This is a genomic window from Pseudomonas hydrolytica (genome assembly GCF_021495345.1).
GTDB classification, from domain to species: Bacteria; Pseudomonadota; Gammaproteobacteria; order Pseudomonadales; family Pseudomonadaceae; genus Aquipseudomonas; species Aquipseudomonas hydrolytica.
The window spans coordinates 5099939-5155841 of sequence record NZ_CP099397.1 but is presented as its reverse complement, the minus strand read 5'-3'; the positions used below and the strand labels follow the sequence as shown (position 1 = coordinate 5155841).

Below are 55903 nucleotides of genomic sequence, written 5' to 3'. Positions count from 1 at the left end.
ATCTGGTCTTCATGACCTTCCTGGAAAATGTTGCCGACCGAGTCCTCGGTGAAGGTGCCAGCGGTGATCAGACCTTGTTTGGTGCCTTCGAGGGACAGATACGCGGGTGTTGGCATGAGTGCTCTCCTTGCCTGGGTCATGGATCGTGATCGATCCGGGAGCCAGACCTATAGCGAGCGGCGTGCCAGGTATTTAAATTTCAATAAAATCAGTAACTTGTCGTGACCAGGCAAGCATGCAGGGTCATATTGAGCGGCGTCGCACAGATTGTTGCGCAACAAGTTGCGCACTGCTGTGCAGCTTTTTGCGCAGCATCCCGAAGGCCCCGTGGCTGCTGGATTCGGCGCGCTTGAGCAGGCATTTATCCACAGTCCGCTGCGCAAGAAGCTGCCAGAGCGCTCACTCGGCCCAGTGCCGGCCGTGGCGTTCCAGCAAGTGCTGCAGCTGCTCCGGGCCATCGCTGCCGGCCGGGTAGGGGCGCGGGCTCTGGTAGTGCTGGTGCCAGCCCTGCAGGATGGGATCGACCCACTGCCAGGCGGCCTCCACCTCGTCGCGGCGCATGAACAGCGTCGAGTCGCCTTCGATCACGTCCAGCAGCAGGCGCTCGTAGGCCTCCCAGCGGCGCTGCTTGTGGAAGGCGGCGGCGAGGTTGAGGTCCAGCTCGACGGGTTTGAGGTGCATGCCCTTGCCGGGGTTCTTGGCCATCAGTTGCAGGCTGATGCGCTCTTCCGGTTGCAGGCGGATCAGCAGTTGATTCGCCTCGCCGTCGTTGAACAGGCGGTGCGGCACCGGCTTGAACTGGATGAGGATTTCCGAGGTTTTCTTCGCCAGGCGCTTGCCGGTGCGCAGATAGAACGGCACGCCGGCCCAGCGCCAGTTGTCGATCTCCACCTGCACGGCGACAAAGGTTTCGGTGTCGCTGTCGTTGTCGACGTTCTTCTCGAAGTAGTAGGCGGGTACGTCGTGGCCACCGATCTGGCCGGCGGTGTACTGGCCGCGCACGGTCTTGTCCTGCACGTCGAGGCCGCTGATGGGCTTGAGCGCCTCAAGGATCTTCACCTTCTCGTTGCGCACCGCTTCGGCGTCGAAGCGCACAGGCGCTTCCATGGCCACCAGGCAGAGCAACTGCAGCAGGTGGTTCTGGATCATGTCGCGCATGGCGCCTGCCTTGTCGTAGTAGGCGCCGCGGTTTTCCACGCCGAGGGTTTCGCACACGCTGATCTGTACGTGGTCGATATGCCCGGCGCGCCATACCGGCTCGAACAGGGCGTTGGCGAAGCGCAGCGCCATCAGGTTCTGCACGGTCTCCTTGCCCAGATAGTGATCGATGCGAAACACCCGCGCCTCGTCGAACACGGCGCCGATGGCGGCGTTGATCGCCCGCGCCGACTCCAGCGAGTGGCCGATGGGCTTTTCCAGCACGATGCGTGCGGCCGGGCCGGCCAGGCCGGCGTTGGCCAGGTGCGCGGCGATGTCTTCGAACAGGTTCGGCGCGGTCGCCAGGTAGTAGACCCGCACGCGCTGGTCGTCGCGCCCCAGGCGTTTGGCCAGGCGGCCGAAGTCGGCGCTCTGTGCGGCATCCATGGCGAAGTAGTCGAGGCGTGCGGCGAAGCTGGCCCAGGTGTCGGTGGAGAAATCGGCGCGTGCCACCTGGGCGCGGCAGTGGCGCTCGGCCAGGGTCTGGTACGCCTCGCGGCTGTGGTTGCTGCGGGCCAGGGCGAGGATGCGCATGTCGGCGTGCAGGCGTCCTTCGCGATGCAGGTGATAGAGCGCAGGCAGCAGCTTGTGCAGGGCCAGGTCGCCGGTGCCACCGAAAACCAGCATGTCGCAGGGGATGCTCAAGGGAAGACTCCGACTGGGTTGTAACAGATCGTTGAAACTACCTGTTGAAAGGGGCACCGTCAAAATCGGGCTCTGGAGCCGTATCAGCCGCAGCGGTTCGCGCTTTTTCGGAGCCACTTGTCTGCAGCGCCGCGTTATTCGGCGGACTGTGGGCGGTGCGCGCGGGCGAGCCATGTAGTATAACTACAAGGTCACTACAACCGCCGGGCGCTGCGCAACCCAGCCATGACCAGCCCGCTGCCCGCGGTAGATCCTTTTCTGCATAGAGCCTAGCCCCGTGAATCTGTTGCAACATATCGCCCAGTCGCGCCATCTGCTGCGCAAGTCCGAGCTCAAGGTGGCCGACCACGTGCTGCTCGATCCCGCATCGGTGATGCACAGCTCCATGGCCGAGCTGGCGCACAGCGTCGGCATCAGCGAGCCGACCATCGTGCGCTTCTGTCGCGCCATCGGTTGCAGCGGCTTTCAGGACCTCAAGCTGAAATTGGCGCAGAGCCTGGCCGCGGGTGCCAGCTTCGGCCAGTTCGCCATTCACGAGGACGACTCGGTCGCCGACTTCAGTCTGAAGATCTTCGACACCACGCTGCACACCCTGATGGAGGTGCGCGAGAAGCTCGACCCCGAGGCGCTGCAACGGGCGATCGCCGCCTGCTCGCAGGCGCAGCGTGTGGAGTTCTACGGTTTCGGCGCCTCCGGCGCGGTAGCGGCCGATGCCCAGCACAAGTTCTTCCGCCTGTTGCTCAATGCCGCGGCCTATTCCGACCCGCACATGCAGGCGATGAGTGCGGTGACCCTCAAGCCGAGCGACGTGGCCATCTGCATCTCGCAGTCGGGGCGCTCCAAGGATCTGCTGATCACCGCCAACCTGGTGCGCGAGTCCGGCGCCAGCCTGATCACCCTGTGCCCGAGCCAGACGCCCCTGGCCGAGCTGGCCACGGTCAACCTGGCCATCGACGTGCAGGAAGACACCGAGATCTACACTCCGCTGACTTCGCGCATCGCCCACCTGGTGGTGATCGACGTGCTGGCCATGGGCGTGGCCATGGCGCGCGGGCCGAGCCTGGTCAACCACCTCAAGAGCGTCAAGCGCAGCCTGCGCAGCCTGCGCCTGTCGCCCAAGTCGCTGCGCAATAGCGAGGATTGAGTGCAGGCGGTTTCACCGCCTGTTCATCTTCTCGCCCTCAAAGCGTCATCTGCCCGGACCATGCTGAGGCCTCCAGTCCTCGTTCCGGGAGAACCGAGATGCCTCGTATCTTCGATGACGCGCAACTGCACACCCCCACCGACGCCAAGACCCGGCGCAAACTGCAGGACCAGCGGCGCATGGCCTATCGCCGGGCCATCGAGAATTACGCCGAACAGTGCCAGCTGCAGCGCGAACTGGCCGATTACCCCGAGCTGATTCCCGCCGGCTACCTGCTGGCGGCCGGCCGCGACGAGCGCACGGCGGCCTGACCTGCGGCGACGTCTCGCCATGGGCTGGGCGGCGCGCTTGCCCGATTCTGCGAACTTATTGCCCGGTTCTGCCGATCTGCAGGGCGGCCGGCGACAGCGCCTTTTCCGCCCACTAGAGTGACGGTCCGGCCCTTGCGCCCGGAACCACTCAGACACCATCAGAACAAGGTGGGCAGACCATGATTACCCTGAATCTCAACGGCCAGGACCATGAACTGGACGTGGCGGGCGATATGCCGCTGCTCTGGGCCCTGCGTGACGTGGCCAACCTCACCGGCACCAAGTACGGCTGTGGCATGGCGCTGTGCGGCGCCTGCACGGTGAACGTCGACGGCCAGCCGACCCGCTCCTGCGTGACCCCGGTATCGGCGCTGGTGGGCAAGCGCATCACCACCATCGAGGCGGTCGGCGAAGACGCCGTGGGCAAGGTGGTCCAGGAGGCCTGGCGCCAGCTCGACGTGGTGCAATGCGGCTACTGCCAGTCCGGGCAGATCATGGCCGCCACGGCGCTGCTCAGCGGCAACAAGGCACCGAGCGACGCCGATATCGACGCGGCCATGAGCGGCAACATCTGCCGCTGCGCCACCTATGTGCGGATTCGCGCCGCCATTCACGACGCTGCCGGCAAGCTGGCCTGAGGAGGCGCATGAACATGGGCAAGATCGAAACCCCCGATGGTGCCACTCGCGGCATCCTCAACGTCAGCCGTCGCAGCCTGCTCAAGGGCGCCGGCGGCCTGGCCCTGGGCATCTTTTTCGCGCCGCTGCTGCGCGGCATGGATGCACTGGCGGCAGGTGGCCCGCTGGAGCCGAACGCCTTCGTGCGCATCGACCTCGATGGCACGGTGACCGTGCTGGCCAAACACCTGGAGATGGGCCAGGGCAGCTACACCGGCCTGGCCACGCTACTGGCCGAGGAGCTGGATGCCGACTGGAACCAGGTGCGCGTCGAAGGCGCGCCGGCCGATGCCAAGCGCTACAACAACCTCGCCTTCGGGCCGATGCAGGGCACCGGCGGCAGCACCGCCATGGCCAACTCCTGGGAGCAGATGCGTAACGCCGGCGCCACCGCCAAGGCCATGCTGGTGGCGGCGGCTGCGCAGCGCTGGGGTGTGCCGGCCAGCGAGATCAGCGTCAGTCAGGGCGTGGTCAGCCACGCCGGTTCAGGTCGCAGTGCCGGTTTCGGTGAGCTGGTCGAGGCAGCTGCGCAACTGCCGGTACCGGAGCAGGTGCAGCTCAAGGATCCCAGGGACTTCAAGCTGATCGGCAAGCGCGATCTGCGGCGCAAGGACAGCCTGGACAAGACCGACGGCAGCGCCGTGTTCACCCAGGACTTCAAGCTGCCGGGCATGCTGGTGGCCATGGTCGCCTACCCGCCGCGTTTTGGCGGCGTGCCGCGCAAGGTGGACAGCAGCAAGGCCAAGGCGGTGCGCGACGTGGTCGAGGTGGTGGAGTTTCGCGACCTGCCCCACGGCCGCTCGGGCGTCGCCGTGCTGGCGAACAACACCTGGGCGGCGCGCCAGGGCCGTGACGCGCTGGTGATCGAGTGGGACGAGACCCAGGCCTTCACCCTCGGCAGCGAGGAGATTTTCGCCCAGTACCGCGAGAGCGCAGGTCAGCCGGGTCTTCCCGCCGCGAGCAAGGGCGATGCCGATGCGGCGTTGGCGCAGGCGGCGAAAACCGTCGAGGCCGAGTACGAATTCCCCTACCTGGCCCATGCGGCGATGGAGCCGATGAACTGCCTGGTGAAGCTGTCCGACGAGCGCTGCGAGATCTGGAACGGCGAGCAGTTCCAGACCGTCGACCAGGCCATCATCAGCGGCTACCTGGGCCTGGCGCCGGAGCAGGTGTCGCTGACCCAGCTGTATGCCGGCGGCAGCTTTGGTCGCCGCGCCGGTTCGGTGTCGGACTACCTGCTGGAGGCGGTGGCCATCGCCAAGGCCGCGCGTGACAAGGGCGTCGATGCGCCGGTGAAGATGGTCTGGACGCGCGAGGACGATACCCGTGGCGGTTACTTCCGGCCGCTGTATCTGCACCGCGTACGTATCGGCCTGGACCAGGGCGGCAAGCTGCAGGCCTGGCACAACCGCATCGTCGGGCAGTCGATCATGGCCGGTACTTCGATGGAGCCCTTCATGATCAAGGACGGCATCGACCATACCTCGGTCGAGGGCCTGTCCAACCTGGCCTATACGGTGCCCAACCTGCAGGTGGAGCTGAGCACGCCGACCAATATCAAGGTGCCGGTGCTGTGGTGGCGCTCGGTGGGCCATACCCACACCGGTTACGTCGCCGAGACCATGATCGACGAGGCGGCCGTGGCCGCGGGCCAGGATCCTTACGCTTTCCGTCATGCGCTGCTGGACAGCCAGCCGCGTCACCGTGGCGTGCTGGAGCTGGCCGCCAAGCAGGCCGGCTGGGACAAGCCACTGGCCGCCGGCGCCGAGGGTGAGAAGCGCGGGCGCGGTATCGCCGTGCACGAATCCTTCGGCTCCTTCGTGGCGCAGGTCGCCGAGGTGACGGTCAAGGCCGATGGCAGCTACCGGCTGGATCGCGTGGTGTGCGCGGTGGACTGCGGCATCGCCATCAACCCGGATGTGATCCGCGCGCAGATGGAAGGCGGAATCGGCTTCGCTCTGGCGGCCGCTCGGCACAGTGCGATCACCCTGAAGGAAGGACGGATCGAGCAATCGAACTTCCATGACTTCCAGGTGCTGCGCATGAACGAGATGCCCAAGGTGGAGGTGCATATCGTGCCGTCCGCGGAGAACCCGACCGGTGTCGGTGAGCCGGGCGTGCCGCCGCTGGCACCGGCGCTGGCCAATGCGCTGTTCGCCGCCACCGGCGTACGTCTGCGCAAGTTGCCGTTCCCGGCGCAGATCAAGGCCTGACGTCCGATACTGGAAGCACGAACGCCCGGGGTAATCCCGGGCGTTCTCGTTTATGGGGGCTGGTTTTCCCGGATGGCATCCGGGCTACGGTGTGTTGTGGCAGGTAAGAGCATGTAGGGTGGGCTTTAGCCCACCAGCCGTGGTGGGCTGAAGCGGATCGCCGCCCGGCGCACCCTACGAGTCTGTGGCCTCGATGGGGCTCAGGACGCGTTCAGTCTGGTCGCTGTTTCGATCTCGCTGGCGTCTTGCGGGGTGGGTGCATGGATCGCCGCCTGGCGATGCTTGAGCATGCCCCCGTCGCGCTGGTTCAGCGCTGCGGTCATTTCGGCGAGGATCGCCGTGGCCACGCTTTCCGGCGTGTCGCCGCCGATATCCAGGCCGATGGGGTAGTGCAGGCGCTGCAGCGCCGTCAGCTCGCCGCCCTGCGCGCGAATCTCGCCGAGCAGGCGTTCGGTGCGCTCGCGGGGCCCCAGCTGACCTATATACACCGGCGTGCCCTGCAGCACAGCGCCCAGCCAGTGACGGTCCTGGCTGTAGCTGTGGCTCATCACCGCCACCAGCGCGCCGTCGGTAAGGGCTTGCAGGGCGTAGGGCGAGCCGGTGTCGACCTGCAGCACCGCGTCGGCCTCGGGGAAGCGCTCGGCGCGGGCGAAATGGGCGCGGCCGTCCACGACGGTGACATGCCAGTCCAGCAGCTTGGCCATATGCACCAGTGGCTGGGCGTCATGCCCGGCGCCGAAGATCACCAGGCGCCGCTGCGGCGCCAGGTATTCGCAGAACACTTCCACGTCGCCACGGGCGTCGCGGTAGCTGCGCAGCGTCGAGCGTTCCCGGGCCAGGGTTTCGGCCATGGCCGCGCGCACCTGGGCATCCAGCGCCGGATCGAGCAGGCGCGCGCGCTCGCTGCCATCCGGGTACAGCAGCAGATGGTCACCAACCCGGACGCGGGCGTTGCGATAGCTGGAGATCACCGTGGCCTGCACGCCGGCCCGGCCACTCTCGCGCACCTGGCGCAGCAGCTCGAGCACCGCCAGCGGTTTTTCCGCGCTGTGGCGTTGCAGCAGCACGTGCACGGTGCCGTTGCAGCCGAGGCCAAAGGTCAGAGCGGCGTCCTGGTCGTCATCGTCGTCCTGGGTGGCCGTGCTGTAGCGGCGAATCACCGGCTCGCCGCTGTCGGTCAGCCACCAGGCCTTCTTCGCCACCTCGGATTCCAGGCAGCCGCCACTGATGGTGCCCACGGTGCCGCCGTACAGCGGAATCAGCATCCGTGCACCGGGGCGACGGTAGGCCGAGCCCTCCACCTTGACCACCGTGGCGAGCACGGCCTGGCCCTGTTCGCGTTCGACGGCGGCGATGGCGCCCAGCAGGGCGCTGGTTCCCGACAGCATGAGGGTCTCCCGGCAAGTTCGTGGGGCGAGCGGAAAAAGGCTATGCAGATCGCCAATGTCCCCTATGCCAGTAAAGGAGGGTTAGGCCGATCCTGCGAGATTCTTGCCCGATCCTGCGAAACGCTCGGCCAGGCGGACGATGGTCGGGCGCTCGCTGCGGATGAAATCGACGAAGGCCTGCGCCACTGGCGACAGGCGCCGTCCGCGGATATTTACCACGCACCAGCTGCGCTGCAGTGGCAGCTCCGCCACCGGCAGCTCGCGCAGCAGGCCGTGCTCCAGCTCCAGGCGTACCGCATGGCGCGGCAGCAGGGCCAGGCCGAGCCCGGCGATCGCTGCCTCGCGCTGGGCATCCAGCGAGCCGATCTCCAGCGTCTGGGCAAAGTGGGCGCGCTTCTGGTTGCAGTACTCCTCGCAGGCGCGGCGGGTGCCCGAGCCGCTCTCGCGGATCAGCAGCGCATGGGCGGTCAGATCCTGCAGCTGCAGCGTCTGCTGCGAACACAGCGGATGATCCGGCGCCGCCACGGCCACGATGGGGTTGTTGAGAAAGGGCATGAAGTCCAGCGCCATGTCCTGTGGCACCTGGCTCATGATCATCAGGTCGTCGCGGCTCAGGGTCAGGCGGCGCACCACCAGGGCGTGATTGACCACAGTGAGGTTCAGGCTGACTTCGGGGTAATGGCGGCGAAATTCGGCGAACAGGTGAGGTACGAAGTACTTCGCGCTGGATTCCACGCACAGGTTGAGCTGCCCCTGCAGCGAGCCCTGCAGGTCCGACAGCTGCATGTCCAGGCTCTCCAGGCGGCCGAAGATATCGCTGCTGGCGCGCCTGAGCGCTTCGGCCGCCTCGGTCAGGTAGAGCTTCTTGCCGACGTATTCGAACAGCGGCTGGCCGACCAGCTCCTCCAGCTGGCGGATCTGCAGGCTGACCGCCGGCTGGGTCAGCGCCATTTCGTCTGCGGCGCGGCTGTAGGAGCCGTGTTCGCACACGGCGCGGAATACCTGAAGCTGGCGCAGGGTCATGCGCAGCAGGGTTTTACGCATGCGTGAGGTCCTCGTTTGATCAATACATAAGTAATTACTTATGCATGATCTAATAATTATTGATTTTGGTTAATTCGTATACCCGGCTAGCTTAATCGGGCGTTCGCCTTACTGGCCGCAGCCCCTGACAGCCCTGTGCTGAGGATTGAACCGTGATCAAGAAGATCCTGATCGCCAACCGTGGTGAAATTGCCGTCCGTATCGTGCGGGCCTGTGCCGAAATGGGCATTCGCTCGGTGGCCATCTATTCCGAGGCGGACCGCCACGCCCTGCACGTCAAGCGCGCCGACGAGGCGCACAGCATCGGCGACGACCCCCTGGCCGGCTACCTGAACCCGCGTAAGCTGGTCAATCTGGCCGTGGAAACCGGCTGCGACGCCCTCCATCCCGGCTACGGTTTTCTCTCCGAGAACGCCGAACTGGCGGAGATCTGCGCCGAACGTGGGGTCAAGTTTATCGGGCCGTCGGCCGAGGTGATTCGCCGCATGGGCGACAAGACCGAGGCGCGGCGCAGCATGATCAAGGCCGGCGTGCCGGTCACCCCGGGTACCGAAGGCAACGTCGCCGATCTCGACGAGGCGCTGCGCGAAGCCGACCGCATCGGCTACCCGGTGATGCTCAAGGCCACCTCCGGCGGCGGCGGCCGCGGCATTCGCCGCTGCAACAGCCGCGAGGACCTGGAGCAGGCCTATCCGCGGGTGATCTCCGAGGCGACCAAGGCCTTCGGCAGCGCGGAAGTCTTCCTGGAGAAGTGCATCGTCAATCCCAAGCACATCGAGGCGCAGGTGCTGGCCGACAGCTTCGGCAACACCGTGCACCTGTACGAGCGCGACTGCTCGATCCAGCGCCGCAACCAGAAGCTGATCGAGATCGCCCCCAGCCCGCAGCTGACCCCTGAGCAGCGCGCCTATATCGGCGACCTGGCGGTGCGCGCCGCGCAGGCGGTGGGCTACGAGAACGCCGGCACCGTGGAGTTCCTGCTCGCCGAGGGCGAGGTGTACTTCATGGAGATGAACACCCGGGTGCAGGTGGAGCACACCATCACCGAGGAAATCACCGGCATCGACATCGTCCGCGAGCAGATTCGCATCGCCAGCGGTCAGCCGCTGTCGATCAAGCAGGAAGACATCATCCACCGTGGTTATGCCCTGCAGTTCCGCATCAACGCCGAGGACCCGAAGAACAACTTTCTGCCGTCCTTCGGCAAAATCACCCGCTACTACGCCCCCGGCGGCCCCGGCGTGCGGACCGACACGGCGATCTACACCGGCTACACCATTCCGCCCTACTACGATTCGATGTGCCTGAAGCTGATCGTCTGGGCACTGACCTGGGAAGAGGCGATGGACCGCGGCCTGCGCGCGCTGGACGACATGCGCGTGCAGGGCGTGCGCACCACCGCGCCCTATTACCAGGAAATCCTGCGCAACCCGGAGTTTCGCAGCGGCCAGTTCAACACCAGCTTCGTCGAGAGCCATCCGGAGCTGACCCAGTACTCGATCAAGCGCAACCCGTCGCACCTGGCCATCGCCATCGCCACCGCCATCGCGGCCCACGCCGGCCTGTAGGGGAAGGACTCAGAACATGAGCAAGAAAGTTACCGTCACCGACACCATCCTGCGCGACGCCCATCAGTCGCTGCTGGCGACCCGCATGCGCACCGAGGACATGCTGCCGATCTGCGACAAGCTCGACCGCGTCGGCTACTGGTCGCTGGAAGTCTGGGGCGGCGCCACCTTCGACGCCTGCGTGCGCTTTCTCAAGGAAGACCCGTGGGAGCGCCTGCGCCAGCTCAAGGCGGCGCTGCCCAACACCCGCCTGCAGATGCTCCTGCGTGGGCAGAACCTGCTCGGCTACCGCCACTACAGCGATGACGTGGTGCGCGCCTTCGTGGCCAAGGCCGCGGTCAACGGCATCGACGTGTTCCGCATCTTCGATGCGATGAACGACGTGCGTAACCTGCGCGTGTCCATCGAGGCGGTGAAGGCCGCCGGCAAGCACGCCCAGGGCACCATCGCCTACACCACCAGCCCGGTGCACACCATCGACGCCTTCGTCGAGCAGGCCAAGCAGATGGCCGCCATGGGGGTGGATTCCATCGCCATCAAGGACATGGCCGGTCTGCTCACCCCCTACGCTACCGGCGATCTGGTCAGGGCGCTGAAAGACGCCCTGCCGCTGGAAGTGGTGGTGCACTCGCACGACACCGCCGGCGTGGCCAGCATGTGCCAGCTCAAGGCCGTGGAAAACGGCGCCGACCGCATCGACACCGCCATCTCCAGCATGGCCTGGGGCACCAGCCATCCGGGTACCGAATCCATGGTCGCGGCGCTGCGTGGCACGCCCTACGACACCGGCCTGGACCTGGAACTGATCCAGGAGATCGGCCTGTACTTCCATGCCGTGCGCAAGAAGTACCACCAGTTCGAGAGCGAATTCACCGGCGTCGACACACGCGTGCAGGTCAATCAGGTACCGGGCGGGATGATTTCCAACCTGGCCAACCAGTTGAAGGAGCAGGGCGCCCTCAATCGCATGGGCGAAGTGCTGGAAGAGATTCCGCGGGTGCGCGCCGACCTCGGCTACCCGCCGCTGGTGACGCCCACTTCGCAGATCGTCGGCACCCAGGCCTTCTTCAACGTGCTCGCCGGCGAGCGCTACAAGACCATCACCAACGAGGTGAAGCTGTACCTGCAAGGGCGTTACGGCAAGGCGCCGGGCAAGGTCAATGACGAGCTGCGCAAGCGCGCCATCGGTAACGAGGAAGTGATCGAAGGGCGCCCAGCCGACCTGCTCAAGCCGGAGATGGCCAAGCTGCGCGAGGAGATCGGCAGCCTGGCCAAGTCCGAAGAGGACGTGCTGACCTTCGCCATGTTCCCCGACATCGGCCGCAAGTTCCTCGAGGAGCGTGCCGCCGGCACCCTCAAGCCCGAGGCCCTGCTGCCCATGCCGCAGGTCGGCGGCGCCGCGCCGGTGGGGGGTGAAGGCGTGCCCACCGAGTTCGTGGTGGACGTGCATGGCGAGAGCTACCGCGTCGACATCACCGGTGTCGGCGTCAAGGGCGATGGCAAGCGCCACTTCTACCTCTCCATCGACGGCATGCCGGAAGAGGTGGTGTTCGAGCCGCTCAACGAGTTCGTTGCCGGCAGTGGCGGCAAGCGCAAGCAGGCCAGCGCACCGGGCGACGTGTCCACCACCATGCCGGGCAACATCGTCGATGTACTGGTCAAGGAAGGTGATGCGGTCAAGGCCGGTCAGGCCGTGCTGATCACCGAAGCGATGAAGATGGAAACCGAAGTGCAGGCGCCGATCGCCGGTACCGTCAAGGCCGTTCACGTGGCCAAGGGCGACCGCGTCAATCCGGGCGAAGTGCTGGTGGAAATCGAAGGTTAACCTCAGGAGCCCGACCTGTTGGATGGGCAAGTTTGACGGGGCATAACCCGGGCTCCTTTTTTATTCCGCGCTACGGCGCATCTTTGTCCCGGGGGCCGCAAGGCTCCCTTTTTTTGACTGGCCGCCAGTTGTGCCGGCTAAGCTTTCCGGCCATGCCCCAGTGTCTCGCCAATGGCGAGGCAAGGCAGGGTGATCAGCACCGCCCTGCTGGGGCATGGCCTTTTCCTTTGCGTGCGTGTGGTCGTCCGGGTAGGGTGCGCCATGCGCACCGAGAGGGGCGGTGAATAGAGTGACTGGTGCGCACGGCGCACCCTACGAGGTTGGGGGAGGAGCTCAAGTGGGTCTGGATCCGGTAGTGCTGTTTTTCGTCTTCGGCCTGGTCGCCGGGCTGCTCAAGAGCGAGCTGAAGCTGCCGGCGGCGCTGTACGAGACGCTGTCGATCATCCTCCTGCTGGCCATCGGTCTGCACGGCGGCGTGGAGCTGGCGCAGCAGGCCAGCCTGCAGCTGCTCGGTCAGTCGGCGCTGGTGCTGGCGCTCGGCGTGCTGCTGCCGATCCTGGCGTTCGTCCTGCTGCGCGGCCTGCGTTTCGACCGCGTCAACGCCGCGGCGGTGGCGGCGCACTACGGCTCGGTCAGCGCCGGTACCTTCGCCGTGGTGGTGGCCTACATGCTGGCCAAGGGCATCGAGTTCGAGAGCTACATGCCGCTGTTCGTCGCCATCCTGGAGATTCCGGCGATCCTGGTCGGCATCGTCCTGGCCAAGGGCATTGCACGCGACACCCACTGGGGCGAGCTGGGCCGCGAGATCTTCCTCGGCAAGAGCATCATGCTGCTGCTCGGCGGCCTGGTGATCGGCGCCATCGCCGGCAAGGAGGCGATCAAGCCGCTGGAGCCGCTGTACACCAGCATGTTCAAGCCGGTGCTGGCGTTCTTCCTGCTGGAGATGGGCCTGATCGCCTCCGGTCAGCTCGGTGCGCTGAAGCAGTTCGGCCTGCGCCTGGCCGGCTTCGCCCTGCTGATGCCGCTGCTCGGTGCGCTGATCGGCGCCCTGCTGGCGCGCTTCATGGGGCTGAGCCTGGGCGGCACGGCGATGCTCGCCACCCTGGCTGCCTCGGCCTCCTATATCGCGGTGCCGGCGGCCATGCGCCTGGCCCTGCCCGAGGCCAATCCATCGCTGTCGCTCACGGCCTCGCTGGGGATAACCTTCCCCTTCAATATTCTGATCGGCATTCCGCTGTACCTGGCGCTGGCCGAACGACTGATTGCCTGGGGGTTCTGAGATGAACGCACATAACCGCACCTTGCTCACCGTGATCTGCGAGGCGGCGCTGGAGAAGCGCCTGCTGGCCGACCTGGAAACGCTGGGCGCGCCCGGCTGGACCATTTCCGACGCCCGCGGCCGTGGCCACCGTGGCGTGCGCAGCGCCGGCTGGGACACCGAGGGCAACATCCGCCTGGAAATCATCTGCAACCGCGAGCTGGCCGAGCGCATCGCTGAGCATCTGCAGGTGCGCTACTACGACCACTTCGCCATGGTCTGCTACCTGGCCCAGGTGGAAGTGCTGCGTGGGGAGAAGTTCTGACGGGGCCCCGGTAGGGTGCGCTATGCGCACCCGGCGGCCCCTCGGTTCGGTCACCTGCCGCAGAGGGGCGAGGCGCGCGGCGCTCAGTCCTGCGGGTAGCGCGCGCGCGGGGTGGCCATCGGCACCTTGTCGCCATCGAGCGGCAGGAAGCTGCCCAGCTCGGCGTCGTAGGCCCGGATCTGACTGGTTTCGATGTCGTACACCCAGCCGTGGATGAACAGTTGGCCGCGCGCCAGCTTGGCCGCCACCGAAGGGTGGGTGCGCAGGTGGTCGAGCTGCGCCACCACGTTTTCCTCGGTCAGCACGGCGAGGGTTTCCTGGTCGTTGCCGCAACTGCAGTTCTCCGCCACCACGGTGCGCGCCACTTCGGCATGGCGCAGCCAGGCCTTGACCGTGGGCATGGTTTCCAGCGAGGCCGGATTGAGCACCGCCTTCATCGCGCCGCAGTCGGAATGGCCGCAGATGACGATGTGCTGCACGCCCAGGGCCATCACCGCGTACTCGATGGCGGTGGACACGCCACCCATCATCTGGCCGTAGGGCGGTACCACGTTGCCGACGTTGCGGTTGACGAACAGGTCGCCCGGGGAGCTCTGGGTGATCAGCTCCGGCACCACGCGCGAATCGGCGCAGGTGATGAACATGGCGCGCGGGTTCTGTGCGGTGGCGAGCTTCTTGAATAGCTCTTCCTGCTGCGGGAACACCTCGTTGCGAAAGCGCTTGAAGCCCTCGACGATGCTCTGCAGCGCCTGCTCGGCGGTTTCATTGCCCTCGTGAGCCTGAAGCGGAATGACCTGGTGTTTGTAAGGCATGCCCTGAACCTCTGTGAACCTGAAAAGACGCTGCTATGGCGACAGCGCCAGTGCCGGGCGAGTCACATGCCGAGTGTCGCCTCCGGCGGGCTGGGCGACAACCCGCAGCTGCAGCCAATTGGTCCTGGCGCAGGCATAGGCCCTTCGTCGCCCGCTGCCCGGGGCAGGGTGCGGTGGGGTCAGCGCGCGCTTTGCCGCTCCAGCTCGTGCAGGTAGGGCAGGTCGGGCCCGACCCGGGCGCAGGTCAGCGCGGCAGCCTCGATGGCCAGGTGCAACATGGCGTCGATCTGCTCCTGGCTCAGCGTCGCCAGCGCCTCGGGGCTGTCCAGCTCGTGGCGGGCCAGGTAGCTGAGCAGCGCGGCCTGGAAGGTATCGCCGGCGCCGACGGTGTCGCGGGTGGCTACGGCCATCGCCGGCGCCGACCAGTGGCCGTGGCGACTATGGACGCTGGCGCCTTTGCTGCCCTTGGTGAGGAACACCAGTTGGCAGCGCGCGTTAAGCCAGCCCACTGCGACCTGCTGCGGGTCGCGCTCGGGATAGAGCAACTGCAGGTCTTCCTCGCTGACCTTGATCAGATGGGCATAGCCGGCGAAGGTCTCGACGCGCTCGCGCCAGCGGGCGATATCCGGCGCGGGGCCGAGACGCACGTTGGGATCGAGGCTGATCAGGCGTTGCTGATGTTCGCGCTGCACCAGCGTCAGCAGCGTCTCGGCCACCGGCTCCACCACCAGCGAGAAGGAGCCGACATGCAGGCCGCGTACCCGCGTATCGAGGGTCGGCAGGTGCTCGGCGAGCAGCTGGCGGTCGGCGCAGCCTTCGCCACGGAAGCTGTAGTGCGGCGAACCGGCCGCGTCCAGGCCGACCATGGCCAGGGTGGTCGGCGCATCGCTGGCGATCAGGTAGGCGTCGCTCACGCCCTCGTCACGCAGCACCTGGCGCAGGCGCTGGCCGAGGCTGTCCGAGGAGATCCCGGTGAACAGCGCCGCATCACTGCCCAGGCGTCTCAGGCCGAGCGCCACATTGAACGGCGAGCCGCCGGCAATGGCCTTGAAGGCCAGCTCGTTGCTGCGCGCGCCGTCGTTCTGGATGAACACGTCGAACAGTGCTTCGCCACAGACCAGGTACATAGACGTCTCCTCTAGCGTCGTGGCGTTCTCACGCCGGTGTGTTTGCGGCGAGCCGGCCGACCTGCTCGCGGTAGCGTTGATAGACCGCGTCATACTGCGCCGTGCGCGCCGGGTCCGGCTGCGTCTGGGTGCTGGTATCGAGCTGTACGCAGCGCTCGCACAGTTCGGCCAGCTGCGCCTGGCGATCCGCAGCGGGCGTCAGGCACCAGGCGGCCTGGATCGCGGCGCCCAGCGCGGCGGCTTCGGTGTGTTGCGGGCAGACCAGCGGCGTGCCCATGATATCGGCGATCAGCTGGCGCCATACCGGGCTCTTCGCCGCGCCGCCGACCAGACGGATGATCTCGCTCTGCAGGCCGCTGGCACGCAGCAGGTCGAGGCCGTAGCGCAGGCCGAAGGCGGTGCCCTCGATCACCGCCCTGCACAGGTTGGCGCGGGTCAGGTTGTCGCTGTCCATGCCCAGCAGACTGGCGCGTGCGTTCGGCAGGGCCGGCACCCGTTCGCCGTTGAAAAACGGCAGCAACAGCAGGCCCTCGGCGCCGATGGGCGCCTGCGCCACCAGGGCGTCGAAGCTGTGGATATCCAGCTCCAGCAACTGCCGGATCAGCCCACTGGCATTGGTCAGATTCATGGTGCAGATCAGCGGCAGCCAGCCGCCGGATGACGAGCAGAAAGTGGCCACCTGCGCGTGCGGGCTCACCGTCGGCTGATCGCTGTAGGCGTAGAGCGTGCCGGAGGTGCCCAGACTCATGGTGATCGCGCCGTGTCGGATATTGCCGGTACCGATGGCGCCCATCATGTTGTCGCCGCCGCCGCTGGCCACCACGGCATCCGGGTTCAGGCCCAGGCGCAGGGCGATCTGCGGGCGCAGGCGGCCCACTGGCTGATCCGACTCGATCAGCTGCGGCAGTGCGTTGCAAAGGCGCCCGCTGGGGTCGATGAAGTTCAGCAGCTCGACATCCCAGCTGCGCGTGCGCACGTTGAAATAGCCGGTGCCGGAGGCATCGCCGTACTCGCTGCAGGCGCGCCCGGTGAGCCAGTGGTTGAGGTAGTCGTGCGGCAGCAGGATATGCGCGATGCGGGCGAAGACATCGGGGTGCTGCTCCCGGGTCCAGAGCAGCTTGGACACCGTATAGCCCGGCGCGATGGCCACGCCCAGGCGCTGCAGCGAACCGCTTTCGCCGCCGAGGTGGTCCAGCAGGCGCTGGTTCTCGGCGCTCGACTCGGTATCGCACCAGAGCTTGGCCGGGCGCAGCACCGCGCCCTGTTCATCGAGCAGCACCAGGCCATGCTGCTGGCCGGACACACCGATGCCGAGAATCCGCTCGCCGCTGATGCCGGCAGCCGCCAGCGCCTGGGCGGTCGCCTGCTCGAAGGCCTCCAGCCACTGCTGCGGCTGCTGTTCGCGGCGGCCGTTGGCGCCGCTCTGCAGCGTGTGGCTGGCGCTGCCGGCGCCGAGCACCTGGCCACTGCCTACGTCCAGCACCAGCGCCTTGGTGCCCTGGGTGCCGCAGTCGATACCGAGGTACATGCCTCAGTCGCCCAGTAGGGTCTGCAGGGTGCGCGTCACGCCGAGCTTGCGCAGGCTGTCGTAGCACAGCTCGAACGCCGCGACGAAGGCTGCCGACTGCGGGATCGCCGTGCCGAAGATCGCCTCGACGCCCAACAGTCGCTCGCGCACCTGATCATCGTCGGCCACCAGCGACTGACAGAACGCGGCGCGCGGATCGGCGATCCGGTAGTGCGCGCCGTTCTCGTCGACGCCCCTGAGGTACAGCGCCCAGGCCGCGACCACCAGCGCCGCGCGCTCCAGCGGCCGGCCATCCTCGATCAGGCGGTTGAGTGTGGGCACGATGAACTTGGGAAACTTCGACGAGCCATCGGAGCAGACGCGTTCCAGCTGGTCGGCGATGGCCTGGTTGGAGAAACGCTCGATCAGCGTGTTCTTGTAGGTGCTCAGGTCGATGCCGGGCACCGGCGCCAGTTGCGGGGTCACGTCCAGATCCATGAAGTCGCGCACGTAGCGGCGCAGCAGCGGGTCGTTCAGGGTCTCGTGGACGAAGCGATAACCCTTGAGAAAGCCCAGGTAGGTCAGCGCCAGGTGGCTGCCATTGAGCAGCTTGATCTTCATCTCCTCGTAGGGCGTGACATCGTCGGTGAACTGCACGCCGACCTCTTCCCAGGCCGGCCGACCGCTGACGAACTTGTCCTCGACCACCCATTGCACGAAGGGCTCGCAGACCACCGGCCAGGCATCCTCGACGCCGTGCTGCTCGGCCAGCTGCTGGCGATGGGCGGCGCTGGTCATCGGCGTGATGCGGTCGACCATGGCATTGGGAAAGCTCACGTGATGGTCGATCCAGCTGGCCAGCTCGTGGTCGGCCAGGTGGGCGAAGGCCAGCAGCGCCTTGCGCGTGACATCGCCGTTGTGCGGCAGGTTATCGCAGGACATCAGGGTGAAGGCCGGAATGCCGGCCGCACGACGTTTGGCCAGGGCGGCGCAGAGAAAGCCGAACACGCTCTGCGGCGATTCGGGGCGGCGCAGGTCGTGGGCAATGACCGGCAGCTCGGCGAGAAATTCGCCAGTGCTGTCGTCGATGCAGTAACCGCCTTCGGTGATGGTCAGCGAGACAATGCGAATCGCCGGGTCGGCCAGCTTGTCGATCAGCGCCTGCGGCGACTCCTCGGCCAGCAGCATGTCGCTGATCGCGCCGATCACCCGCACCGGCAGGTTCGCCTCGTCGCCCAGTTCGACCAGGGTGTAGAGGTAATCCTGGCTGGCCAGGGCGTCGCGCATGGCACGGTCTTCGGCGCGCAGGCCGACCCCGCAGATGGCCCAGTCGAGGGCCTCGCCCTGGTTCATCAGGGCATCGGTGTAGGCCGCCTGGTGGGCGCGGTGAAAGCCGCCGACGCCGATATGGACGATGCCCTGGCGCAACGCGTCGGGGCTGTAAGCCGGCAGCGCGACGGCGCCGCCAAGCCGGGAAAGCTGCTGGCGATTGAGTTTCATCTGGAAAATCCCGTGATGGAGCGGCGTCAGGCGGCCTGCTGCAGTGGTTTGCCGATGGCGCGGCCGTCGGCGGCGAAGAGGTGGCAGTGCGCCGTGTCGAAGTCCAGGGTCAGGGCATCGCCGTAACGCGGGGCGAAGTCGCCGCGCACGCGCACCGTGAGCATCTCGCCCGAGGCGCTGCGCACATGGCAGAAGGTGTCGCTGCCGAGGCGTTCGCTGACGTCGGCGGTGACCTGCAGGCGACCGCTGCCGGCGCTGACCACGTTGAGGTGTTCCGGCCGCAGCCCCAGGGTCACCTGGCTGTCCGGGCCAAGGTCGGTGGCGCACAGCGGCAGGGTGAGGCTGGGGCCGCAGTCGAGCCGCACCTCGCAGCTGGCGGCATCCGCCCGCGTCACGCTGCCACGCAGGAAGCCCATCTTCGGCGTGCCGAGAAAGCCGGCGACGAACAGGTTGGCCGGGTGGTGATACAGCTCCAGCGGCGAGCCGACCTGCTCGACGCGCCCGCCATTGAGCACCACCACCTTGTCGGCCAGGGTCATGGCCTCCACCTGATCGTGGGTCACGTAGATCATGGTCGCCTGCAGCTCCTTGTGCAGCCGTGCCAGTTCCAGGCGGGTCTGCACGCGCAGGGCGGCGTCGAGGTTGGACAGCGGCTCGTCGAACAGGAAGATCTTCGGGTTGCGCACGATGGCGCGGCCGATGGCCACGCGCTGGCGCTGGCCGCCGGAGAGCTGTCTGGGTTTGCGTTCGAGCAGGGCGTCGAGCTGCAGGATGCGCGCGGCGTTGGCGACCTTCTCCGCGATTTCCTGCTTGTTCACCCGGGCCAGATCGAGGGCGAAGGACAGGTTCTTGCGCACGCTCATGTGCGGGTACAGCGCGTAGGTCTGGAACACCATGGCCAGGTCGCGTTTGGCCGGCGCCATGTCGGTGATGTCCTGGCCGTCGAGTTCGATATGGCCGCTGCTGACTTCCTCGAGGCCGGCGATCAGGCGCAGCAGGGTGGATTTGCCGCAGCCGGACGGGCCGACGAAGACCACGAATTCGCGGTCGCGGATATCCAGATCGACACCCTGGATGATCGCCGTGCCATCGAAGCCTTTTCTCAGGTTGCGGATCTTCAGATCGGCCATGTGCAAGGTCTCCCGTTATTTCACCGCGCCGAAGGACAGGCCGCGGACAAGTTGTTTTTGGCTGATCCAGCCGAAGATCAGGATGGGCGCGCAGGCCAGGGTCGAGACGGCGGAGAGCTTGGCCCAGAACAGGCCCTCAGGGCTGGAGTAGGAGGCCACCAGCGCGGTCAGCGGGGCGGCGGCGGAGCTGGTCAGGTTGAGCGACCAGAACGCCTCGTTCCAGCACAGGATCAGCGACAGCAGCATGGTCGAGGCCAGGCCGCCGCGGGCGATCGGCAGCAGCACGCGGACGATCTCCTGGCCGGTGCTGGCGCCGTCCAGGCGCGCCGCTTCGAGGATTTCCGCGGGGATGTCCTTGAAGTAGGTGTACACCATCCATACCAGGATCGGCAGGTTGATCAGGGTGTAGATGATGATCAGCACCAGACGCGAGTCGAGCAGGCCGAACTGCTTGGCCAGCAGGTACACCGGCACCAGCACGCCCACCGGCGGCAGCATCTTGGTCGACAGCATCCACAGCAGCGTGCGCTTGGTGTGGCGCGTCTCGAAGAAGGCCATGGAGTAGGCGGCCGGCACGGCCAGCAGCATGCCCAGCAGGGTCGCGGAGAAGGAGATCAGCACCGAGTTCCAGGCGAAGGCGAAGTAGTCGCTGCGCTCGTTGATATGCAGGTAGTTCTCCAGCGTCGGCATGAAGATGAACTGCGGCGGCGTGGCGAAGGCGTCGATCTCGGTCTTCAGGCTGGTCAGCAGCATCCACAGGATGGGGAAGAAGATCACTGCGGCGATGGCCCAGCACAGCGAGCCGATCAGCAGGCTGTGCAGGCGCCGGGACTGTTTCAGGGTCAGCATGCTCTGCTCCTCACTGCCGCGCGGTCAGGTTCTTGCCGATCATGCGGATCAGCACGATGGCGGCGATGTTGGCGATGACCACCGCGATCAGCCCGCCGGCCGAAGCCATGCCGACGTCGAACTGCAGCAGGGCCTGGGTGTAGATCAGGTAGGCGAGGTTGGTCGACTCGTAGCCGGGGCCGCCGCTAGTGGTGGTGTAGATCTCGGCGACCACCGAGAGCAGGAAGATGGTCTCGATCATCACCACCACGGCAATCGGCCGCGCCAGGTGCGGCAGGGTCAGGTGCCAGAAGATGGCGATGGGCCCGGCGCCATCGAGGCGCGCGGCTTCCTTCTGCTCCTGATCCAGCGACTGCATGGCGGTCATGAGAATCAGAATGGCGAACGGCAGCCACTGCCAGGACACGATCAGGATGATCGAGAACAGTGGGTGGTGCGCCAGCCAGTCCACCGGCTGGGCGCCGAAGAACTGCCAGATGGCGGCGAGAATCCCCGATACCGGATGGAAGATCAGGTTCTTCCACAGCAGCGCGCTGACCGTGGGCATGATGAAGAACGGCGAGATCAGCAGCACCCGCACGATGCCGCGGCCGAAGAATTCGCTGGCCTCCAGCAGCGCCGAGATCAGCACGCCGAACACCACGCTGATCAACAGCACGCTGCCCACCAGCAGCACGGTATTGCCGGCGCCGGAGAGAAAGGCGGCGTCGGTGACGAAGTATTCGAAGTTCTCCAGACCGACGAAATCGTTCTCGCCGGGGTAGAGCAGGTTGTAGCGGATCAGCGAGAAGTAGATGGTCATGCCCAGCGGCACGATCATCCAGATCAGCAGCAGGGCCACCGAGGGGCTGACCAGAAACCAGCCCGGCGCCAGACGCCGGGGCTTGCGCGCCACCGGCGTGCCGGCCTGCGCGGCAGCAGGAGTATTGATGGCCGAAGAGTTCATCATGCCTCCGAGAACGGAATGGGGGTGGCTTCCGCTTTAGCCCGTAGGGTGGGCTTCAGCCCACCACGAACTCACGGTGAAAACCCTGGTGGGCTAAAGCCCACCCTACAGGACAGCAGTTTCCTTACTTCGGATACCCGGCACGCTTCATTTCCCGCTCGGTGCTCTGCTGCGCCGCCTGCAGCGCCTGCTGTGGTTGCATCTGCCCGGTGAGCGCGGCGGCGAACAGCTTGCCGACACTGGTGCCGATGGCCTGGAACTCGGGAATGGTCACCAGCTGGATGCCCACGTAAGGCACCGGCTTGGCGCTGGGGTCGGCCGGGTCGGCCTTCTGCAGCGAATCCAGAGTGACCTTTGCGAACGGCGCGGCCTGCATGTAGGCATCGCTGTAGGTCGAGGCGCGGGTGCCTGGCGGCACGTTGGCCACGCCATCGCGCTCGGCCACCAGTTCGGCGTAGGCCTTGGAGGTAGCCCAGGCGCTGAAGGCCTTGGCGGCGTCCTTGGACTTGGAGCTGGTGGGAATCGCCAGGGCCCAGGAGTACAGCCAGGAGGCGCCCTTGTCGGTGACCTGGGTCGGCGCGAAGGTGAAGCCGACGGCATCGGCGACCTTGCTCTGCGAGGTGTCGGTGACGAAGGAGCCGGCCACGCTGGCATCGACCCACAGCGCGCACTTGCCGCTGTTGAACAGCGCCAGGTTCTCGTTGAAACCGTTGCTGGAGGCGCCGGGCGGGCCGTATTTCTTCATGTTGTCGACGTAGAAGTTCAGCGCGTTCTGCCACTCGCTGCCGGTGAATTCCGGCTGCCACTGCTCGTCGAACCAGCGCGCGCCATGGGCATTGGCCAGGGTGGTGATCAGCGCCATGTTCTCGCCCCAGCCGGCCTTGCCGCGCAGGCACAGGCCGTACTGGCCCTTGTCCGGCTGGTGCAGCTTGGCGGCGAACTCGGCCATCTGCTCCCAGGTCGGCTGTTCGGGCATGTTCAGACTGGCCTGCTCGAACAAGTCCTTGCGGTAGTAGGTGATCGAGGCTTCGGCGTAGAACGGCAGGGCATACAGCGTGCCCTTGGCGGACAGGCCTTCGCGCACCGAGGGGAAGACGTCGTCGAGGTCGTAGTCGGCCGGCAGTTCGGTCATCGGCTCCAGCCAGCCCTTCTCGCCCCACAGCGCCGCCTCGTACATGCCGATGGTGAGCACGTCGAACTGGCCACCCTGGGTGGCGATATCGGTGGTCAGACGCTGGCGCAGCACGTTCTCCTCGAGCACCACCCACTTCAGGCGGATGTCGGGGTTCTGCTCTTCGAAGGTCTTGGCCAGCCGCTGCATGCGGATCATGTCGCTGTTGTTGACCGTGGCGATGGTCAGGGTTTCGGCGCCGTGGGCGCCCGTGGCGAGGAACAGGCAAGAGGTTGCAAGGAGTGCTTTGAAGGCGTGGTTCATGGCGTTGAACTCCTCTTCCGCGCGCTGTGGCTGCGGAAGAACGTTATTGTTTTTGTTTCGCTCGGCCCGGATTACACCCCCGCACGCCGGTGCGGACAAATGCTTGAGGGCACAAAAACCGATACTTTTTTGCACTGATGGGCCTTGGGCAATGCTTCGCTCTGCTGGTGGCGAAGTGCTCTGCAGGCGCGGCTGGAGAAGGCGTAACTGGCAGCGGAGGCGCGCGCTAGACCGTGCTAGAGGCCGCCGCCGGAGAGGCTGGTGGCCGCGCCAGCGCGCGGGCCGCGCGGCTGGCGGCAGACGAGAATGGCCGATTTAGTACAGGTTTTGCTCGGTCAGGCGCTGCACCACCAGCTTGCGATAGCGCGACGGCGTCATGCCCTTGAGCTGCTGGAAACGCCGGTTGAAGTTAGAGATGTTGCTGAAGCCGGACTCGAAGCACACTTCGGTGACCGGCTTCTCGCTTTTGCTCAGTAGTTCGCAGGACTTGCTCACCCGCAGGCGATTGACGAACTCGACGAAGCCGCGGCCGGTGGCCTGCTTGAAGAAGCGCGAGAAATAGCTGGGTGTCATCCCCAGGTGTTCGGCGACCTCCTCCTGGCACAGATCCTGGGCGTAGTGCTGGAAGATGTAGTCCACCGCGCGGTTGATCCGCTCGACGTGCTGCTCGTCGCCCAGGTCCGCGGCGGTCATGGCCGAGAGCAGCTGGTAATCCTCGCTGGCGGCCAGCAGTTCGAGCAGGATGAAGAAGTGGCCGAGGCGGGTGATGCCGCGGCTGTCGGCGATCCTGCGCAGCAGCAGAGCGGCCTCGCGGATCACCCGCGGATCGCGAAATTCGATGCCGAACTGGGCGCGCGCCAGCAGCGGCGCCAGGCTCTTGAGTTCGGCGAACACCGCCGAGCCCTGTTCCAGTACCTCGTCGGTGAAGTTGACCAGCATGTCGCGGGTTTCCACGACCTCGCCGTCCTCCACCTGGCTGATCCAGTTGTGCGGCAGGCCGGGGCCGGTGAGAAACAGGGTGTTGGGCGAGAAGTTGCCGATGTAGTCGCCGATGAACACCTTGCCCGAGCTGGCGACGATCAGGTGCAGCTCGTACTCCTTGTGGAAATGCCAGCGCACCAGCGGGCTGGGAAAACCATGCTGACGGTAGATCAGCGAATGGCCCTCATGGTCGTCCATCAGTTCGTAGGAGGGGTCTGCTGCACGGGAGATACGGGTCATGAGCGTCGCCGGTCGGTGCCTCGAGTGGCGATGTTTTAACACATCGCGCGGGCTCGCCAAGCCCGCCGCGCCCGGAGACGACGTGCGGGGGCTACAACAGGCTCAGCTGGGCGCCCGGCGGGCAGAACAACGAGCAGTCCAGGCTCAGCGGCTCGCGCTGGTCGAGCTGCAGGCGCCGGCGCGCCAGGCGAAAGCGCTGCGCCAGCAGATCGGCGAACTGGCCCTCGCCACGCATGCGGCTGCCGAAGCGGCTGTCGTAGTTCCTGCCGCCGCGGCTCTGGCGGATCAGGCTCATCACATGCTCGGCGCGCTCGGGGAAATGCGCCTGCAGCCACTCCTCGAACAGATCGGCGATCTCCAGCGGCAGGCGCAACAGCACGTAGCCCGCCGAACGCGCGCCGGCATCGCGCGCGGCTTCGAGCAGGTGTTCGAGCTCCATGTCGTTGATCATCGGGATCATCGGCGCGCACATCACGCTCACCGGCACCCCGGCTTCGTGCAGCGTGCGCATGGCGCGCAGGCGGGCGGCCGGCGCCGCGGTACGCGGCTCCATGATGCGTTTCAGCTCGTCGTCCAGGGTGGTCAGGCTGAAGGCCACGCTGACCAGGTTGTGGCTGGCCAGCTCGCTGAGCAGGTCGAGGTCGCGCAGGATCAGCGAGCTCTTGGTAATGATGTGCAGCGGGTGCCTGTAGCGCAGCAGAATCTCCAGGGCCTGGCGGGTCAGGCGCTGTTCGCGCTCGATCGGCTGATATGCATCGGTGTTGATGCCCAGGGCGATGGGCTGCGGCACGTAGCCGGGTTTCTGCAGCTGTTCCTCGAGACGGTCGGCCAGGTTGGTCTTGGCGATCAGGCGGGTCTCGAAGTCGATGCCCGGCGACAGGTCCCAGTAGGCATGGCTGGGGCGGGCGAAACAGTAGATGCAGCCATGTTCACAGCCGCGGTAGGGATTGACCGAGCGATCGAAGCCGACGTCCGGCGACTTGTTGCGGGTGATGGCCGTTTTCGCCAGCTCGCGCCGCACCTCGGTGGCCCGGCTGGGCGGGGTTTCCTCCTGATACCAGCCATCGTCCTGCGCCACCGAGCGGGTCGGTGCGTAGCGGTTGTGCGGGTTGCTGGCGGTGCCGCGGCCGCGCGGCGGAACAGGGGCTGGCATGTGTGTGATCCGAAATACTGTATGCATGAACAGTATCTGGATTGGCAGCAGGACGCCAGCCCCGCGCCTGGTTCAGTCGTCGGTTTGTGCCCGGCCGTTCGACCGGCCGGGCGCCGTCTCAAACTCGGGAAGCGGTCTGGCCGTCGACGGCTTCCTGCTCCGGGCGGCGTGCATAGCGCTGAGCCAGTACCGCACAGACCATCAGCTGGATCTGGTGGAACAGCATCAGCGGCAGGATCAGCAGGCCGATGCTGCCGCCGGCGAACAGCACCTGGGCCATGGGCACGCCGGTGGCCAGGCTCTTCTTCGAGCCGCAGAACACGATGGTGATGCGATCCTCCAGGTTGAAGCCCAGCCACTTGCCCAGCAGATGGGTGAGCAGCAGCGCCAGGGCCAGCAGCACGCAGCAGGCCAGCACCAGAGCCAGCAGGGTGACCAGTGGCACTTCCTGCCACAGGCCGCCGATCACCGCGGCGCTGAAGGCGGTGTAGACCACCAGCAGGATCGAACTCTGGTCCACGTACTTCAGCCAGCTCTTGTTCTTGTTGACCCAACCGCCGATCCAGCGCTGGGCGATCTGGCCGAGCACGAACGGCAGCAGCAGCTGCAGGCTGATCTTGCCGATGGCATCGAGGGTCGACCCGTTGGCGCCCTCGACGCCCATCAGCAGCGCCACCAGCAGTGGCGTGACGAAGATACCGAGCAGGCTGGAGGCCGCCGCGCTGCAGATCGCCGCCGGGATGTTGCCGCGCGCCAGCGAGGTGAAGGCGATGGCCGACTGCACGGTGGCCGGCAGGGCGCACAGGTAGAGCATGCCCAGATACAGCTCGGTGCCGATCAGCGGGGCCAGCAGCGGCTTGAGCAGCAGGCCGAGCACGGGGAAGAGTACGAAGGTGCAGGTGAACACCAGCAGGTGCAGGCGCCAATGCCCGGCGCCGGCCAGGATGGCCACGCGCGACAGCTTGGCGCCATGCAGGAAGAACAGCAGAGCGATGGCCAGGTTGGTGATCCACTCGAAGGCCACCGCCACCTGGCCACTGGCGGGCAACAGGGTGGCGATCAGCACCACGGCGAGCAGGGTCAGGGTGAAGGCATCGGGCAGCAGGCGGCGCAGGAACATGGCGAATCTCGGGCTTGCGATACAGGAGGGCGCCACACTATCGTCATCGAGAGCTTCCGACTAACGCCAAAGAGTCAGCTAGTGTCGCCAAACAGACATCCGGATACCGTCCATCGCAGCCTGCCCGAGCTGCCCAGCCTGCCCCGACCGCTCTACGGCCGGGTCGAGTCGCTGACCAACCGTGCGCTGACCTTTCGCCACACCCACCCTTGGGTGCAGCTCTCCTATGCCATCGCCGGGGTGCTCGAGGTGCAGACCGCCGGCGCCCGCTTCGTCGCCCCGCCGCAGCGCGCGGTGTGGGTACCGGCTGGCGTCGAGCACCGCGTGTTCAGCTCGCCGCGCACCGAGATGCGCAGCCTGTACATCGATGGCAGTGCAGTGCCCTGGGGGCCGGAGGAGTGCCGGGTGCTGGCGGTCAGCCCGCTGCTGCGCGAGCTGATTCGCCGCTTCAGCGATCTGCCGATCGAATACGACGAACAGGGTGCGCCGGGCCGGCTGGCCGCGGTGTTGCTGGATGAGCTGCAGGCCGCGCCGGCAGTGGCGCTGATGCTGCCGCTGCCGCAGGACGCGCGGCTGCGCGCGGTGTGCCAGGGCCTGGAGGATGCGCGCCTGCGCCAGCTCGGCCTGGGCGAATGGGGCGAGCGCCTGGGTGTTTCGGAAAAGACCCTGAGCCGGCTGTTCCTGCGCGAAACCGGCCTGAGTTTCCGCGCCTGGCGCCAGCGCCAGCGCCTGCTCGATGCGCTGACCCCGCTGGAGCAGGGTGAGCGCGTCACCGACGTGGCGCTGGCCTGCGGTTACGACTCGTTATCGGCCTTTATCGCCGCCTTTCGCCGCCAGTTCGGCGCAACGCCTGGGGAGTTTTTCCGCGAGTAAGGTCGAGGTGGGTGCAACTCGCCTGCATCAATCGCCACGAGTCGTAGGGTGGATTAGCCGCTTGTCGCGGGGGGGGGGGGAAAAACGCTGCGGCTGCTGCGGCGTAACCCACCATCGGCGCAACGTCCATCGCCTGGTGGGTTACGTGGGGCGGCCATCCGAGCGCGCCACCTTATATCGGCGCTTGCGAAATCGGCGTTCTGCGCCGCTAACCCACCCTACGGAACTACCGAGCGGCCGTTGTGTAGCCCGGATGCAATCCGGGGCAGCGTGCCAAGCATTCCCCTACATCGTTACTCACTGGGTTTCTTCAATTTGGGATTGGGGAAGAACTGCACCGCCTGCACATTGGGATCGGCCGCCTTGGGCTTGAGGCCGCTGACGTTAACCCGGGTCGGCAGCTCCTTGGGCACCGAATTACCGCGTGCGTCGAGGGTGTCGGCGTAGCCGCACTTGACGCATTCGCGGTGCGGCACGCCGTCGACGTTCCACATCTTGATGCTGTCGGTCTCGCTGCACGCCGGGCACACGGCGCCGGCGATGAAGCGTTTCGGGGTGCTGTTCACAGGTGCATCGCTCATGCGGCCTCCTGGCTCAGGCCGAGGTGGCGCAGCAGGGCGTCGATGCTCGGCTCGCGACCGCGGAAGTCGACGAACAACACCATGGGCTCCTGCGAGCCGCCACGGGCGAGGATCGCTTCGCGGAAGGCGCGGCCGGTATCGGCGTTGAACACGCCTTCTTCCTCGAACTTGGAGAAGGCATCGGCGCTGAGTACTTCGGCCCACTTGTAGCTGTAGTAACCGGCCGCATAGCCGCCGGCGAAGATGTGCGCAAAGCCGTTGGCGAAACGGTTGTAGGCCGGCGGGCGCAGTACCGAGACCTCATTGCGCACGCCTTCGAGCACGTCCAGCACGCTGCGGCCGTCGCCGTGGCTGGCGTGCAGCTCGAAGTCGAACAGGGAGAACTCCAGCTGACGCACCATCATCAGCCCGGACTGGAAGTTCTTCGCCGCCAGCATCTTGTCCAGCACGGCCTGCGGCAGCGCCTCGCCGGTTTCATGGTGGCCGGAGATCAGCGCCAGGCCTTCGGGCTCCCAGCACCAGTTCTCCATGAACTGACTCGGCAGCTCGACTGCATCCCAGGCCACGCCGTTGATGCCCGAGGCGCCGGCGTGCTCGACGCGGGTCAGCAGGTGATGCAGGCCATGGCCGAATTCGTGGAACAGGGTGGTGACCTCGTCGTGGGTCAGCAGCGCCGGCTTGCCGCCGACCGGCGGGGTGAAGTTGCACACCAGGTTGGCCACCGGGGCGATCAGCTTGCCCTGGGCGTCGCGGCGCTTGTCGCGGGCGCCGTCCATCCAGGCGCCGCCGCGCTTGTTGGCGCGGGCGTAGAGGTCGAAGAAGAAGCGCCCGACGTGCTGGCCGTTCTCGGTGATCTCGAACAGGCGCACGTCCGGATGCCAGGTGTCGAAGCCTTTCAGCTCGCGAATCTCGATGCCGTAGAGCTTCTGCACGATGGCGAACAGGCCGCTGAGCACCTTGTCCACCGGGAACCAGGCGCGCACCTCTTCCTGGGAGATGCTGTAGCGCTGCTGGCGCAGCTTCTCGCTGTAGTAGCCGACGTCCCAGCTTTGCAGGTCATTCAGACCCTGCTCGGCGGCGAAGGCTTTCAGTTCGGCCAGGTCCTGCTCGGCGAAGGGTTTGCTGCGCACCGCCAGGTCGCGCAGGAAGCTCAGCACCTGGTCGGTGGATTCGGCCATCTTGCTGGCCAGGCTCAGTTCGCTGTAGTTGGCGAAGCCGAGCAGGCGCGCCAGTTCCTGGCGCAGGTCGAGAATCTCGGCCATCAGCGGGCCGTTGTCGTTCAGCCCGGCGTTCGGCCCCTGGTCGGAGGCGCGGGTGCAGTAGGCGGCGTAGACCTCTTCGCGCAGGGCGCGGTCGTCGGCGTAGGTCATCACCGCGTAGTAGCTGGGGAATTCCAGGGTGATCAGCCAGCCGTCCAGGCCCTTGGCCTCGGCGGCCTGCTTCATCTGCGCCTTGGCCGAGTCGGTCAGGCCGCTCAGCACGGCTTCGTCGGTGATGTGCTTGGTCCAGGCCTGGGTGGCGTCGAGCAGCTGGTTGGAGAACTTGCTGGTCAGCTCGGACAGGCGCATCTGGATCTCGCCGTAGCGCTTCTGCTGCTCGGCTGGCAGGTCGATACCGGACAGGCGGAAATCACGCAGGGCGTGTTCGAGGATGGTCTTCTGCGCCACGTCGAAATCGGCGGCCGCCGGGCTCTGCGCCAGCGCCTCGTAGGCCTGGAACAGCGGCTTGTTCTGGCCCATTTCGGTCCAGTACTCGGACAGCTTGGGCAGGCAGGCCTCGTAGGCGGCGCGCAGCTCGGGGCTGTTGCACACCGAGTTGAGATGGCTCACCGGACTCCAGGCGCGGCCCAGGCGTGCGCCCAGTTCGTCCAGCGCCAGCACCAGACCGTCCCAGCTCGGGTTGGCCTGCTGCGCCTCGAGCAGCTTGGCGATGGCGGCGCGGCTGTCGGCCAGAATCTGGTCGACGGCGGGCTCGACGTGCTCCGGTTTGATCTGCGAGTAGGGCGGCAGGTCGAAGTCTTGCAGCAGGGGATTGTTCGCGGTCACGACGAGGCACCTGTGGCGAATGAAGATAGGATTGTGACCCCGGGGCGTTGCTGAATAATTCCCGGGGAGATGACAACCGACATGGGGCTCATCTTAATTAGAATCAAGCCTTCCCGCAGCCTTGGAGATTTCTATCGTGGCGATTCGCAGTTTCCAGCAATACACCCCGCAGCTCGGTGAACGAGTCTTTGTCGACGCCAGCGCGGTGGTGCTGGGCGACGTGGAAATCGGCGCCGACAGCTCGGTGTGGCCGATGGCGGTGGTGCGCGGGGACATGCACAGCATCCGCATCGGCGCGCGCAGCAGCGTGCAGGACGGCAGCGTGCTGCACATCACCCACGCCGGGCCGTTCAACCCGGCCGGCTATCCGTTGATCATCGGCGACGAGGTCACCATCGGCCATAACGTCACCCTGCATGGCTGCACCCTGGGCAACCGCATCCTGGTCGGCATGGGCAGCATCGTCATGGATGGCGCGGTGGTCGAGGACGAGGTGGTGATCGGCGCCGGCTCCCTGGTGCCGCCGGGCAAGCGCCTGGAAAGCGGCTACCTGTACGTCGGCAGCCCGGTGAAGCAGGCACGCGCGCTGACCGAGCAGGAGCGCAGCTACTTCGCCTACAGCGCGGCCAACTACGTGCGGCTGAAGGATCTGCACCTGGTCGAGGGGTATGACGGTTGATCGATATCCGCCCCATCACCTCCGCCGATTTCGATCAGGTCTGGACGATCATCCGTGACGTGGTGCAGGCGCAGGAAACCTACGCCTTCGACCCCGACATGGATCGCGACGCGGCCTGGAAGATCTGGGTCGAACTGCCGCGCGCCACCTTCGTTGCCGCAGAGGCTGGGCAGATTCTCGGCACCTACTACATCAAGGCCAACGCCGCCGGCCCCGGCGATCACGTCTGCAACTGCGGCTATATGACCGCCCCGGCCGCCCGTGGCCGCGGCATCGCCAGCCGGCTCTGCGCCCATTCGCTGCAGGTGGCGCGCGAGCTGGGCTTCAGCGCCATGCAGTTCAACAGCGTGGTGGCCACCAACACGGTCGCCGTGGCGCTATGGCAGAAGCACGGCTTCGAGATCGTCGGCACCCTGCCCAAGGCCTACCGCCATGCCCGCCATGGGTTGGTGGATTGTTATGTGATGTTTCGAAGCCTGGCCTGAGAATCCTCACGAGCCTGAGGATTTCTGCTCCTGGGCCATCTCACGCGGCGGCAATCCGCACGATCGTGAGGATTTTGCGCAAGCCGCCTTCTTCGGTGCGCTGGCCAACTCGCCTTCCATTTGACGGATAGCTCGGGATCGGACCGAGTCGCTTCTAACCGGCCCCTGCGATGGTTAAGCTCGCCCCTTGCGCAGGACATCGCCCACGACAAGGATTTCCCATGACCCAGCCCAACCCATTCGCCCCCGAACAACCCGCGCCTAGCGCTGCCTTGCGCCAACCGTCTGCCCTGCCTTTGCAATTGGCTGGCGTGGTTCTGGCGGCGGGCCTGATCGGTGTTCTGGTTTCGCTGATCGGCGGGTTGGTCAACGTTGGCCTGAACGACTCCGGTGCCTGGTTGCGCTATGCGGCGGTCTACTGGGTCACCCATCTGCTGATGGCCGGGCTGGGTGCCTATTGGCTGGCGCAGGCCTATCTGGAGCGTCATGGTCTGGAGGGCTATCGCCAGCCGGCTGGCTTGCTGGCCAGCTATGGCCTGACCTACCTGCTGTTGGGCTGGGCGATCGGTCATGTGTCCGGCCTCCTCTACATATGGATCTACGATCAGGTGGGTTTCTACGACAGGTACTGGCTGGTTAATCTGGGCATGTGGCTGTTCGGTTTGCTGGGCTTCTGCCTGCAGGTGTTGCTGCCGCTCTGGCTGCTTTTGCATCTGTTGCGCGACAAGGCCGAGGTGGCCGACGGCGCAATACAGGTTTCGGCGGTGAAGCTGGCCTGCTGTTTCGCCCTGGCCCTGGCGGTGGCGTACCTGCAACTGGCGGGGCTGGCCACGCGCTTGTGGAGCGGGATGGGCGCTGGCTATGCGCTGGAGGGCTGGGAAGGAGCGATCAACCTGGCGCAGGCAGTGGTCGTCGCACTGGTGGCGTTCTTCGCCGCACGCTCGGCGTTGCCGCAGCAGGTGCGCGGTTTCAGAGGCGGTCGCCTGGCGCTGGCGGTGCTGATCACGCTGGCGCTGTGGATAGCCAGTGCGCTGCTCGGCGCAATTGTCCTGGTGGCGCTGGTGCTGGTCGGCGGCGTCGGCGAGATCTTCCTGCTGCTGGCAATTGGGGCGCTGCAACTGGCGCTGCTCTGGCCGTTCAGCCGCCTCGGTTTGCGTTGGGGCTATCAGACGCAGGCCGTGCGAGGGTGAAGGATGGCGTGAAGGGGCGTATCCTTCCCCGTCGTTCCGCTGGCTAACAGGCTTTGTCATGCATCACGCGTCCATCCTCTTCGATCTCGACGGCACCCTCACCGATCCGCGCGAGGGCATCACCCGCTCGGTGCAGTACGCGCTGGCCAAGCTGGGCATCGACGAGCCGGATCTGACGGCGCTGGAACACTTCATCGGCCCGCCCCTGTTGCAGTGCTTCATGGCTACTTACGCGCTGGACGAAGCCACCGGCTGGCAGGCGGTGAACCATTACCGCGAGCGCTTCAAGGTCACCGGGTTGTACGAGAACCGCCTGTTCGATGGGGTCGATGCCCTGCTGCAGGGGTTGGTGGCGCAGGGGCGCACCCTGTACATCGCCACCAGCAAACCGACGGTGTTCGCCGAGGAAATCGCCCGGCATTTCGGTTTCGACCGCTACTTCAAGCGCATCTACGGCAGCGAGCTGGACGGCACCCGCACCAACAAGGTGGAGCTGCTGGCGCATCTGCTGGAGTGCGAGCGGCTGGCGCCGGAATCGGCATTGATGATCGGCGATCGCAAGCACGACCTGATCGGGGCTCGCCAGAACGGCTTGCAGGCGGTGGCGGTTGGCTATGGCTTCGGTAGCCGCGAGGAGCTACTCGGCGAGGCGCCGGCCTTTCATTTCGAGACGCTGGAAGAGATGCACCGGGCATTCATCCGCTAGGGGCTGTAGGAGCGAGCCGTGCTCGCGTATGTCGCCAGGCGAAAGCTTCGCGAACAGGCCCGCTCCTACAGGGAAGTGGCGTATTAGCCGTTGCGTTGGTAGATGATCTTCTTGCTGCCGCCATCGCAGCTGCCGACCACCATGCTCTGGTCCTGTACTTCGTCGTTGGGCACGATTTCCAGTGTGTAGCTGCGCACGTTGTTGGCCTGGATCTTCACTTCGATTTCATCCTTGAGCTCTTCGCAGGGTTTGGGTGCGGCCAGCGCACCGCCGGCGAGGAGCATCAGGGCCAGGGTGGGAATCAGTCGTTGCATCGCTTGTACCTCCGGTGTTGGGCGAAACCTGAATAGGTAGGACTGGCAATTGGCCAAGCAGTTCTAGTCGTTTTGCATGAGGCTGGCCAATGCGGCCCGACGATCTGCCTCCGGCAGCCGACCCAGGGCGGCGACGGCCTCGTAGAAGCGCGGCCAGTCCTGCCCGCTGCGCGCGAACAGGGTGGCGAAGGCTGGCACCCACTGGTCGTAGAGGCCGAAGGGCAGCAGTTTGGCATTGTTCAGCGGGCTTTCGATCCAGGCGTCATAGCGGCCCTGGCCGCCCCATTCGCGCTGGCGCAGGGCGCGATAATCCTGGCGCAGGCGCTCGAACTCGGCCTGCTTGGCCGCGCGCATCTCGCGCGGCGGCAGGTCGCTGGCATAGAGCCGGCTCAGGCGCTCGCGGCTGGCCAGCACCAGCTCGACGAACTGCTGGCGCTGGCGGTCATCACTGGCGGTAGCCGTTTCGCCGCGTGCGGCGTGCCACTGACGCAGCCCCTCGCGCTCGACGAAGGTGGCGAAGGATTCGTTGAAGGCGGTATCGCCCGGCAGGTAGTACTGCTGGTGCGCCAGCTCGTGGATGATCACCGCCACCAGGCGCTCGTCGCTCCAGCGCAGCATGGTGTTGAGCAGCGGGTCGTCGAACCAGCCCAGGGTGGAATAGGCCTCCACGCCGCCGATGTGGGTATCCAGCCCGCGCTGGCGCAGCAGCGCGGCGGCGCCACGGGCACGGCCCTGCTGGTAATAGCCGCGGTAGGCGACGCAGCCGGCGATGGGAAAGCAGTGCAGCTCGGGCTCGAGGGAAAACTCCGGGGTGGCGAAGACGTTCCACACCACGAACGGCCGGCCGATATCGGCGTACAGGCGATAGCTGCGGTTGTTCGGCAGATGCAGGCTGGCGCTGGCGAACTCGCGGGCCTGCCCGGCCAGGGCCAGGCGCCTGGCCAGTTGCGGATCGGTGGCGGGGTCGGCGATCAGGCGTTCGACCGGCTGCCGCGCCCTGAGCAGCTGCCACTGGCCCTGGCCGAGATGGGCATAGTAATCCAGCGTCGAGCAGCCGCTTGAGGCCAGGCCGAGCAGGACGAGCGCCAGACGGTGTAGGAGAGAGGAGGGCAGGGAGCTGAGCATGGCGCCACGCTACCTGATCGCCGCGGCTGCCTCCAGCCCCGGATAGAGGTAGTCTAGAGACTCACGTCACCGCCTGGAGATCGCCATGCGTGCCCTGCTTCTTGCCGCCTTGCTGCTGCTCGGCGCCTGCGCCTCGCCCCTGCCGCAACCCGATCCGCGGCAGGCCTGGATCGATCTGTACGCGCCGGCCGGCGAGCTGTTGATGGCCGACCGTGTGGACCGCAAGCGCTGGCCCGACGGCCGCTACTTTCAGGTTGCCCCGGGTGCCCGCGAATTGCTGGTGCGCCTGCAGTTCGAGGCCCACCGTGGCGGCGGCATGGGCATCAACAGCGAACCGCTGCAGCTGACCTGCGAGCTGCGGCTGCGTTACGACCAGTTTCAGGCCGGCCAGCGTTACCGCGTGGAGGCCCGCTCCCTGGCGATGAGCGCCCAGGGCTGGCTCTACGACGATCAGCGCAACGTGCTGGCGCGGGCCAAGGTGATGCGCTGCGGCACGGCAATCTAGGGCGCGCTCGATACGGCGTCTTAGCTGTCCAGCACCGCTTCCAGGGTGATCTTGGCGTTCAGCACCTTGGATACCGGGCAGCCGGTCTTGGCGGTTTCCACCGCCTTTTCGAAGGCGGCGCGCTCGGCGCCAGGAATCTTCGCGCGCAGCGACAGGTGCACGGCGCTGATTTCGAAACCGCCATCCACCTTGTCCAGGGTCACTTCGGCCTTGGTGTCGATGCGCTCGGCGGTCATCCCGGCATCACCCAGCTCCTTGGACAGGGCCATGGAGAAGCAGGCGGCATGGGCCGCGCCGATCAGTTCCTCGGGGTTGGTGCCGGGCTGATCGGTGAAGCGGGTGTTGAAACCGTAGGGGGTGTCGTTGAGCACGCCGCTCTGGCTGGAGATGCTGCCCTGGCCGTCCTTGATGCCGCCTTGCCAGCGGGCCGATGCTGTCTTTTTCATTTCGCTCTCCCGTTATCAACCAGGCCGCCGATCTGACGGCCCTGTGCATTGAGAGGGCGCTGGCGCGCGCAAGTTCGACCTCAGCCGCGTTGCAGCTCGGCAAGGATGTCGAAGGCGTGCAGGCGGTCGGCGAAGTCGTACATGTCGCAGGTGAAGATCAGCTCGTCCGCCTCGGTCTGCTCCAGCAGCTGTTCCAGACGCGCGCGCACGGTCTGCGGTCCGCCGATGGCGGCCAGGCCGAGAAACTCGCTGACGGCCTGGCGCTCGTGCGGCAGCCACAGACCCTCCATGCTCGCCACCGGCGCCCGTTGCACCAGGCTGTGGCCGCGCACCAGCGCGAGGATGCGCTGGAACGACGAGGTGGCAAGGTAGTGCGCCTGCTCGTCGCTGTCGGCCGCCAGCAGCGGCACGCCGAGCATCACGTAAGGCTTGTCCAGTACCGCGGAAGGCTTGAAGTGGTTGCGGTAGATGCGGATCGCCTCGTGCAGGTAGCGCGGTGCGAAGTGTGAGGCGAAGGCGTAGGGCAGCCCTTTGATCCCGGCCAGCTGAGCGCTGAACAGGCTGGAGCCGAGCAGCCAGATCGGCACGTTGCTGCCGGCACCGGGCATGGCGATCACCCGCTGGCCTTCCTGGCGCGGGCCCAAGTAGGCCTGCAGCTCCTCGACGTCATTGGGGAAATCCTCGGCGCTGCCGTCGCGGCTGCGGCGCAGGGCATGAGCGGTGTACTGGTCGGCGCCGGGCGCGCGGCCCAGGCCGAGGTCGATGCGCCCGGGGTAGAGCGTGGCCAGGGTGCCGAACTGCTCGGCGATCACCAGCGGTGCGTGGTTGGGCAGCATTACCCCGCCGGCGCCGAGGCGGATGCTCGAGGTGCCGGCGGCCAGGTAGCCGATCAGCACGGCGGTGGCCGAGCTGGCGATGCCATCCATGTTGTGGTGCTCGGCCACCCAGAAGCGTTCGAAGCCGAGGCTTTCCACATGCCGGGCCAGCGCCAGCGAATTGTGCAGGGCCTGCGCGGCGTCGCCGTCGTCGCGAATCGGCGCCAGGTCGAGGGTGGAGAGCTTGATGGAGGCCAGTCGGCTCATGGGGAGTCTCCTCGTTGCGTGGCCGGCTACTCTAACCCCTCGGGTCGAGGCTGAGCACGCGGCGCACGGGCATAGTCATAATCGATGCGGCTGATGCGCGCAGAGGCACTGTGATGGCTGTGCGCGCTGGCCTCGGTGGTACCTGCGCAAGCCTGGCGGTTGCGTTGGATGGTTCTGCTTATCGACCGCACTGGAGATCTGGATGTTCACATGTCGCTGATCCGGCCCCGCTGGGGGATGCCATGCGTTAGCGCACCGCCTGCGGCAACGCGTCCAAGCGGCACCAGAGCCCGTCGAAGCAGTCCTCGCCGCTGAACAGGCGTTGCAGATCGTCGGGCGAGCGTGGCCGACTGAACCAGTAGCCCTGGGCGTAAAGGCAGCCTTCGCGGCCGAGGAAGTCGATCTGCGCCTGCTGCTCGACGCCTTCGGCCACCACCGTCAGGCCCAGGCTGTGGCCGAGGCCGATGATCGCCCGGCTGATGGCCAGCGACTCGGCGTCCTGCGGCGTGCCGGCGATGAAGCTCTTGTCCACCTTGATAATGTGCAGCGGAAAGCGCTTGAGATAGCCGAGCGAGGAGTAGCCCGTGCCGAAGTCGTCCAGCGCCAGCTGCACGCCGAGGCTGGCCAGCTCGCGCAGGCAGGCGAGGTTCTGCGCGCTGTCCTGCATCAGCTGGCTCTCGGTGATCTCCAGCACCAGGCTGGCCGCGGGCAGGCCGGTTTCCCGCAGCACGTCGGCGACCCGTGCGGCGAAATCGCCCTGCTGCAGCTGGCGACTGGACAGATTGACCGAGCAGCGCAGCTGCGTCTGGCCGGCCAGCTGCCAGGCGCGCACCTGGGTGCAGGCCTGACGCAGCACCCAGTCACCGACGGCAAGGATTTCCCCGGATTCCTCCAGGCAGGGGATGAACTCCAGCGGCGAAATCTCGCGCCCGTCGTGTTGCCAGCGCAGCAGCGCCTCGACCCCCATCAGCACCGGCTGGCCCTGGTCAAGGCGGCAGATCGGTTGATACACCAGACGCAGTTCGCCGCAGCTGCAGGCCTGGGCCAGCGCGTTCTGCAGCTCCAGCTGGCGCTGTGCCTGTTGCTGCAGCTCGCTGCTGTAGCGGGCGAACTGCGCCTTGCCGGCGCTCTTGGCGCGATACAGCGCCAGATCGGCGGCCTGCAGCGGGTCGAGCGGATGGCCGCGCTCCTGCAGGGCGGCGATGCCGATGCTGGCGGTGACCGCGAGCGTCTGTTCCTGCAGGCGCAGGGGCGGGTGCAGGCTGTCGAGCATGCGCTGGGCCACGCGCTCGGCGTCGCCCATGCAGGCGAGGTCGTCGAGCAGGGCGACGAACTCGTCGCCGCCGAAACGGGCCAGATGGTCGCCGGGACGCAGGCAGTGGCTGAGACGTTCGGCGACCTCCACCAGCACGCTGTCACCGATCTGGTGGCCGAGGCTGTCGTTGATCAGCTTGAAACGATCGAGGTCGATGAACAGCAGCGCGGCTTCGCGGGCTCCGGGGCGCTGCTGGCGCTGCAGCGCCTGCTGCAGCAGTTCGCCCAGACGCGCGCGGTTGGCCAGCCCGGTGAGCGGATCGTGGCGGGCGGCGTGATGCAGCTGCTCCTGGGCGGCGCGGCGCTGGCTGATGTCGCTCTGCGAGCCGGCGATGCGCCGCACCCCGCCGCTGCAGGTTTCCGCCACGCCGCGCACCAGCACCCACAGGTAGCTGCCGTCGCGGCGGCGAATGCGGTACTCGTGGTGCAGGGTCGGGCTGAGGCCGCGCAGGTGGTTGTCGATGGCCTGGCGCAGGCCGGGCAGGTCGTCGCCGTGCACGCGGCTGAACCAGCTGCGGCTGGTCGGCGCCAGGCTGTCGCGGTCAAGGCCGAGCATGCTGGTCCAGCGCTCGGAGAGGTACAGCTGGTCCTGCTCCAGCTGCCATTCCCAGAGGCCGTCGTTGGCCCCGCGCATGGCTCGCGCATAGCGCGCCTCGCTGTCCTGCAGCGCTTTGCGCTGCGCCGCGCCGTAGCTGTCCAGGGCCAGGCCGATGTCGAAGAACACCTTCTTGATCAGGCTGGCAAAGCAGTCGCTCGCCGGCGATGGTTCGAGCAGGGCCTCGAGCATCCCGTCCAGGTACATGCGGTACGCGCCGAGGTACCACTTCAGGTCGACGCCGACATGCTGGTGCACCCAGCCAATGCGCAGGCGCTCGAGCACGTAGGCCTGGTCCAGCGGGCTGTGCCACAGGCGCCGGTAATAGTCGCACTGGCTGTGCTTGAGGCGTGCGGTGGTTGCCGGGTCGTCGAGGATGGCAGCCGGGGCGGGATACTGGGCGAGACGCTCGTAGAGGGCGTCGATGAACTGCCGGTTGGCGCGTTCCAGGCGCGGGGCATGGCGGGCCAGGCGTTCGTTGTCGATCTGGCTCCAGTCGAGAAAGCGCTGGCGCTGGCTCAGCTCGTGCGGGTCCGGTGCGATGTGTTGGAGCAGCTCTTGGAATTCTTCTTCGTTGCCCATGTCAGCCTCATGCTTTTCTTCGGCGCAAAAAAAAGCGCCGCGGCGCGCCATCCCGAGTGGATGGCGAGCTGCGGCGCTCTGTCTTGCAGGCCCTGTGTCCTGCCCGGCAAAGCCGGTCTCCGCGTGTGGCGGAACCTACTGCGGCTAGCTTTTACCGCAATTGTCGGGGGCGGACAACTCTTCCAGCAGCAGGCTCAGGCGCTTGCGCAGCTCGGCCAGCTGGGCGGATTTGAAGGCGTGGCGGCTGCGTTCGAGCACGTGCACGGCTTCGTCCAGGCTGGCCTGCACGTGCCCCAGGCGGTCGGCGGGCAAGGGTTGCAGCCAGTGGCACAGGGCGCGCTGGCTGCAGTCGTCCAGGGTGTCGACGATGCGGCAGCGCGGCGCCTGGAGACGCAGCAACTGAGTGACCCGTTGAGACGACTCGGGATCCGGCAGGCTGAGCAGCAGGTGGGTGCGAGGCATGAGGAACGTCACTGCGTGGCTATTGGCCATCAATGCTAGTGGGCATGCCGCGCAGGGATATTGACCGGTGTCAGTCCAGACCGTAGTCGCGTTCGACCCGCGCGATGCGCAGGCGAAACCCGCTGTACCAGCGCGCCCGGCCCAGGCGCTGGGCCTCGCGGTGCTCGGCGTTGGCCTTCCAGGCGGCGATGGCGTCCAGGTCGCGCCAGTAGGAGACCGTGATACCCAGCCCCTCGCGCGCCGATTCGGCGCCGAGAAAGCCCGGCTGCTCGGCCGCCAGTTCGACCATGCGGCTGGCCATGGCGGCGTAGCCTTCGCTGTCATCGCCGAGGGTCGAGGTGAAGATCACCGCGTAGTAGGGCGGCTCGGGTGTATCGGCGAAAGGGGTCATGGTTAGGCATCACTCGCTTGTTGGGCGCGGTACTCGCCGGGGGTCAGGCCGGTCCACTGGCGAAAGGCGCGAAAGAACACGCTGGGTTCGGAATAGCCGAGCAGCAGGGCGATCTCCGCCGCCGGCAGGCGGCCCTCGCGCAGGTAGCGTTCGGCCAGTTGGCGGCGGGTGTCGGCGAGCAGCTGCTGATAGCTGCAACCCTCCTCGGCCAGACGCCTTTGCAGGGTGCGTTCGCTCAGGTGCAGGGCACGGGCCAGCTGCGCGCGGTCCGGCTCGCCATGGGCCAGCTGTTCGCCGAGCAGGCCGATCACCCGAGCACTCAGGCTGGCGCTGGGCAGGCGGGCCAGCAGGGCTTCGGCATGCTGGCGCAGCAACTGCTGCAGGGGCGGGTTGGCCGGGATCAGCGGAGCGTCGCCAAGGGCGCGGGGCAGGGCGATGGCGTAGTCGGCCGCGGCAAAGCGTAGCGGGCAGGCGAACACGCTCCGGTACGGCGCGAGATCGCTCGGTGCGGCGTGGCGGAACTGCACGCCGAGCAGATGAAAGTCGTCTAGCAGCGGAGCCATCATCCGCACCCAGCAGGCCATCATCGCCAGCACCCGCATGCGCGTGGCCGGGTGCTGCGGGTGCAGCGGGCTGTAGAGCAGCGTCAGTCGGTCGTCCTGTTGCTCGACGCGCAGCTCGCCGCCTTCGCCGACCAGGCGCTGATAGCGCTGCGCCGCATTCAGGGCATCGCCGAGGGTGGCGCTGCTCTGCAGCAGGTAGTTGAGCACGCTGAACGGGCCCGGTGTCAGGTTGCAGCCCAGCAGCAGACCGGGCTCGGGATGCTGCAGGCGTGCGCTGAGCGCGCACCACAGCGCCTCCTGAGCGGTAAAGGGCACGCGCGCATCGGGGTCGGCCAACTGGCTTTCGCCCAGGCCGCAGGCGCTCAGCAGCGCCTGGCGTTCGAGGCCGAGGCGCCCGGCGGCATGCAGGATGGCCTGGGTCAGGCTGGCGCTGACCGAGGCCTGCGCGGTGTCATGGAGGGCGGGCATGCGCCGATTCTGCCCAATGGCACGGGCCGGCGATAGCGCTGGCTTCCACACAAGGCGTTACGACCGCTTGGTCATCAGTGCTCGCATATTCGGCGCGAGCGGTTAGACTTCCCACCCGGACGTCGCTCACAAGGCGCGCTCGCTCTAAAACAACAGAAAAAGGAGATATCCCATGAAAGGCAAATCCTTGGCATGGGTTCTGTCTGCCGCGCTCGCGGGTACTACCCTCGGTGGCATGGCACAGGCCGAAGACAAATTCGTCACCATTGGCACCGGCGGCCAGACCGGCGTCTACTACGTGGCCGGCCAGTCCATCTGCCGCTTCCTCAACCGCGGCTCGGCCGAACACGGCATCAAGTGCAACGCGCCTGCCAGCGGCGGCGGCGTGGCCAACGTCAACGGCATTCGCAGCGGTGAGTTCAACTTCGGCATCATGCAGTCGGACCACCAGTACAAGGCGCTCAACGGCGCGGCTCCGTTCGAGGCCGAAGGCGCGATGAGCGACATCCGCGCGGTGTTCTCGCTGCAGAGCGAGGTGTTCACCATCCTCGCCCGTCGTGACGCCAAGATCGCCAGCTTCGACGATCTCAAAGGCAAGCGCGTCAACGTCGGCAACCCGGGCTCGGGTCAGCGCGACACCCTGGAAGAGATCATGGCCGTCAAGGGCTGGGACCGTTCCGCCTTCGCCCTCGCCGCCGAGCTCAAGCCGGCCGAGCAGGCCAGCGCCCTGGGCGACAACAACATCGACGCCATGACCTACTTCGTCGGTCATCCCAATGGCGCGATCCAGGAAGCCACCACCACCACCGACGCCGTTCTGGTACCGGTGACCGGCGCCGAGATCGACAAGCTGCTGGCCGAGAAGAGCTACTACACCAAGGCCGACATCCCCGGTGGCCTGTACAAGGGCAACGACCAGCCGACCCCGTCGATCGGCGGCAAGGCCGTGCTCTCCACCTCGGCCAAGGCCGACCCGGAAGTGGTCTACCAGCTGGTCAAGTCGGTGTTCGACAACATCGAGCGCTTCAAGCGTCTGCACCCGGCCTTCGCCAACCTGAAGGAAGAGGAAATGATCAAGGTCGGCCTGACTGCGCCCCTGCATGAAGGCGCCGAGCGCTACTACAAGGAGCGCGGCTGGCTGTAAGCCGCAGGGCCGCGGCGCTGCCGCGGCCGCCTTGCACTACGCTTGAGTTGAGCAGCCCGCGCGCCGCAAGGCCGCGGGCTTTGCTGTTCGCTGATTTCTCCAATGCAGGTTTCAATCCATGCCTGACAAGCAACTTTCCACCGAGGAACTGATCGCCCAGGACGTTGGCGCGCGCACGCCCGTCGGCGCCATGGCCCAGGTGATCGCCGGCCTGGCCTTGCTCTGGTCGCTGTTCCAGCTGTGGATCGCCTCGCCGCTGCCCTTCGTGTTCGGCTTCGGCGTGTTCAACGACACCCAGACCCGCGCCATCCACCTGACCTTCGCCCTGCTGCTGGCCTTCCTCGCCTACCCGGCATTCAGGAAGTCGCCGCGCGATCGCGTGCCGCTGCTGGATATCGCCCTCGGCCTGATCGCCGCCGCCTGCTCGGCCTACCTGTTCGTGATGTACCAGCAACTGGCGATGCGCCCGGGCAGCCTGACCACCACCGATCTGGTCACCGCCTGCATCGGCATCCCACTGCTGCTGGAAGCCACCCGCCGCGCGCTCGGCCCGGCTCTGGCAGTGATCGCCCTGGTGTTTCTCGTCTACAGCCTGGCCGGCCCCTGGATGCCCGGCATGCTGGCGCACCGTGGGGTGAGCCTGAATGCGCTGGCCAATCACCAGTGGATCACCACCGAAGGGGTGTTCGGCATCGCCCTCGGCGTGTCCACCAGCTTCGTCTTCCTCTTCGTATTGTTTGGCGCCCTGCTCGAGCGGGCCGGCGCCGGGCACTATTTCATCCAGCTGGCCTTCAGCCTGCTCGGCCACCTGCGCGGCGGCCCGGCCAAGGCCGCCGTGGTGGCCTCGGGCATGACCGGGCTGATCTCCGGCTCGTCGATCGCCAACACCGTGACCACCGGCACCTTCACCATCCCGATGATGAAGCGCACCGGCTTCTCGTCGGAGAAGGCCGGCGCGGTGGAGGTGGCCTCCTCGGTCAACGGCCAGATCATGCCGCCGGTGATGGGCGCCGCCGCCTTCCTCATGGTCGAGTACGTCGGCATCCCCTACATCGAGGTGATCAAGCACGCCTTCCTGCCGGCGCTGATTTCCTATATCGCGCTGATCTACATCGTCCACCTGGAGTCGATGAAGCTCGGCCTCAAGCCTATTGGCGGTCATCAGCCCAAGCCCTGGCTGCGCCGCCTGACCGGCTTCGCCTTCGGCGCGGCGCTGATCAGCGGCCTGTCGCTTGGCGTCTACTACGGCCTCGGCTGGCTCAAGCCGGCCCTTGGCGACGCCGCCATGTGGGTCATCGGCGCACTGCTGGCGGCGGTGTACGTCGGCCTGCTGAAGATCGCCGCGAGCAACCCGCCGCTGCCGCCGGAAGACCCCAACGCGCCGCTGGACCAGCTGCCACAGACGCGTCCGGTGCTGCTCTCCGGCCTGCATTTCCTGCTGCCGGTAGTGGTGCTGGTCTGGTGCCTGATGGTCGAGCGTCTGTCGCCCGGGCTGTCGGCCTTCTGGGGCAGCGTGATGCTGGTGTTCATCCTGCTCACCCAGCGTCCGCTGCTGAGCTGGCTGCGCACCGACGGCAGCCATGACCACGGCAGCTTCAAGGACGGCGTGATCGATCTGCGCGAGGGCCTGATCGCCGGTGCGCGCAACATGATCGGCATCGGTATCGCCACCGCGGCGGCCGGCATCATCGTCGGCGCGGTGTCGCAGACCGGCGTCGGCCTGGTGCTGGCCGATCTGGTCGAGCTGCTGTCGATGGGCAACCTGCTGCTGATGCTGCTGCTCACCGCCTTCCTCAGCCTGATCCTCGGCATGGGCCTGCCGACCACCGCCAACTACATCGTGGTGTCCAGCCTGCTGGCACCGGTGGTGGTGGCGCTGGGTCAGCAGAACGGCCTGATCGTGCCGCTGATCGCGGTGCACCTGTTCGTCTTCTACTTCGGCATCATGGCCGACGTCACCCCGCCGGTGGGGCTGGCCTCGTTCGCCGCCGCGGCGGTGTCCAAGGGCGACCCGATCAAGACCGGGATTATGGCCTTCTACTACAGCCTGCGTACCGCCGCGCTGCCGTTCCTGTTCATCTTCAACACCGACCTGCTGCTGATCAACGTGGACTTCTGGCACGGCGTGCTGATCTTCATCGTGGCGACCATCGCCATGCTGATCTTCGCCGCGGGTACCCAGGGCTTCTTCCTGGTGCGCAGCCGCTGGTACGAGAACATCCTGCTGCTGCTGGTGGCCTTCACCCTGTTCCGTCCGGGGTTCTGGATGGACATGCTGCACGACCCCTACCAGGAAGTGCCGCCCGCGCAGCTGGCGCAGGCGCTCGGTGAGGTGAGCGAGGACAGCCAGCTGCGCCTGCGCGTGCGTGGCGAGGACGCCCTGGGCGATCCGCGCACCTTCACCCTGCTGTTGCCGATCCCCGACGGCGCCACGGGCGAGGAGCGTCTGAGCAAGCTCGGCCTGACCCTGATGGAGGAAGGCGACAAGGTGCTGGTGGACAGCGTGGCGTTCGGCAGCCCGGCCGCCGAGGCGGGTCTGGAGTTCGATCAGCAGATCCTCAGCGTCAAGGCGCCGACCGACCGCTGGGTCAAGGAACTGATGTGGATCCCCGGCTTCCTGCTGTTCGGCCTGATCGTGCTGTTGCAGCGCCGTCGGCAGAGGTCGCAGGTCGCATAAGGCCCATCGTGACCGTGAACAAGGCAGCTTCGGCTGCCTTGTTCGTTTATGGTGCAGCGCCAGGCTGTTGCCCTGCAGCCTGCTAGAATCGCCGGCCTGACCAATCGGACAACAAGGACTCCAGCCAGTCATGTCGACGCCGCGCGTGCATTACCCCTGGTACAAGAAGGAAGACACCGACGCCTTCTTCGCCCTGTTCCAGAACAACATCGCCAACTTCGTGATCATCGCCATCAGCATGCTGGGCATGGGCTTTCCCGCCGAGATCGTGTTCGGCCAGGTGCTGCCCGGTGCGGCGGTGGCGGTGATGGCCGGCAACTTCTACTACGCCTGGAGCGCCGCGCGCCTGGCCCGCCGCGAGAACCGCGCCGACGTCACCGCGCTGTCCTATGGCATCAGCACGCCGGTGATGTTCGTGTTCCTGTTCGGCGTGCTGCTGCCGGCGAAGAACCTTACCGGCGATGCCGAACTGGCGTGGAAGGTGGCCGTGGCCGCCTGCCTGATCAGCGGCGCCATCGAGGCCGCCATCAGCCTGATCGGCGGCTGGGTGCAGAAGCACCTGCCGCGCCCGGCCATGCTCGGCGCGGTAGCCGGCGTGGCGCTGACCTTCATTGCCGGCGAGATGCTGTTCAAGACCCTGGAAATCCCCATGATCGGCCTGCTGGTGCTGGCCATCACCATCGTCGGCCTGGTGGCGCGCATCAGCATGCCGTTTCGCCTGCCGGCCTCGCTGTTCGCTATCGTCGTCGGCACGGCGCTGGCCTATCTGATCGGCGCCGCCGACAGCGGCAAGTTCAGCGACGCCTTCACCCACCTGGGTTTCTATCCGCTGCTGCCCAACCTGGCCTGGTACGAAGGCCTGGGCCTGCTGTTCACCACCATGCTGGCGCTGATGACGGTGATCCTGCCGATCACCCTGTACAACGCCATCGAGACCATGAACAACGTCGAGGCCATGAGCGCCGCCGGTGACAGCTACAGCGTGCGTGAATGCCAGGCGGTGGACGGCTTCGGCACCCTGCTCGGCGCGCTGTTCGGTGGCGTGTTCCCGACCACGGTGTACATCGCCACCGTGGGCTCGAAATGGATGGGCGCCGGGCGCGGCTACAGCCTGCTCAACGGCGCGGTCTACGGCATCGCCACCATGTTCGGCCTGATCGCCTTCATCGCCGCGCTGATCCCGGTTTCGGTGGTGGCGCCGATCCTGGTATTCGTCGGCATGTCGATGATCGCCACCGCCTTCAACAGCAACCAGGCGCGCTACTACCCGGCCGTGGCACTGGCCATGCTGCCGTACTTCGCCAACTACCTGATGACCCGCTTCAATCGCGGTGCGCCGGAGGTGATGCAGGGCATCTCCACGGCCATCGGCGCCCTCGGCCAGGGCGCCATGTTCAGCGCCATCCTGCTGGGCGCCATGTGTGCGGCGGTGATCGATCGTCAGTTCCGCCAGGCCACCACCTTCGCCCTGGTGGCTGCGGCGATGGCCTTCGTCGGCCTGATGCATGCACCGAAGCTGGCCTGGTACGCGGCGCCGGACTTCGTCCACGGCTATCTGCTGATGGCGCTGTTCTTCGCCTGGTACGCCTGGCGCGGGGTGGAGCCGGCAACGCGCGGCAACGCGACCGCCGACTGAACTATTCGCCGCCGTCCAGCTGCAGGGCGCCGGTTTCCTGGCCCTCCAGCACCACGTAGGCGCTGGAGCAGAACAGCGAGTTGAGGCGCTTCATGTCGGCGATCAGTTCCAGGTGCAGCGAGCTGGTCTCGATGCTCTGCACGACTTGACGCTGCAGACGGCCGATATGCGCATGGGCCAGGCGCCGCTCCTGGGCGCGGAAGCGGCGCTTCTCGCGCAACAGCTGGCTGGCGCTGGCGTGATCGGCGCTGAGGAACACGTTCAGACCCAGGCGCAGGTTGGCCATCAGCTGTCCGTGCAGGCTGGTCAGCTCCTCCAGCCCCTTGTCGGAGAAGGCGCGGCGCTGCGCGGTCTTCTCGTTCTGGATCTTGCCGAGCATGCGTTCGATCAGCTCGCCGGCCTGCTCCAGGTTCACCGCCAGCTCGAGCACCTCGGCCCAGCGCCGGCTCTCGTGTTCGCTCATCGCCTCGCGCGGGATCTGCGCCAGGTACAGCTTGACCGCCCGGCACAGGCTGGCGACGTCGTCATTGAGCAGGCGCAGCTCCTTGCTCGCCGCCGGCTGGTTGTGCTCCAGCACCGGCAGCAGGTGGCCGAGCATGGCCTCGATGAGGTCGCCGACGCGCAGGGTTTCGCGCACCGCATTGGCCAGTGCCAGGCTTGGCGTGGCCAGCGCCGTCGGGTCGAGATGGCGCGGCCGGGCGATGCCGCCGTCCTCGGCGCGGTCCGGCATCAGCCAGTTGCAGAAGCGCGCCATCCAGCCCACTGTGGGCAGCATCAGCAGGGCGCGCAAGCCGTTGTAGAGCAGGTGGAAGAAGATCACCAGCTCGGCCGGGCGCCAGTCCAGGCCGTCCAGCCAGTTGGCCAGCGGCTGTAGCACTGGTAGCACCAGCAGCAGGCCGATCAGCTTGTAGATCAGGCTGCCCAGCGCCACGCGACGGCCGGCGGGGTTCTGCAGGCTGCTGGTGAGAAAGGCCAGCAGGCCGCTGCCGATGTTGGCGCCGATCACCAGACCGATGGCCACTGGCAGGCTGATCAGCCCGGCGCCGGCCAGGGTCGCGGTGAGCAGCACGGCGGCCAGGCTGGAGTAGGTGAGCAGGGCGAACAGCGCGCCGACCAGGGCGTCGAGCAGCAGGTCACCGGTCAGCGAGGCGAACAGCACGCGGATGCCGCGCGCCTCGGTGATCGGCGTGGCGGCGGCGACGATCAGCTCCAGCGCCAGCAGCATCAGGCCCAGGCCGATGGCCACGCGACCGAGCTGCCCGGCACGGGTCTGCCGCCGCGAGAGGAAGAAGATCACCCCGAGAAAGATCAGCAGCGGGCTGAGCCAGCTCAGGTTGAGGGTCAGCACCCGCGCCATCAGCGCGGTGCCGACATCGGCGCCGAGCATGATCGCCAGCCCTGGCGCCAGTGCCATCAGGCCCTGGGCGACGAAGGAGGTGACCAGCAGCGCGGTGGCGTTGCTGCTCTGCACCAGCGCGGTGACGCCGATGCCGGCGAGAAAGGCCAGGGGCTGGCGGCCGACGTTGTGGCTGAGGACCTTGCGCAGGTGCGAGCCGTACACCCGCAGGATGCCGGTACGCACGATATGGGTGCCCCACACCAGCAGGGCGATGGCTGACAGCAGATGGAGCAGGGTCAGCATAGGCGGCTCCCCCTTGCGAGCCCGCTGGCGATCCGTGCGGAGCGCGCGCAGCTAGCACAGCCGGCCGGCGAGAAATGTTTTATCCGACCTGTACTTAGCATCGGCCGGAAATCGGCTTTGCGCCAGTCAGCCGTCGCGCAATACCTTGAGTTCGGCGTCGTCGGCCGCGAAGCCGCGCTCGAGCTTGAACTTGAGGCTGAGGTCGGTGCGCGAGTCGGCATACTTGAGCGCCTCGGCCAGACCGATGCGGCCGGCTTCGAGCAGGGCGAACAGGTGCTGATCGAAGGTCTGCAGACCCTGCTCGGCGGCGCGCGCGGTGGCTTCGCGCAACTGCTCGAGCTCGTCGCGCTGGATCAGGTCGCGGATATAGGGCGTGCCGAGCATCAGCTCCACCGCCGCCACACGCTTCTGCGCCAGGCCCGGCACCAAGCGCTGACCGATCACCGCCAGCAGGTTGTGCGCCAGGTCGGCCAGCACCTGCTTGCGCGCCTCGTCGGGAAAGAAGCGCGCGATGCGCTCGGCCGCATGGCTGCTGCTGGTGGCATGCAGCGTGGCCAGGCACAGATGGCCGGTCTCGGCATAGTGCAGGGCGTGCTGCATGGTGGCGGCGTCGCGGATCTCGCCGAGCATGATCACGTCCGGTGCCTCGCGCAGCACGTTGCGCAGGGCGTCGGCGAAGCTGTGGGTATCCAGACCCACCTCGCGCTGGTCGATGATCGAGCGCTGGTGGCTGTGGAGGAACTCGATGGGGTCCTCGATGCAGACGATATGCCCACTCTTGTGGCGGTTGCGAAAATCCAGCATGGCCGCCAGGGTGGTGGACTTGCCCGAGCCGGCGGCGCCGGTGACCAGGATCAGGCCACGGTCCTGCATCGACAGCTTTTCCAGCAGCCTGGGCAGGCCGAGCGCCGCGAAGTCGGGGATCTGGCTCTTGATCAGCCGCACCACCATGGCCACTTCGCCGCGCTGGTAATAGACGTTGACCCGATAGCGCCCGGCACCCTGCAGGCTGACGGCGAGGTTCATCTCCAGGTCGTGCTCGAACTCGGCGATCTGCTTCTGGCTCATCAACTGATAGGCCAGTTGCTGCACCTCGCCGGCCTTGAGCACGCGCTGGCCAACCGCTTGGCTATGACCTTCGACCTTCATGTGCGGCGGCGCGCCGACGCTGAAGAACAGGTCCGAGCCGCCTTGCTGATGCATCAGCTGCAGATAGGGCAGAACGTCGGGGCGTTCGTCTGTTGGCGTATCGTTCATCGTTCCGGCGTCGTCGTTGGTGTTGCAGCAAGGATAGTCGGCGTCCTGGTCATTCGATTGTTCTGTATCAAGATCCTGAGTCGGACGGTCGCCTTTTTTCTTGGCGGGCTGGACAGCCTCGCCAGGGAGGGCAAGAGTCAATGACACGAAGGCAATCGAGCGCCGAAGATGGGAGAAACAGGGTGAGGCATTGGACGGCACTGCTGCTGAGCCTGCTGTGCTGCGCGACGGCGCAGGGCGAGGCCCTGCGGCTGGTGACGGGGACGACTATGCGCCATTCACCGGTAAGGCGCTGCCCGGGCAGGGCATGCTCACGCAGGTGGTGCGCGCGGCGCTTGCCGAGCAGGGCCTGGGCAGCACGCTGGAATGGCTGCCGTGGAATCGAGGCTACCTCAAGACCAGACGCGGCGAATACGACGGCACCTTCCCCTACGTGCGCTCGCCACAGCGCGAGGCGGACTTTCTCTACTCGGCGCCGCTGTACGTCACCGAGCAGCATTTGTTCAGCCGCACCGAGGACCGCATCGAAATCGGCGATCTGCCGGGCCTGGCGGGACGCCGCCTGTGCTACCCGCTCGGTTGGCAGCCGCCCCAGGCGATCCAGGAACTGATCGAGGCAGGGGTGCTTCAGCGCCATTCGCCGCTCGGGCTCAAGGAGTGCGCGCAACTCTTGTTGCTGCAGCGGGACGATCTGTTTCTCGCCGATCGTGGCCTGGGCGAGAGTGCTCTGCGCGCGATCGGTGCCGAGGCCGGCCAGTTTCACCGCTAGACGACGCTGGGCAACAACACCCTGCATTTCATCGTCTCCAGGCGGCACCCGCGCGCCGCGGAGCTGATCGCCCGCTTCGACCGCGGCCTTGCCGCGCTCAAGGCGCGTGGCGAGTATCAGCGGTTGATCGAAAGCAACCTGGAGTAGCGGCGGCGGGGCGCTGCGTGGCGTGCAGCGGCCTCAGGCCAGCAGCCCCATGATCGCGACCAGACTTCCCGCCGCCAGCAGCGTCTGCAGGGTGATGATGCCGGCCATCAGCTGGCTGTCGCCGCCCAATTGGCGGGTCAGCACATAGGCGGTGGGCGCGGTGGGCAGGGCGAAGAACAGTACCAGCACGGCGCTTTCCATGGCCGGCAGTGCCAGCGCCCAGGCCACGGCCCAGGCCAGCAGCGGCATGGCCAGCAGGCGCAGGGCCGTGTTCCAGCCCAGGGCGGGAATTTCCCCGCCCAGTTGCTCGGGCTTGAGCGCCGCGCCGACGCAGAGCAGACCCAGCGGCAGGCTGGCCGCGGCGAGCAGGCTGAGCAGGCGGTCGGTGCCGCCGGGCAGGCCGATACCGGTCAGGTTGAACAGCGCGCCGCCGAGGCAGGCGAGGATCAAGGGGTTCTTGATGATCGGCAGCAGCAGGCTGCGTGCACTGACGCCGCGCTCGGCGGTCAGCGACCAGACCGACAGCACGTTCACCGTCGGCACCATCAGGGCCAGCATCAGGGCGGCGAGCGTCAGGCCTTCCTGGCCGAACAGGCTGCCGACCGCGGCCAGACCGAGGTAGGTGTTGAAGCGCAGAATGCCCTGGGTGAAGGCGCCGAAGCGCCCGGCCGGCCAACCGCGCAGGCGCCGCACGACAAGCAGGGCGAGCCAGGCGATGCCGAGGCCGAGCAGCACGGCCAGGCCCAGGCGCGGCAGCGCCGGATTGCTCAACGGTGCCTGCGCCAGGCTGGAGAACAGCAGGGCGGGGAACAGGATGAAATAGTTCAGGCGCTCGGCGCCGGGCCAGAACGCCTCGCTGGGGAAGTTGCGCAAACGCAGCCAGTAGCCGGCAACTATCATGGCGAACAGCGGCCACAGGGCCAGCAGCAGATCGATCACGGGAACCCCCGGTGGTGGTGAGCGGCTATCTTGGTCAGCGGCGCTTGGCAATGCAAGGCGGAGGCGGAATGAACGGGACTCATGAAGGCGGCTGCCAGTGCGGCGCACTGCGCTATCGGATCGAGGCGCCACTGCAGGACATCGCCCACTGCCATTGTTCGATCTGTCGGTGCAGCAGCGGCGGCATCCTCACCACCTGGGTCACGGTACCGCGTCAGGCGTTCCATTGGCTGCGCGGCACGCCACGGGCGTTCGCCTCGTCAGCCAGTTGCACGCGTTATTTCTGTGGCGACTGCGGCGCGCACCTGGCGCTGTTCACGCAGCTCAGCCCGGATACGCTGGACGTGACCGTGGCCACCCTGGACGAGCCGGAGCAGGCACCCGCAAATCGGCATATCTGGGTAGACAGCCGGCTGCCCTGGCTGACGGTCGATCCGCAACTGCCGCAGGAGCGCGAGGAGTCGTAGGGTGCGCCGTGCGCACCGGCGTTCGCCAGGCTCGTAGCCGGATGCAATCCGGGCTACTGGAACTGGCTAACCTAGGGCAGTTCCAGCCCGCCGCCGGCCTTGTGCAGCGCGCGCAGGTGCTCGCCCAGGGCGAGCAGATTGGACTCGTTGGCTTCCAGCTCGGCCAGGCGCTCGGGCAGCAGCAGGTTGCGCACCTCGCCATCGAGCTCGTCGCTGAGCTGCCGCAGCTGCTGCTGACGCTCGCGGCTGCTGGCCTCCAGGCGTTCCCATTCGGCTCGCTGCGGCAGCCCATAGCCGCCCTCGAGCAGCTCGGCCGGCCGGCTGAGAAAGCCGCTGCCGGCAAGGATCTGCTCCAGCGCCGCACCGGCCTTGTTCAGGCTGGGATCACCGGCGGCGCGGCCGGTCAGGTAGCGGCGCTTGAGCTCATCCTGCGCCAGCAACAGTTGCCGGCGCAGGGCGGCCTGCTCGAGCAGCAGCAGAGCCGCGCTGGCGCGCAGGTCGGCCTGGGTGAACCACTGGCGGCGATCCTGCGCGGACTGTTCCAGCCAGGCTTCGACATTCTCCTGCGGGATCGGCAGGCGCTCACGCAGCACACCGAACATCGCCTGATAGCGTTCGCGAAAGGAATCGAAGCGGTAGCCCAGGCGCAGGGCCTCGCGCGGGTCGTCCAGCACCGAGGTGTCGGCCAGGCCGCGCGCGGTCAGCAGCTCCAGCAGGCCGTTGGGCAGGATGCTGTCGAGCGCCTGCAGCTGGGGGTGAGCGGTGCCGCTGCGCAGCAGCTTGAGGGTCTCCACCGCGCAGTTGTTGGAGATGAAGTAGTAGTCGCCGTCATAGCTCCAGTGCTGTTCGACGGCGCGGGTGACCAGGCCTTCCAGCTCGTCGCGGCTCAGCCTGATGGGAACCGAGGCCAGGCTGCGCAGCTCGACCTTGGTGTATTCGTCTATCACCTGCTCCAGCGGCAGGACGAACAGGCGTGACGGGTAGACGCCGGTCAGGCCGTCCCAGCTCGACAACTGCAGATCGCCAACGAACGCGCGGTAGGACAGCACCAGGTGCTGGTCGAGATCCAGACGGCAGTCGGGCCCGCGCGGCCGGCCCGGCGCGCAGACCACCAGGCGCAGCATGCTGTGGCCCCAGCGGCTCATCCAGGCATCGTTGGCCTCGGCCAGCAGGTAGTCGACCTCGTAGACCCGCTCGGGGTCGATGCGCTCCAGCGGCTGGCGGGCGAAGTCGCGCCCGGCATTGAGGTAGGCGTGGCCGTCCGCGCAGGGCTCGCTCGCCGGAGCCCAGTCGAAATGTTCGCGGAAGTAGCGCGCCAGCGAGGGGCGGCGGCAGGCGTAGGCGGGGTCGAGCAGGAAGTACTCGAGGTTGACCGCGACGAATTCCAGCGGGCTGCTCAGCTCGTAATGATCCGGGCTGCGCGCCACCTGGCCGTTGCTCAGGTCACGCGCGCCACGCCGGCCGACCCGTTGCGGCCAGCCGGCGAGATCGAGCAGGCGCGGGTCGTCGCTGAGGGTGAAGCGGCGTTCGGTCTGACCGCGGCATTCGTCCGGCAGGCCGATCTGGCCGGTGGACCCGGCACGCTGCCGACACTGGCCGATCTGCCTGCGTTGGGCGGCCGGCCACAGGCGGGCGCGGTCGTAGAGGTGGGTCAGCTCGTGGATCAGGGTGGCGAGCAGCTCCCGGCGCTGGGTTCCGTGCGGCCGGCCGGTGCGGTTCTCCGCCGCCGAGCCGTCGACCAGCGCCGGCAGCAGCCCGGCATTCAGCTCGATGCCGCTCAGACGGCCCACCTGGCCGTACACCGCAGGCGGCAGGCCGCTTCGCCAGCGGACTCGCACCTCGACATCCAGCTGTTCGACGAAGCGCGGCGGCAGCGCCGCCATGGCCTCGTCCAGTAGCTCCTGGCTTGCCCGGCGCTCGGCAGACGTCAGCGTCTGCCCATCCAGGCTCAGACGCAGCTGCGCCTGGGCGCCGCCTGCGACTAGGGCCAGCAGCGCGGCGCAACACCAGGCGGCAAGGCGAATCACAGGGCGAGAATGGCTTCGGCCAGTTGCAGATCGCTGGCGCTCTGCGCCGCAGGCACCTGCTGACGGATGGCCTGCAGGGCCGCTTCCAGTTGCGCCCCGCGGATGGCGCCGGCGCTGGCGACGAAGCTGGCCGCATCGTCACGGGCCTGGGTCACCACCTTCATGTCGCGCAGCGACGTGGTGGTATCGGAGGTGAAGTTGATGCTGCGATCCAGGGCGCGCACCACGATGTTGCTGGTGGCGACCACGGTTTGCGCCTGAGCGATGCCGCTGAACAGGGCGCAGGCGGTGGCGAGGGTGATGAGTGAACGACGCATGGCGTGACTCCGAAGAACTGCGGATGGAGGCTTGGACGAAGCGGATGCTGGCCGGTTCCCGAATGCCGGGCGGCTGCATCGACGGCCGCTAAGGCTAGCGGAATCCGCTGGGCGGACCAAGCCGCAGTCGCTCAGGTTTCCTCCCAGGCGAGGATGGCCTGGGCGAGTTCGTCGTCGGCTTTGCCTGGGTAGTGAAGGCGCAGATGCCGCAGGGCTGCCTCCAGATTCACGCCTTTAAAGCGTTCGGGGGTGAGCTGCGTCTGCACGGCTCACAGATCGGCCGAATCAGCGACTCAGAATGGCCTCGGCCAGTTGCAGGTCGCCGACGTTCGCCAGCTCGGGCACACGGCTGCGCAGGTGTACCAGCGCCGCCTCCAGGCGTGCACCGCGAAGCACACCGCCGCTGGCCACGAAGCTGGCGGCATCATCGCGGGCGGCACGAACCACCTTGCTATCGCGTAGGGAGCTGGTGGCATCCGAGCTGGCTTCGGCCGTGGCCGCCACTGCGCCAAGCAGGGTATCGGTCGTGGCGACGAAGCTGCTGGCACAGGCAGCGGTGGCCAGGCCCAGCGTCAAAATGGCCGCACTCAGGGATTTGCAGTACATGAAATCGAGCTCCGGAAAGAGGCAGGCGGATCAGCCCACCTGCCGCGGGAGCTTAGCCCAACGGCATGCTCGCAACCATTGCTGGCTCAGCGCCAGAAGGGCTTGGCCAGTTCCGCGTCGCGTTGGCTGCCGCTGATGCCGATATCGCTCAACTGCTGTGCATCCAGGCGAGCCAGGTGACGGCGCGTCTGCAGGTTGCGTTGCCAGCACTTAAACAGTGAATAGAGGTTCAGCCAGTCGAGGGCCGAGACGATATCGGTGGCCGAGCGGTGTTCGCGAGTGCGTTCCATGGCGTGCTCCCGTCGTGACGCAGGGAAGGGCAGCTCATGATCATGCAGGTGTCATCCGCGGGGGCAGATGCAATCGGAGGGAATTGCGTGGGGTCAGTGCACGGTTATCGGCAACTGTACTGCTCGCCAGGGCGATGACTGTTGCAGATAAAACGAAAGCCCCACCGCAGCAGAGACGGTGGAGCTTTCAGAAGGTCCCAACTTGGGAGGGAGCAAAGCGGTGAATCAGCGCCAGAACGGCTTCTGCAGCTCGGTGTAGCGCTGGTTTTCGGTGATGCCGGCGTCGGCCAGCAGGCGCGCATCTAGTCGAGCCAGTTGACGGCGGCTGACGATGCGGCGCTGCCACAGGCTGAGGGTGGCGATCACGCGGAGCGGCCAGGCAGCCTTGTCGCTGGCGGCACTATGAGTTTGGAGCAGGGCGGAACTGAGGGTACGTTCCATGGTGGTCATCCTTCCGCTTGTGGCGGGGCTGGTGTTTGCTTTCGATGGGCAAATTATCCCGAGCGAAGCAACGACTCAGTAGTCACAGCTGGATGAAATTGTTGTGCTATTAGATAGGTTGCTTTGTAACTGTTCGGTCAGGAATCGACATAACTGTACCGGTCATAAGTGAAAATACTGGGTGCAACCGCGAATATCGAGATTTTCAACTGGCTGGAAGGTGTCTGTTACGTAATTCTCGGCGGTACAGTTTGAATTGATATGCTTGGTGAGGCTGACCTTTTGATCAGGTTTATGACCCGCCGCACCTGCTCTCGTTATCTCGAATGAGGAAAGGTTCTACGAGCTTCAGCATGCGTTCAATGCAGGAATCGACTGTTGAAGAGGAGGTGTCGATGCTTAGAGCAGGGGTCAGCGGAGGTTCATAAGGCGCCGATATTCCTGTGAAATCGCTTATCAGGCCTGCTCGTGCTTTCTGGTAGAGGCCTTTCGGATCTCGCCGTTCGCAGTCCTGTAAGGCAGTACTGATATGTATTTCAAGGAATGCTTCGTTGCCTATTATGTCGCGGGCTGCACCACGATCTTCGCGGTAGGGTGAAATGAACGAGCTGATAACGATCAGGCCCGCGCTATTCATAAGTTTGGCGACCTCCGCGACGCGTCGGATATTCTCCGTGCGGGCATGAGGCGAGAAATCTAGGTCACGGTTAAGCCCGTGACGCACATTGTCACCGTCCAGTACG

Annotated in this window: 54 protein-coding genes (2 of these 54 cut by a window edge); 19 read left to right on the top strand and 35 right to left on the bottom strand. The window is 66.6% G+C overall.

The features are described from left to right. Positions 1-116, bottom strand: the start of a protein-coding gene (locus tag L1F06_RS24275) for an Hcp family type VI secretion system effector (protein ID WP_003241180.1). The gene continues 403 nt to the left of window position 1, outside the view; 116 of the gene's 519 nt are visible here — the first part of the coding sequence; its start codon is at positions 114-116; its stop codon lies off the left edge, out of view. A gap of 283 nt (positions 117-399) precedes the next feature. Then, positions 400-1824, bottom strand: a complete 1425-nt coding sequence (gene zwf / locus L1F06_RS24270; RefSeq protein WP_230090025.1) for a glucose-6-phosphate dehydrogenase — start codon at positions 1822-1824, stop codon at positions 400-402. Positions 1825-2119: 295 nt separating this feature from the next. Between zwf and hexR the strand changes: the two genes are divergently transcribed. The 4 genes from hexR (at position 2120) to L1F06_RS24250 (ending at position 6187) form a co-directional block, all read left to right on the top strand. Further along, positions 2120-2986, top strand: a complete 867-nt coding sequence (gene hexR / locus L1F06_RS24265; RefSeq protein ID WP_003241170.1) for a transcriptional regulator HexR — start codon at positions 2120-2122, stop codon at positions 2984-2986. A 98-nt stretch (positions 2987-3084) separates the two neighbouring features. After that, a complete protein-coding gene (locus L1F06_RS24260) occupies positions 3085-3297 on the top strand; it encodes a PA3496 family putative envelope integrity protein (protein ID WP_003241169.1) in 213 nt (70 codons plus the stop codon). Between the two features lie 179 nt (positions 3298-3476). Then, a complete protein-coding gene (locus L1F06_RS24255; RefSeq protein WP_003241168.1) occupies positions 3477-3935 on the top strand; it encodes a (2Fe-2S)-binding protein in 459 nt (152 codons plus the stop codon). Positions 3936-3949: 14 nt separating this feature from the next. Beyond that, entirely contained in the window at positions 3950-6187 is a 2238-nt protein-coding gene (locus L1F06_RS24250; protein ID WP_129483795.1) for a xanthine dehydrogenase family protein molybdopterin-binding subunit, read from the top strand. Positions 6188-6387: 200 nt separating this feature from the next. On the opposite strand, the gene L1F06_RS24245 is transcribed toward L1F06_RS24250, so the two are convergent. Both L1F06_RS24245 and L1F06_RS24240 read right to left on the bottom strand, forming a co-directional pair. After that, positions 6388-7575: an XdhC family protein gene (locus L1F06_RS24245; protein WP_129483794.1), complete on the bottom strand. Its 1188-nt coding sequence runs from the start codon at positions 7573-7575 to the stop codon at positions 6388-6390. A gap of 81 nt (positions 7576-7656) precedes the next feature. Then, positions 7657-8619: a LysR family transcriptional regulator gene (locus tag L1F06_RS24240; protein ID WP_003241162.1), complete on the bottom strand. Its 963-nt coding sequence runs from the start codon at positions 8617-8619 to the stop codon at positions 7657-7659. 152 nt (positions 8620-8771) lie between these two features. Between L1F06_RS24240 and L1F06_RS24235 the strand changes: the two genes are divergently transcribed. From L1F06_RS24235 to L1F06_RS24220, 4 genes are all read left to right on the top strand, one after another. After that, positions 8772-10187, top strand: coding sequence for an acetyl-CoA carboxylase biotin carboxylase subunit (locus tag L1F06_RS24235; protein ID WP_129483793.1), 1416 nt, complete (start codon positions 8772-8774; stop codon positions 10185-10187). A 16-nt stretch (positions 10188-10203) separates the two neighbouring features. Next, positions 10204-12012 (top strand): sodium-extruding oxaloacetate decarboxylase subunit alpha, encoded by a 1809-nt coding sequence (gene oadA / locus L1F06_RS24230; protein WP_129483792.1) that lies wholly within the window; start codon positions 10204-10206, stop codon positions 12010-12012. A 337-nt stretch (positions 12013-12349) separates the two neighbouring features. Further along, positions 12350-13291: a sodium-dependent bicarbonate transport family permease gene (locus tag L1F06_RS24225; RefSeq protein ID WP_012020220.1), complete on the top strand. Its 942-nt coding sequence runs from the start codon at positions 12350-12352 to the stop codon at positions 13289-13291. A 1-nt stretch (position 13292) separates the two neighbouring features. Further along, positions 13293-13595, top strand: a complete 303-nt coding sequence (locus L1F06_RS24220) for a P-II family nitrogen regulator (RefSeq protein ID WP_003241154.1) — start codon at positions 13293-13295, stop codon at positions 13593-13595. 83 nt (positions 13596-13678) lie between these two features. Here the strand turns inward: L1F06_RS24220 and L1F06_RS24215 are convergent, their stop codons facing one another. The 11 genes from L1F06_RS24215 to L1F06_RS24165 all read right to left on the bottom strand — a co-directional run bounded on the left by L1F06_RS24215 (position 13679) and on the right by L1F06_RS24165 (position 26395). Then, on the bottom strand, positions 13679-14407 hold the full coding sequence (locus L1F06_RS24215) for a carbonic anhydrase (RefSeq protein ID WP_003241152.1): 729 nt from the start codon (positions 14405-14407) through the stop codon (positions 13679-13681). 179 nt (positions 14408-14586) lie between these two features. Further along, a complete protein-coding gene (locus tag L1F06_RS24210; protein WP_129483791.1) occupies positions 14587-15534 on the bottom strand; it encodes a carbohydrate kinase family protein in 948 nt (315 codons plus the stop codon). A 28-nt stretch (positions 15535-15562) separates the two neighbouring features. Then, positions 15563-17062: a xylulokinase gene (gene xylB / locus L1F06_RS24205; RefSeq protein ID WP_129483790.1), complete on the bottom strand. Its 1500-nt coding sequence runs from the start codon at positions 17060-17062 to the stop codon at positions 15563-15565. Between the two features lie 3 nt (positions 17063-17065). Further along, a complete protein-coding gene (locus L1F06_RS24200; protein WP_129483789.1) occupies positions 17066-18541 on the bottom strand; it encodes a mannitol dehydrogenase family protein in 1476 nt (491 codons plus the stop codon). A 26-nt stretch (positions 18542-18567) separates the two neighbouring features. Continuing rightward, on the bottom strand, positions 18568-19671 hold the full coding sequence (locus tag L1F06_RS24195; RefSeq protein WP_129483788.1) for an ABC transporter ATP-binding protein: 1104 nt from the start codon (positions 19669-19671) through the stop codon (positions 18568-18570). Positions 19672-19686: 15 nt separating this feature from the next. Continuing rightward, positions 19687-20520, bottom strand: a complete 834-nt coding sequence (locus L1F06_RS24190) for a carbohydrate ABC transporter permease (protein ID WP_012020214.1) — start codon at positions 20518-20520, stop codon at positions 19687-19689. 10 nt (positions 20521-20530) lie between these two features. Next, entirely contained in the window at positions 20531-21466 is a 936-nt protein-coding gene (locus L1F06_RS24185) for a carbohydrate ABC transporter permease (RefSeq protein ID WP_129483787.1), read from the bottom strand. Positions 21467-21590: 124 nt separating this feature from the next. Then, positions 21591-22901, bottom strand: a complete 1311-nt coding sequence (locus tag L1F06_RS24180; RefSeq protein ID WP_129483786.1) for an ABC transporter substrate-binding protein — start codon at positions 22899-22901, stop codon at positions 21591-21593. A gap of 315 nt (positions 22902-23216) precedes the next feature. Continuing rightward, positions 23217-24122, bottom strand: a complete 906-nt coding sequence (locus L1F06_RS24175; RefSeq protein WP_129483785.1) for an AraC family transcriptional regulator — start codon at positions 24120-24122, stop codon at positions 23217-23219. Positions 24123-24213: 91 nt separating this feature from the next. Further along, on the bottom strand, positions 24214-25275 hold the full coding sequence (locus L1F06_RS24170; RefSeq protein WP_012020210.1) for a PA0069 family radical SAM protein: 1062 nt from the start codon (positions 25273-25275) through the stop codon (positions 24214-24216). A gap of 118 nt (positions 25276-25393) precedes the next feature. Then, on the bottom strand, positions 25394-26395 hold the full coding sequence (locus tag L1F06_RS24165) for a bile acid:sodium symporter family protein (protein ID WP_003241132.1): 1002 nt from the start codon (positions 26393-26395) through the stop codon (positions 25394-25396). A gap of 81 nt (positions 26396-26476) precedes the next feature. Between L1F06_RS24165 and L1F06_RS24160 the strand changes: the two genes are divergently transcribed. Next, positions 26477-27268 (top strand): AraC family transcriptional regulator, encoded by a 792-nt coding sequence (locus L1F06_RS24160; RefSeq protein WP_129483784.1) that lies wholly within the window; start codon positions 26477-26479, stop codon positions 27266-27268. 293 nt (positions 27269-27561) lie between these two features. Here the strand turns inward: L1F06_RS24160 and L1F06_RS24155 are convergent, their stop codons facing one another. Together L1F06_RS24155 and prlC are read right to left on the bottom strand one after the other, a co-directional pair. Beyond that, the gene (locus tag L1F06_RS24155) at positions 27562-27849 is read right to left on the bottom strand and encodes a YheV family putative zinc ribbon protein (RefSeq protein ID WP_003241128.1); all 288 of its coding nucleotides are present in this window, start codon (positions 27847-27849) and stop codon (positions 27562-27564) included. Further along, positions 27846-29894 carry an oligopeptidase A gene (gene prlC / locus L1F06_RS24150; protein WP_129483783.1) on the bottom strand — a complete coding sequence of 683 codons (2049 nt, stop codon included), beginning with the start codon at positions 29892-29894 and terminating at the stop codon, positions 27846-27848. Before prlC ends, L1F06_RS24155 begins: the two co-directional genes overlap by 4 nt. Before the next feature lie 136 nt (positions 29895-30030). On the opposite strand from prlC, the gene L1F06_RS24145 reads away from it, so the two are divergent. The 4 genes from L1F06_RS24145 (at position 30031) to L1F06_RS24130 (ending at position 32954) form a co-directional block, all read left to right on the top strand. Beyond that, positions 30031-30573, top strand: coding sequence for a gamma carbonic anhydrase family protein (locus L1F06_RS24145; RefSeq protein WP_003241125.1), 543 nt, complete (start codon positions 30031-30033; stop codon positions 30571-30573). Further along, positions 30570-31058 (top strand): GNAT family N-acetyltransferase, encoded by a 489-nt coding sequence (locus tag L1F06_RS24140; RefSeq protein ID WP_129483782.1) that lies wholly within the window; start codon positions 30570-30572, stop codon positions 31056-31058. The genes L1F06_RS24145 and L1F06_RS24140 overlap by 4 nt, the downstream gene beginning before the upstream one ends. A gap of 221 nt (positions 31059-31279) precedes the next feature. Next, entirely contained in the window at positions 31280-32248 is a 969-nt protein-coding gene (locus L1F06_RS24135; protein WP_129483781.1) for a hypothetical protein, read from the top strand. Between the two features lie 58 nt (positions 32249-32306). Next, the gene (locus tag L1F06_RS24130) at positions 32307-32954 is read left to right on the top strand and encodes an HAD family hydrolase (RefSeq protein WP_003241119.1); all 648 of its coding nucleotides are present in this window, start codon (positions 32307-32309) and stop codon (positions 32952-32954) included. Positions 32955-33037: 83 nt separating this feature from the next. On the opposite strand, the gene L1F06_RS24125 is transcribed toward L1F06_RS24130, so the two are convergent. Together L1F06_RS24125 and L1F06_RS24120 are read right to left on the bottom strand one after the other, a co-directional pair. Continuing rightward, positions 33038-33268, bottom strand: a complete 231-nt coding sequence (locus L1F06_RS24125; RefSeq protein WP_012020203.1) for a DUF1161 domain-containing protein — start codon at positions 33266-33268, stop codon at positions 33038-33040. A 63-nt stretch (positions 33269-33331) separates the two neighbouring features. Beyond that, on the bottom strand, positions 33332-34393 hold the full coding sequence (locus L1F06_RS24120) for an aminopeptidase (protein WP_129483780.1): 1062 nt from the start codon (positions 34391-34393) through the stop codon (positions 33332-33334). 85 nt (positions 34394-34478) lie between these two features. Here L1F06_RS24120 and L1F06_RS24115 point away from each other — a divergent pair, with 85 nt between their 5' ends. Continuing rightward, complete coding sequence (locus L1F06_RS24115; protein ID WP_129483779.1) at positions 34479-34898, top strand: PA0061/PA0062 family lipoprotein; 420 nt, start codon at positions 34479-34481, stop codon at positions 34896-34898. 20 nt (positions 34899-34918) lie between these two features. Here L1F06_RS24115 and L1F06_RS24110 read toward each other — a convergent pair whose 3' ends face one another. The 6 genes from L1F06_RS24110 to L1F06_RS24085 form a co-directional block, all read right to left on the bottom strand. Next, positions 34919-35344, bottom strand: coding sequence for an OsmC family protein (locus L1F06_RS24110; RefSeq protein ID WP_096825197.1), 426 nt, complete (start codon positions 35342-35344; stop codon positions 34919-34921). An 80-nt stretch (positions 35345-35424) separates the two neighbouring features. After that, complete coding sequence (locus L1F06_RS24105) at positions 35425-36426, bottom strand: LLM class flavin-dependent oxidoreductase (protein ID WP_129483778.1); 1002 nt, start codon at positions 36424-36426, stop codon at positions 35425-35427. 247 nt (positions 36427-36673) lie between these two features. Beyond that, positions 36674-38917, bottom strand: coding sequence for a putative bifunctional diguanylate cyclase/phosphodiesterase (locus L1F06_RS24100; protein WP_129483777.1), 2244 nt, complete (start codon positions 38915-38917; stop codon positions 36674-36676). Between the two features lie 144 nt (positions 38918-39061). Beyond that, entirely contained in the window at positions 39062-39379 is a 318-nt protein-coding gene (locus L1F06_RS24095; protein WP_096825200.1) for a hypothetical protein, read from the bottom strand. A gap of 70 nt (positions 39380-39449) precedes the next feature. Continuing rightward, entirely contained in the window at positions 39450-39770 is a 321-nt protein-coding gene (locus tag L1F06_RS24090) for an antibiotic biosynthesis monooxygenase family protein (protein ID WP_012020196.1), read from the bottom strand. A gap of 2 nt (positions 39771-39772) precedes the next feature. Further along, complete coding sequence (locus L1F06_RS24085) at positions 39773-40801, bottom strand: AraC family transcriptional regulator (protein WP_129483776.1); 1029 nt, start codon at positions 40799-40801, stop codon at positions 39773-39775. Positions 40802-40973: 172 nt separating this feature from the next. On the opposite strand from L1F06_RS24085, the gene L1F06_RS24080 reads away from it, so the two are divergent. The 3 genes from L1F06_RS24080 (at position 40974) to L1F06_RS24070 (ending at position 46258) form a co-directional block, all read left to right on the top strand. Then, the gene (locus L1F06_RS24080; protein WP_003241105.1) at positions 40974-41945 is read left to right on the top strand and encodes a TAXI family TRAP transporter solute-binding subunit; all 972 of its coding nucleotides are present in this window, start codon (positions 40974-40976) and stop codon (positions 41943-41945) included. Between the two features lie 118 nt (positions 41946-42063). Then, complete coding sequence (locus tag L1F06_RS24075) at positions 42064-44622, top strand: TRAP transporter permease (protein WP_129483775.1); 2559 nt, start codon at positions 42064-42066, stop codon at positions 44620-44622. Between the two features lie 130 nt (positions 44623-44752). Beyond that, on the top strand, positions 44753-46258 hold the full coding sequence (locus L1F06_RS24070; RefSeq protein WP_003241103.1) for a hypothetical protein: 1506 nt from the start codon (positions 44753-44755) through the stop codon (positions 46256-46258). Position 46259: 1 nt separating this feature from the next. Here the strand turns inward: L1F06_RS24070 and L1F06_RS24065 are convergent, their stop codons facing one another. Both L1F06_RS24065 and L1F06_RS24060 read right to left on the bottom strand, forming a co-directional pair. Continuing rightward, positions 46260-47900, bottom strand: coding sequence for a Na/Pi cotransporter family protein (locus L1F06_RS24065; RefSeq protein WP_096825205.1), 1641 nt, complete (start codon positions 47898-47900; stop codon positions 46260-46262). A 126-nt stretch (positions 47901-48026) separates the two neighbouring features. Beyond that, complete coding sequence (locus tag L1F06_RS24060) at positions 48027-49157, bottom strand: PilT/PilU family type 4a pilus ATPase (protein ID WP_129483774.1); 1131 nt, start codon at positions 49155-49157, stop codon at positions 48027-48029. A gap of 190 nt (positions 49158-49347) precedes the next feature. Between L1F06_RS24060 and L1F06_RS24055 the strand changes: the two genes are divergently transcribed. Next, entirely contained in the window at positions 49348-49926 is a 579-nt protein-coding gene (locus L1F06_RS24055) for a substrate-binding periplasmic protein (RefSeq protein WP_252576701.1), read from the top strand. A gap of 180 nt (positions 49927-50106) precedes the next feature. Here L1F06_RS24055 and L1F06_RS24050 read toward each other — a convergent pair whose 3' ends face one another. After that, on the bottom strand, positions 50107-51012 hold the full coding sequence (locus tag L1F06_RS24050; RefSeq protein WP_129483773.1) for an AEC family transporter: 906 nt from the start codon (positions 51010-51012) through the stop codon (positions 50107-50109). A 68-nt stretch (positions 51013-51080) separates the two neighbouring features. Here L1F06_RS24050 and L1F06_RS24045 point away from each other — a divergent pair, with 68 nt between their 5' ends. Further along, complete coding sequence (locus L1F06_RS24045; protein WP_129483772.1) at positions 51081-51479, top strand: GFA family protein; 399 nt, start codon at positions 51081-51083, stop codon at positions 51477-51479. Between the two features lie 71 nt (positions 51480-51550). On the opposite strand, the gene L1F06_RS24040 is transcribed toward L1F06_RS24045, so the two are convergent. The 7 genes from L1F06_RS24040 to cysC all read right to left on the bottom strand — a co-directional run. Continuing rightward, positions 51551-53506 (bottom strand): DUF7844 domain-containing protein, encoded by a 1956-nt coding sequence (locus L1F06_RS24040; protein WP_129483771.1) that lies wholly within the window; start codon positions 53504-53506, stop codon positions 51551-51553. Continuing rightward, entirely contained in the window at positions 53503-53823 is a 321-nt protein-coding gene (locus L1F06_RS24035) for a DUF2388 domain-containing protein (RefSeq protein ID WP_003241095.1), read from the bottom strand. Before L1F06_RS24035 ends, L1F06_RS24040 begins: the two co-directional genes overlap by 4 nt. A gap of 131 nt (positions 53824-53954) precedes the next feature. After that, entirely contained in the window at positions 53955-54089 is a 135-nt protein-coding gene (locus tag L1F06_RS24030) for a DUF2388 domain-containing protein (protein WP_129483770.1), read from the bottom strand. Between the two features lie 19 nt (positions 54090-54108). After that, positions 54109-54429 (bottom strand): DUF2388 domain-containing protein, encoded by a 321-nt coding sequence (locus L1F06_RS24025; RefSeq protein ID WP_003241091.1) that lies wholly within the window; start codon positions 54427-54429, stop codon positions 54109-54111. 86 nt (positions 54430-54515) lie between these two features. Further along, positions 54516-54719 carry a DUF1127 domain-containing protein gene (locus tag L1F06_RS24020; RefSeq protein ID WP_129483769.1) on the bottom strand — a complete coding sequence of 68 codons (204 nt, stop codon included), beginning with the start codon at positions 54717-54719 and terminating at the stop codon, positions 54516-54518. A 225-nt stretch (positions 54720-54944) separates the two neighbouring features. After that, a complete protein-coding gene (locus tag L1F06_RS24015; protein ID WP_003241087.1) occupies positions 54945-55160 on the bottom strand; it encodes a DUF1127 domain-containing protein in 216 nt (71 codons plus the stop codon). Positions 55161-55452: 292 nt separating this feature from the next. Next, on the bottom strand, positions 55453-55903 hold the 3' portion of the coding sequence (cysC, locus tag L1F06_RS24010; RefSeq protein WP_129483768.1) for an adenylyl-sulfate kinase. The gene runs 185 nt beyond the window's last position; only the last 451 of its 636 coding nucleotides appear in the window; its start codon lies beyond the right edge, outside the window; it ends in the stop codon at positions 55453-55455.

Excerpts from the sequence above, each read along its gene's own strand:
- L1F06_RS24080 (WP_003241105.1), top strand. The coding sequence starts at position 40,974 with ATGAAAGGCAAATCCTTGGCATGGGTTCTGTCTGCCGCGCTCGCGGGT.
- L1F06_RS24130 (WP_003241119.1), top strand. The coding sequence starts at position 32,307 with ATGCATCACGCGTCCATCCTCTTCGATCTCGACGGCACCCTCACCGAT.
- L1F06_RS24015 (WP_003241087.1), bottom strand. The coding sequence starts at position 55,160 with ATGGAACGTACCCTCAGTTCCGCCCTGCTCCAAACTCATAGTGCCGCC.
- L1F06_RS24115 (WP_129483779.1), top strand. The coding sequence starts at position 34,479 with ATGCGTGCCCTGCTTCTTGCCGCCTTGCTGCTGCTCGGCGCCTGCGCC.
- L1F06_RS24260 (WP_003241169.1), top strand. The coding sequence starts at position 3,085 with ATGCCTCGTATCTTCGATGACGCGCAACTGCACACCCCCACCGACGCC.
- L1F06_RS24185 (WP_129483787.1), bottom strand. The coding sequence starts at position 21,466 with ATGAACTCTTCGGCCATCAATACTCCTGCTGCCGCGCAGGCCGGCACG.
- L1F06_RS24020 (WP_129483769.1), bottom strand. The coding sequence starts at position 54,719 with ATGGAACGCACTCGCGAACACCGCTCGGCCACCGATATCGTCTCGGCC.
- L1F06_RS24120 (WP_129483780.1), bottom strand. The coding sequence starts at position 34,393 with ATGCTCAGCTCCCTGCCCTCCTCTCTCCTACACCGTCTGGCGCTCGTC.
- L1F06_RS24135 (WP_129483781.1), top strand. The coding sequence starts at position 31,280 with ATGACCCAGCCCAACCCATTCGCCCCCGAACAACCCGCGCCTAGCGCT.
- L1F06_RS24245 (WP_129483794.1), bottom strand. The coding sequence starts at position 7,575 with ATGCTGTCGGGAACCAGCGCCCTGCTGGGCGCCATCGCCGCCGTCGAA.
- xylB (WP_129483790.1), bottom strand. The coding sequence starts at position 17,062 with ATGTACCTCGGTATCGACTGCGGCACCCAGGGCACCAAGGCGCTGGTG.
- L1F06_RS24075 (WP_129483775.1), top strand. The coding sequence starts at position 42,064 with ATGCCTGACAAGCAACTTTCCACCGAGGAACTGATCGCCCAGGACGTT.
- L1F06_RS24035 (WP_003241095.1), bottom strand. The coding sequence starts at position 53,823 with ATGCGTCGTTCACTCATCACCCTCGCCACCGCCTGCGCCCTGTTCAGC.
- L1F06_RS24065 (WP_096825205.1), bottom strand. The coding sequence starts at position 47,900 with ATGCTGACCCTGCTCCATCTGCTGTCAGCCATCGCCCTGCTGGTGTGG.
- L1F06_RS24210 (WP_129483791.1), bottom strand. The coding sequence starts at position 15,534 with ATGTACCTGGTCTGTGGCGAAGCACTGTTCGACGTGTTCATCCAGAAC.
- L1F06_RS24090 (WP_012020196.1), bottom strand. The coding sequence starts at position 39,770 with ATGACCCCTTTCGCCGATACACCCGAGCCGCCCTACTACGCGGTGATC.
- L1F06_RS24240 (WP_003241162.1), bottom strand. The coding sequence starts at position 8,619 with ATGCGTAAAACCCTGCTGCGCATGACCCTGCGCCAGCTTCAGGTATTC.
- L1F06_RS24175 (WP_129483785.1), bottom strand. The coding sequence starts at position 24,122 with ATGACCCGTATCTCCCGTGCAGCAGACCCCTCCTACGAACTGATGGAC.
- L1F06_RS24220 (WP_003241154.1), top strand. The coding sequence starts at position 13,293 with ATGAACGCACATAACCGCACCTTGCTCACCGTGATCTGCGAGGCGGCG.
- L1F06_RS24190 (WP_012020214.1), bottom strand. The coding sequence starts at position 20,520 with ATGCTGACCCTGAAACAGTCCCGGCGCCTGCACAGCCTGCTGATCGGC.
- L1F06_RS24215 (WP_003241152.1), bottom strand. The coding sequence starts at position 14,407 with ATGCCTTACAAACACCAGGTCATTCCGCTTCAGGCTCACGAGGGCAAT.
- L1F06_RS24165 (WP_003241132.1), bottom strand. The coding sequence starts at position 26,395 with ATGTTCCTGCGCCGCCTGCTGCCCGATGCCTTCACCCTGACCCTGCTC.
- L1F06_RS24060 (WP_129483774.1), bottom strand. The coding sequence starts at position 49,157 with ATGAACGATACGCCAACAGACGAACGCCCCGACGTTCTGCCCTATCTG.
- L1F06_RS24045 (WP_129483772.1), top strand. The coding sequence starts at position 51,081 with ATGAACGGGACTCATGAAGGCGGCTGCCAGTGCGGCGCACTGCGCTAT.
- L1F06_RS24155 (WP_003241128.1), bottom strand. The coding sequence starts at position 27,849 with ATGAGCGATGCACCTGTGAACAGCACCCCGAAACGCTTCATCGCCGGC.
- L1F06_RS24110 (WP_096825197.1), bottom strand. The coding sequence starts at position 35,344 with ATGAAAAAGACAGCATCGGCCCGCTGGCAAGGCGGCATCAAGGACGGC.
- L1F06_RS24255 (WP_003241168.1), top strand. The coding sequence starts at position 3,477 with ATGATTACCCTGAATCTCAACGGCCAGGACCATGAACTGGACGTGGCG.
- L1F06_RS24195 (WP_129483788.1), bottom strand. The coding sequence starts at position 19,671 with ATGGCCGATCTGAAGATCCGCAACCTGAGAAAAGGCTTCGATGGCACG.
- L1F06_RS24025 (WP_003241091.1), bottom strand. The coding sequence starts at position 54,429 with ATGTACTGCAAATCCCTGAGTGCGGCCATTTTGACGCTGGGCCTGGCC.
- L1F06_RS24125 (WP_012020203.1), bottom strand. The coding sequence starts at position 33,268 with ATGCAACGACTGATTCCCACCCTGGCCCTGATGCTCCTCGCCGGCGGT.
- oadA (WP_129483792.1), top strand. The coding sequence starts at position 10,204 with ATGAGCAAGAAAGTTACCGTCACCGACACCATCCTGCGCGACGCCCAT.
- L1F06_RS24070 (WP_003241103.1), top strand. The coding sequence starts at position 44,753 with ATGTCGACGCCGCGCGTGCATTACCCCTGGTACAAGAAGGAAGACACC.
- L1F06_RS24180 (WP_129483786.1), bottom strand. The coding sequence starts at position 22,901 with ATGAACCACGCCTTCAAAGCACTCCTTGCAACCTCTTGCCTGTTCCTC.
- L1F06_RS24105 (WP_129483778.1), bottom strand. The coding sequence starts at position 36,426 with ATGAGCCGACTGGCCTCCATCAAGCTCTCCACCCTCGACCTGGCGCCG.
- L1F06_RS24095 (WP_096825200.1), bottom strand. The coding sequence starts at position 39,379 with ATGCCTCGCACCCACCTGCTGCTCAGCCTGCCGGATCCCGAGTCGTCT.
- zwf (WP_230090025.1), bottom strand. The coding sequence starts at position 1,824 with ATGCTGGTTTTCGGTGGCACCGGCGACCTGGCCCTGCACAAGCTGCTG.
- L1F06_RS24250 (WP_129483795.1), top strand. The coding sequence starts at position 3,950 with ATGGGCAAGATCGAAACCCCCGATGGTGCCACTCGCGGCATCCTCAAC.
- L1F06_RS24100 (WP_129483777.1), bottom strand. The coding sequence starts at position 38,917 with ATGGGCAACGAAGAAGAATTCCAAGAGCTGCTCCAACACATCGCACCG.
- L1F06_RS24170 (WP_012020210.1), bottom strand. The coding sequence starts at position 25,275 with ATGCCAGCCCCTGTTCCGCCGCGCGGCCGCGGCACCGCCAGCAACCCG.
- L1F06_RS24200 (WP_129483789.1), bottom strand. The coding sequence starts at position 18,541 with ATGAAACTCAATCGCCAGCAGCTTTCCCGGCTTGGCGGCGCCGTCGCG.
- L1F06_RS24085 (WP_129483776.1), bottom strand. The coding sequence starts at position 40,801 with ATGCCCGCCCTCCATGACACCGCGCAGGCCTCGGTCAGCGCCAGCCTG.